Below are 56744 nucleotides of genomic sequence, written 5' to 3'. Positions count from 1 at the left end.
TGATTAATCGGGTTGGTTTCCTGTAGTAGCCATAACGGGTGTTGATTCAGGGTAATTCCAGTATGTTGGTAGTCATCTGCTAGTTGGTCCCATGGTGAGGGTTCCGCTAGGCTAACCTTAGTCCGTTCAATGTTGTCATGAGTGAGAACTGCTTCAGAGACCCCTTGAACTAACCAATGGCTAAGATGTTTGTTGCCATCCAGTTGATTAAAGGCTCCGGCAGCAATCAATTTCTCAAGTTGATCGGAGGCAATTTTACAGCGCTTTTTAGCGTCGTTCGCCCCGCTAATCAGCTGCTTCAACCGGCGACTGGTAATTTCATCCGCGGAAGGCTTCGAGAAGCCCTTTATCTGACGAAACCCAACTCTAAGTGACGGTGATTGAGTTGTAATCGTAGCAGCACTGTCAGTGCTTATTTGCGGACTACCCTGTGAAGCGCGTAAGGGACTAGCTTCCGATAGCACCTCAAGTTGATAGTCCCAGTGACTATGGTTGATATCAATGGGTAGGATATCTACGCCATGGCGTTTGGCATCCTGCAGGAGCTGTGATGGACTATAAAAACCCATCGGTTGGCTGTTTAACAAACCACAATAGAACGCAGCTGGGTAGTGACATTTTAGCCATGCCGAAATATAAACGAGTAGGGCAAAGCTAGCAGCATGAGATTCGGGAAAACCATAGTCACCAAAGCCTTCCATTTGTCGAAACAAACGTTCAGCAAAATCAAGACTATGTCCGCGCTCTAACATTCCTGTAATAACGGGCTCCTTGAATTGAGCCAGCTCTCCATTACGCCGCCAGTTAGCCATTGCTCGCCGCAGTTGATCGGCTTGGCCGCCACTAAAGCCTGCTGCCACCATAGCCAGCTTGATCACTTGCTCCTGAAATATTGGTACCCCAAGGGTTCTTTCCAGAACAGCTTGGACCGCTTCATTGGCGTAATCAACCTGCTCTAAGCCTTGGCGTCTTCGTAGATAGGGGTGAACCATATCGCCTTGAATGGGGCCTGGTCGTACCAGGGCTACTTCAATGACTAAATCGTAAAAGCAGTTAGGCTGCAGGCGAGGCAGCATGTTCATTTGAGCGCGAGACTCAACCTGGAAGACACCAATGCTATCGCCTCTGCTGAGCATGCCATAAGTCTTCGGGCAGTCAGCAGGAATGCTTGCCAGTGTCACTGGGGTAGCGCTATAGACGTTAATGGCCGCGAGAGACTTTTGGATAGCGCTTAACATCCCTAGGGCAAGTACGTCGATCTTTAGCAGACCTAGCGCTTCAATATCATCTTTATCCCATTGAATAATAGTTCGGCCCTCCATTGCAGCGTTTTCAATGGGTACTAGTGAATAGACTGGCGCATCCGTGACAATAAAGCCGCCAACATGCTGAGATAAATGTCGCGGCATGCCCAAAATTTCCTTAATGAGAAAGGCGTAGTGCTTAGTGATGGGAGAGCGGGTCGATAAATTTGCTTCGCCTAGTCTGGTTTCTAGATCACCAGAGCGATCCCACCACGCTAGACTCTTTGCTAGCTTATTTACTACAACCGCATCTAGGCCAATAGCTTTACCAACATCTCTGATAGCACTACGCGGCCGATACGTGATAACGGTTGCTGCTAACGCGGCTCGGTCGCGACCGTACTTCTTATAGATATACTGAATAACCTCTTCGCGGCGGTGATGTTCGAAGTCAACGTCGATATCAGGGGGTTCATTTCGTTCTTTTGAGATAAATCGTTCAAAAAGTAGATTCGACTGTGCAGGATCCACCTCAGTAATGAAGAGCGCGTAGCAAACGGCAGAATTAGCGGCCGAACCACGCCCTTGGCATAGGATATGTTGGCTTCTAGCAAATTGAACAATGTCATGAACTGTGAGGAAATAATGTTCATATTTGAGCTCCCTAATAACGTTAAGCTCATATTTGATTTGCTTTGTTACTTGGTCGTTAGCGCCTTCTGGCCAACGCTTTTTGCAGCCATCGTGTACCAACTCGCTTAGCCACTCGCTGGGTGTTTTATTACTAGGAACCAATTCAGCAGGGTAGTTATAACGCAGTTCATCCAAAGAAAAGTGACATTGCTGGGCAATGTGGATGGATTCCTTAATCAGTGCCTCTGGAAAGCGGCGATGAATTTGCTGTAGGTTCTGTAAAGCGCACTCTCGGTTTTTGCTGGCATGTAGGCCTAGCTCTGTCAAAGTGGTGTTCTGGCGAATAGCCGTTAAGACGTCTAATAGCGGTTGTCTATCACGGTGGTGCATACGAATATTACCAACACAGGTCATCATGAGGTGGTATTCAGTAGCAAGGCTCAGGCATTGCTTATAATGAGCAATGAACTGCGCGTCTAAGTGATATTGGATGCCCAACCAGACGCCTTTAGGGAATGCTTTGATGAGTAACGGTGCAAGCCGATAGCATTGCTGCTTAACAGAGCTGACAAACCATATGGCTAAGCAAGACTTCAGACCGTTATTGAGGTCTTCTAACGTTAACTGATAATGCCCCTTTTCAGACCTTCTTCTTGCCTTGGTGATCAGTGCCGAAATTTGTCCATAGGCATCACGGTTGGGGGCCAGTAGGATAAGCTCGGCTATAGGGTTGTGATGGTCGCCAATTTTGAAATAGCTGCCTATGACTAAATCTATGTCTCGCTTAGCGGCCGCAACATGGGCCTTTACCACCCCGGCTAGTGAGCATTCATCTGTGATAGCGATGGCGTCGTAGCCCAGGTCATCGGCTTGATCTACCAGTTCTTCAGGGTGTGATGCACTGTGTAAGAAACTAAAATTACTACGGCAAAATAACTCGGCATACTGCATGGCTGACTACGCGAAAATACCTTGAACAAACCATCTGCGGTTAGCAAGGTCTTTATAGACCCAGTAACGTAACCCTCGATCACTTTTAGCGATGTAATAGTCTCGCTGGCAGCGTGAGCTCCACCACTGAGTGTCAATGCGCTCAGGTCCTTGAAGTAAGCTTAATACCTGGCCTTCAAAAACCATCTGTTTGCCGCGTTGGAGAATAAGTTTAGGAGATTTGAATAACCATGTTGGCCGCTTAGCTATGCTCAACGCCTCCTGCTTAGGTTGTCCGAGATCATCTGGGCGATGACTGGCCGGACTTTTTAGGTAGCTGATTCGGTCCTTACCTAGTCTTGCTTCAAGGCTTTCCACTAGTTTTCGATCTAATGGCTTTGCTAAAGACTCAGGGAATAGATCATCACCAATCTCTAAGCTTAACGGCCGATGGATAGATTCAAGCGCCACTTGATTGATCGCCCGTTTGATTGGCTGCTTTTCACTTTGTAACTGGGTTAGTTTCAGCATAGAGGCTACGTTATTCCTACAGGCTTCTACACCAACGTGAAGGCGATGTAAGTAGCGCTGTTCATTACGTAGCTGCCAACGCAGCTCGATACAATGCTGTTGATGTTGGCGTAAAAATCGTTGTAATTTTTCTAGCTGCAATTCAAATGCAGGCTGTATTTCACTTAGATTACTAACGGACTGTAGGCTGAAGCTCTCCTCGTGAAACTGAGGAGGGGTAACATGTGGTTGCCGGACATCTCCTTTTAGGCCATATAGACGGCTAAGGTAATCCATAAAGAAATGGCTTTGTCGGTGGCCTAGCGCATGAGAAGGGAGTTGCTTAACCTCACCTAGGGTTCGTAATCCCAAATTAGCCAATCGCTGAATGATCTTTGGCTCACAGTTAAGCTGTGCAATAGGCTGTTCATTGATAAGGTGCTGGATCTTAGCGAGGTCAATACTGTCATTGCTAATAACTACTTCGCTCTCAAAATTTAAATTGTGGCTAAGCAATATAGCGGCTTCCGGAGTATTGGCCAGGCCAAACTGCATGTGGTGAGTGGCGAGTAGATGGCTGTTACTAATCTTTTCCTTCAGTTTTGGCCAGCCACCATGGACGTTTAGGCAGCCCGTTAAATCGAGTAACAACCGGTCACTTGAGGGAATACTGATGTGTGGGGTAAATTCACGGCAGAAATCAGCTAGTAGCTGCAGGCGCAATAATTCCTTCTGATGATCCCGATCTTCAATTTCTAATTCCGAGAGAAGCGCCCATGCAGTAATTAAAGATTGACCAGGACTAATGCCCTGAGCTGATGCCAGGGCATTACAGTATTTGATGCGATGGTTTTCAGATACTGCCAGTGGTGCTTTGGCGCAATGCGCGTAAATCTCTACAGGTAGTAAGGGGAGATGAATACACAGCCAAAGCATTGTTTACTGCCATACAATTTGACGCTGAGCAGGGTCAGTGTGAACTGGCATAGCGAGGTGTTCTTTACGATTACTCTTTGGTACTTCAAGTTGAATGACATTGCATTGCTGATCTCGAATCTCTTCGTCTATAGGTAGCTCAATTTGCTGTCCTGCCCATGTTCCAGTTTGCTTCAATACTTGAAGTGATAGCTGGCCATCATTAGGCGTTAGGCTGAGGCGTAGTTTCGCCGGTGATGGCTGAGCGGCAAAACGGCTGTCACGGTACTGAATATGCAAACAGTCACTACTTTTAGCGGCATGTTGGATGCGGCGTAGGTCCTTCGTTGCGATGTCATGACTGCCAAACCAAGAGATTACCGCACTACAGGTGCCGGCTTTCAAGGCTTGTTCTGTGGCCCATAGTAACTCTTTGCTATTACGTGGATGAATCATAAGGATTCGACTGCTATCAACACCGGCAGCTTCAAGTGCGGGGCCATAAGGGGTAAAGGGAGGGGCAATGAATGCGACCCATTTCTCAGTCTGGCTAAGTTTAGCAATCGCAGGGAGTAGAAAGCTTAATTCACCACCGCCGTGGTGAGAGCATAATAGCTCTGTAGCAACGGACATGGGCCAGCCGCCTTGTTCTAGCTGATCATTGAGTGGTCGGTATTGAGTATCGACAGCCTTGAGTGTTAACGGAGCGCTTTGGTTCTTTACGCACCAGATGTCATGCCTAGAGTCGATAATGTCCTTAAGTTCTGCTTTCATGCTTACTCTCCGTTAACTGTTTTTATATACAGTATGTTTATTTATACAGTATAAATTTAAGATTGCAAATTTTTTATGCACGCATTGCGTGAGGAGCTGAACCTAGGCTGGAAGTTTTCACGTGCTGAATTTGAGTTTGGCCGCTGTGTTGAGATGAGATGAGATGAGATGAGATGAGATGAGATGAGATGAGATGAGATGAGATGAGATGAGATGAGATGAGATGAGATGAGATGAGATGAGATGAGGAGCGAGACTAAGAGGCGTGGTGCAGATCACCGACGCCGGAACGATGAGGTTAGAACAGTGAAGTAAGAACAGTGAAGCTCGCCCGAGGCTGGCTATTTAGGTTGCTAGCATCAGCTGAATTCACGGCCTGGGCATTACCAAGCGTGGAATAATTGTCGGCCAATTCTACCAGCTATAGAGTGAGGCAATGAGTGCCGGGATAGCGGTTTCAACACGAAGAATATTTGCTCCCATATGACCGCAGTGAAAACCGATTTCTTCGAGTTTGGCTATTTCATACGGGATAAAGCCTCCTTCAGGTCCTACAGCGAGTGTACAGGGCTTGTTTAGAGCGTGGGGGATAGGTGTTGCTACGCCCGGATGGGCTACTAACGGGTAGCTGTGTTCAATGAGTGAGGGTAACTCATCTTCAACGAATGGCTTGAATCGCTTTCTCAGTTCAATTTTGGGTAGTTGGGTGTCTCGTGCTTGCTCTAAGCCTAGCGTAAGTTGTTCAAGTAGGCCCAACTCAGAAAGGATTGGTGTCTGCCAAAAGCTCTTCTCAACGCGGTAGCTATTGATGAGGTAGAGCTCTTCAACTCCCATAGTGGTAATGGTTTGTAAAATTCGCTTGAGCATCTTCGGGCGCGGCAGTGCCAAAATGATACGCAGGGGCTTTTTAGGCGGGGGAGGTGTATCCAGCTTAAAGTGAATTTCCGCCGACTGCTCATCTAACTTTTCAATGGAGCCACTACCTATGAGGCCATTGACCATTCCTACTCGTATAGAATCACCCACGTTCGCGCGGTGAACGGATAAAATATGTTGCAGGCGATGATCTGAAATACGAGCAATATTGTTGCCGCTAAGATCGCTTGGGAATAGTAAAAGTAGATTCATAGCGCTATTCTAGCGTTAGCAAACCCTACGGGATAGTTTTTCAACTAAATACTCAGCAATTAAATTTTTCACTAGGCAGTGTGGCTAGTTGAAATCTTCAGAAAGAATAGGAGCGGTCAGTGGAGTGGCATTGCCAATCGTTTGCAGGACTTAGCGCAAAGCATATGTATCAGATTCTGAAACTACGTCAGGACGTCTTCGTTGTAGAGCAGGACTGTGCATTTCCTGACATAGATGGCATTGATCCGGATGTCTGGCACTTTTACGCCGTTGATGACGATGAGGTTGTTGCTTACACACGCTTAATTGATGCTGGCATTAGCTACCCTGGTGCTATATCAATAGGTCGTGTCGTGGTAGCGCCCGCTGCCAGAGGCAACGGCTTTAGTTATGAATTAATGGATAGATCTATTCTTCAAGCTCGAACGCTCTTTGGTAACCAGCCCATCAAAATAGGCGCTCAGTCACACCTTGCTGGTATGTATGGAAAACTTGGTTTCGCTCAGAGTTCGGATGAGTATCTTGAAGATGGTATTCCACACATTGAGATGACACTTGAAGCTCAGTGATTTCAAATTGCGGGGCGATCTGATAAATAGTGCACTGATAAATAGTGCGCTAATGCCTGAAGCAAAGCGCTAGTGCACTATGGTGTTAGGATAGTGCACTATGGTATTAGAGCAGCGCGTTGTGAACTTAGGATGCTACGGCTACGCGGCGGCTAAGTGTTGATACCACGCTGATCAGCATTTCCGCTGAAGAGCCTTTTAAATGGCCTGTATAATGCTTAATTAAAAGGTTGGCTGCTGCGCCACTCACTAAGTTAGACTGCGCGGCGTCCAAGTGAAGCTCGCCGATAGTTCGGTCTATCAGGACTTCAACCCCCGCAATAAAATTGTGTAGCGGTAGACCGGCTTCGAGCATTAAAAAGCCTAGGTTTGGGTCATTCGTAATATGATCACGTAACAAATCAAAGCCAATGCGCAAACGTGCGCTTGGCTCGCTTACGTTTACTTCATCAATATCAACAATCACTCGAGATACCGCATCGCCAATTAATTTATCGGCAACGGCATTCATCATGGCGGTTTTGCTAATGAAGTAATTATAGAAGGTACCAAGTGCCACTTCGGCCGTAACAGTAATCTCTTGAATTGTGATTTCATCGGCAGGTTTGCTGAGTAATAGTGTGACGGCTGCGTCGATAAGCTTGTTACGGGTTCGCTCACGCTTGCGCAGGTTAGGTCCTCGCGGACGCTTAGGCGTATCGATACCTTGGTTCTCGGTCATAGGGGCTCTCATTGTATTATTATATTTATTGTAAAAACGAAACGCTCAACATTGAACGCTTTTCATTTTTGTTGCTAGTTTATCGGGTCTCATAGGTGACTGCAAGTACTTGTACTTATAGGTGAACAGCTTTGTAAGTCTGCGTTTCAAATGCCTCAAAACCTCTGAATTACTTGCATGTAAGGGGGTAGCCCTATAAATTAGAATAAGTTGCAAAGGCAATGATCTAACTTTCATTGCTAAGACTATAAGGGATAAGATAACAGGGCTTGGTCAATGGCAATGGTGTTCGCGCCTAAAGCACTAATACTAACATTAATGAACCTTGCCCAAACTAAGTAGTACTTAAGCTTACTCGGCAATTATTAGCTCGCAAAGTTGTAACAATTGATGTGTAAGTTACAGCATGATGAAGCTTTGCTGACAAAGGGATCCGGTGAACACTGCGAATATAATAAATAAACGGTACATCATGTTGCTGTTAACCCTGCTAGCGCTGATATGGCTATGTTGGCGGCTAGCCAATGTGTTTTGGTTGTTAGCAACACCTGCGGACGAATTTAATACACAGTCAGTCGTTATTGTTAATACGCCAAGTTCATCCTCCCAGCGGAGTAGCGCGTCGAAGATAGATATTTTTGACGACGAGGCCAATAGCAACGTACAAATTGACGATAACAACGATTCTCAAACCGAAATGCGTACCAACCTAGACGCGCTACGTGAGTCGAGTTTGCAGGTTACTTTGAGTGCTGTGATCGCGAGTTCAAACCCTGAACTCAGCGGCGCAATCTTAAATGTTAATGGTACTCAACGAGCCTATAAAATTAATGACACACTACCGGTAGCGGGAACGGTGGTAATTGATGAAATCTATGACAAAACAGTTGTTGTAAGTAACAACGGCGTGCGCGAAAAGATAAGCCTAGATGATGAAGAGTTCAGCGGTATTGACGTGAAGCTAAGTGAGCCAAGCCTCAGTCAATTGTCAGAACCTATTAATAATGCCGGCCTTAATGAGGCAGAAGCCATGGCTAAGCTCGATGAGTTCGTACAAATAACACCTAGCTTCGATGGGCGGTCACTAGCAGGTCTCATGCTCGCGCCGGGACGTAATACCGGTTTGTTCGAATTGTTTGAACTTCAAACTGGTGACATGGTTATTGCTATAAATGGGGAACCACTGAGTGAGATGGCCTCCATGGCGGCTATTGAAACAGCGCTGGAATCGGCCGACCGATTAGATCTGACCATCTCGCGTAATGGAAACCAGCGTCAGGTAGCTTTTACCCAAGAATTACTGAGCTCTTTGCTTGCACAATAATAACTAGAGCTCCATTAGGAGAGGATACATGCGTTTTAAACGCCAATTTCAAGGTTGCGTAGCGGGATTATTGTTAGCTCCCAGCTTGATTGTTGCTCAAGAGCAAGAATTAACGGTTAACTTCAGAGACACCGATCTTAAAGAGGTCATCAGTTTTGTTGCTGATGTCACGGGTAAGACCATTATTGTTGATCCATTGGTGAATGGTCGAGTAATGGTAGTCTCCGAGCAACCGCTGGACTCGGATGCGCTCTATGAGCTGTTTCTGTCAGTTCTTGAGGTCCATAACTTCGTAGCAGTTGAAAACAATGGAGTAGTGCGAATCTTGCCGAAAGCTGAGACCCGCATGTCGAGTATTCAGCTATCAAATAGCTCTAGTGCCGACGCCCAATCGGCACGTTTAGTTACGCAGGTCATCAAGGTTAATAACGTTTCAGCCACGCAATTATTACCCGTTTTACGCCCTATGGTTCCTCCTGAAGCTCACCTCGCAGCTTATGACCCCAGTAATTCCATTGTGATAACGGATTCAGCGGCGAATGCGGCGCGAATTCGCGATTTAATTGAAGCCTTTGACCGAAGCGTTTTAGATAGCTCAGAAGTGATTAGCTTAACCCATGCTAATGCCCAAACCATGGCGGACCTAGTGCAATCAGCGCTATTGGGTGATGAAAGTAACGCTGGGGTAAAAATAGCGAATGTAACCGCCGATGCGCGGGCGAATCGTCTACTCGTAACAGGCGATCCAATGGCCCGGCAACGCGTTCGTGAACTCGTGGCTCAACTTGATACCGCGGTGATGGCTGAGAGTAACAGCCGAGTTATTTACTTAGAATATGCGTTGGCCTCGGACGTCGCAGCGGCTATTCGAGGTGTGGTTGGAGACACTGGAGAGTCCAGCGGTCGACAGATGAAAATTGAAGCCGACGAGCAGACTAACGCGCTAATTTTAACAGGAGAGCCAACGGAATTAGCAACCCTTGAGGATATTATTGAGCGCCTCGATGTAGAGCGTTCACAGGTCTTGGTTGAAGCTATTATCGTTGAGCTCCAAGATACTGCTGGGAAAGAGTTAGGGGTTCAGTGGCTCTTCGCTGATACCAATAACGGTGGCTATGGTAGTTCCGCTACACCAGGTAGCGATGCCTCAATTGGTAACGTAACCGCCGCTGCAATAGGTAATGGCGGGACTCCCGATATTCCTGCACTAGGCGCAGCACTATCGGCCGTCGAGGGGCAGACTCTGGGTTTTGCAGGCGTTAATGGGGCGTTCAACTTCAATGTGTTAATTAACGCGTTGCAAGAGGAGAACGGCGCTAATATTCTCTCAACACCAAGTGTACTAACCATGGATAACCGTGAAGCGGTTATCAACGTAGGTCAGAATGTCCCCTTTGTAACCGGTTCTTATACCTCACAGGGCAGTAGTAGTAACCCAGACTCTCCATTTCAAACTATTGAACGTGAAGACGTAGGTATCAAATTAACTGTAACGCCTCGCGTTAATGGTGATAACCGCATTGTCTTAGATATCGCGCAAGAGGTATCAAGTTTGTCGGGTAATACGGGGGTAGATGCGTCCGATCTAATTACCAATAAACGTGATATTACCACCCAAGTTATTGCCGATAACGGTGGCGTCGTCGTCCTAGGAGGTCTGATTCAAGATGACCTTCAGCAGTACGAGCAAAAGGTGCCATTTTTAGGTGATATACCTCTGCTTGGACGCCTCTTTCGCTCTAACGGTAATCGATTAGTGAAGACAAATCTGCTTGTTTTTATTCGTGCCACGGTTATTGATGATAGTAGTCAGCTGCAGCAGACTACGGAAGGCAAGTATGAGTATATCCGCGAGCGTCAGCAGGAGATGCCTAATGCAGATCCAACGTTCCTAGATGACATGGCGCAACCGGTTCTGCCCGAATATGAGCAAGAGGGACAGTAGCCATGTCCCAGGAAGAACTCATCGCTGAAGCACCAAGACCAAGGCTTTTCCCCTACCATTTCGCTGAGTACTATCAGTGTGTATTGGACTGGAGTGGAACGTTACCGGTACTAATCTTCCACGATCAGGTAAGTGAAATTGTGCTGAGGGAAACTAGCCACTTAACAGCGGGGAAGTTTTCTGCTGAACGGTTGGATCAAGCCGAGTTTCAGGCTCGGTTGACAAAGATCTATCAGGCGGGAGAGAACAGTGCGGAAGAAGTCGCTGACGTTATGGGCGAAGATGAAGACTTGAGTGCGTTGGTGGACGCAATGCCAGATGCTGAAGAGCTAATGTCGTCGGATGACGACGCCCCAGTTATTCGCCTAATTAACGCAGTCCTTGCTCAAGCGATTAACGCAAAAGCTTCAGATATTCACGTAGAAACCTTCGAACAACGATTAGTTATCCGCTTTCGAATCGATGGCGTGTTAACCGAAGTCCTCTCACCAAAACGTGTACTCGCGCCATTGTTAGTCTCTCGTTTGAAGGTAATGGCGAAGCTCGACATCGCCGAAAAACGGGTTCCTCAGGACGGTCGGATTTCCGTCAAAATCGCTGGTCACGCTATTGATTTACGTGTGTCAACGCTACCCTCAGCTTACGGTGAGCGGGTGGTATTGCGAATTTTAGATAAACAAAGCAGTCAACTTGATCTTGAACAACTAAAAATGCCCGTGGATGACGAAGCAAGGTTTAAGCAATTACTTGCTCAGCCACACGGAATTATTTTGGTAACGGGTCCTACCGGATCTGGTAAGACAACTTCGCTATACGCAGGGCTCAGCCATATTAATACGCCAGGGCGTAACATTATGACCATCGAAGACCCAGTTGAGTACATGCTCCACGGTATTGGTCAAACTCAGGTAAATACCAAGGTTGGTATGACCTTCGCGGCCGGTCTACGCGCCATTCTACGTCAGGATCCAGACGTTGTGATGGTGGGCGAAATTCGCGACGTCGAGACCGCCGAAATTGCCGTTCAAGCAAGTTTGACCGGACACCTCGTGCTCTCTACGCTCCACACCAACTCAGCAGTAGGTGCTATAAGCCGACTCGCTGACATGGGCGTTGAGCCATTTCTACTTTCCTCAAGTCTCATTGCCGTGATGGCTCAGCGGTTAGTGCGTTTGAACTGTGTGGATTGCGTGACCGAATACCCGGCTACCGAAACGGACAAACAATGGCTTGGTGTCAACCCAGATACTGAGCTAATGCTACGCAAGGGGCAGGGTTGTCAGCGCTGTAGCCATACCGGCTATCGTGGTCGTCAAGCTATCTACGAACTCGTTGAAGTGAACGAAACCTTGAAACAACTCATTCATGATGGAGTTGGTGATATCGAGCTTCAGAAAGCCGCACGATTGCATTCGGTATCTATCTCTCAGCGCGGTCGCGAGCTAGTCCTTGCCGGACAGTCGACACCCGCCGAAGTCGCCCGAGTCGTTGAGGACGCCAAGCAGTGAGTGCTTATCGTTATATAGGTAAGTCGCCGAACGGCAGCCGAGCAAAGGGCGTTATCGAAGCGGACACCGCTCGTGGAGCCAGGCTCAAATTAAGAGAGCAGGGTATTTTTATCGAGAAACTGTCGGAGAGTGAATCGGCGGAAACGCGGACAAACCAAACGCGCTTTTGGCGTAATCCTATGAAGGGCTCTGAGCTCTCGCTTTTTACACGACAGCTTTCCACGTTGGTTGATGCCGGCATGCCGCTTGATGAAGCGCTAGCTACCGTGGCGGCGCAATCGGAAAAAGCAGCTACCAAATCCTTGGTCTTATCCATCCGAGCCAAGCTCTTGGAAGGGCATAGCTTAGCTGCCGCCCTGGCGGTTGCGCCAAAAAGCTTCAATGATTTGTACCGAGCGCTTATTAGAGCAGGTGAATCCTCGGGCTTGCTAGGGCAGGTTTTGGAGCAGCTAGCGGATTACTTGGAAAATAGAATGGATACCCAGCAGAAATTAAAGTCCGCTATGGCGTATCCAATTGTTCTGATGGTGGTTTCTTTAGGTATTGTTGTGTTTCTTATGACCTCAGTGGTACCAGAAATCGTCTCGGTGTTTCAAAAGTCGAATCAGGCCTTACCTGCGCTAACTGAAATCGTTATCGCGATGAGTGACTACTTGGTGAATTACGGGGCGATTAGCCTAGTCGTCATTGTTGGTCTGGTGATTGCTGTTAAACGTTGGCTCAACCGTCCTTCAATCAAACCAAATTACCACGCCAAACTATTAACGTTTCCCGTAATTGGCCCCTTAATTCGGAGTATTGAAGGAACTCGCTTTGCCTCCACAATGAGTATATTAGTGGGTTCCGGCGTCAATCTGGTGGATGGACTTAAGATTGCTGGTGAAGTCATGACAAATGTAGCAATGCAGCGCGCAAATCAGCGGGTGACAGACCAAGTGATTGCCGGGAGTAGTTTGTTCAAGGCGCTTAATGACAGTAAGTCATACCCGTTGCTCTTGGTTCATATGGTTGGTAGCGGAGAGCGCAGTGGTGACCTCGCCCCAATGTTAGATAGAGCGGCGATTCATCAGGAAAGAGAACTTAGTGGTAAATTAGCGGCAGCAATGACGTTAATCGAACCAGCAATGATTTTAATTATGGGTGGCGTAGTGTTAGCAATTGTGATGTCAGTGCTCATGCCAATGTTAGAAATGAATAATATGGTGCAGTTATGAAGTATTCAAAGTCCTCAGGTTTTAGCTTGATTGAGATTATGGTGGTGTTGGTGATCCTAACGCTTTTGGCGTCAGTGGTAGCGCCTAATCTTTTAGGTAGAGCGGATGAAGCGCGTGTCAGTAAGGCGCGAGCAGATTTTGCGGCCATTGAAAGTGCGCTGGCACTCTATCGTTTAGATAACTATAACTATCCCACTTCAGAGCAGGGGCTGATGGCGCTAGTCGAGAAGCCTACTATGGCGCCTGAACCAGCAAACTGGCGCGAGGAGGGGTACCTAGAAGAAGCCCCTGTCGATCCTTGGGGAAATGAATATCTCTATCTTCGTCCCGGTCAAGACGGACGTAAATTCGATATCTTTAGTTACGGCGCGGATGGCGTTCAAGGTGGTGACGACGTTGATGCCGACATCGGTAATTGGGCCGACGAGTAGGCCGTTTAAATGTTTTCGCCTAACCATCAACAGCAAGGTTTTAGCCTGGTTGAGGTACTCGTTGTTCTTGTCATCATCGCGGTGATGGTATCCGCGGCTTCGTTGGCTATTCCCAACACCAACAACGAAGTGGTCCAGCGTAAGGTTATCTTCGATTGGCTATTAAGTTGCTCGGATGAAGCACGACTGTCCGGACAGGTACTAGGGCTGAGATGGGTAGAGCAAGAAGACAGCGTCATTATTGAAGCGTTGGCGTTAAACCAACGAATGCAACAGTGGACAGCCAGTGAATGTGCGCAGCTTGCTAGGCAGTCACTGGGGGCTGACCTCGATATCTCCTTGGAGGTAGCGGGCTTGAACATCCAACTTGCATCCGATGAGCGTCTCGCTTCAATCGTTGCAGATGTGATTGTGCAACCATCCGGTGAGTTTACGCCGTTTACGTTGTTGGTCTCTGGTGCGCAGAACTATCGGATAGTGTCTGAAACCGGGCAAACCTTGGTATGGCACGATGAAGCGGATTAGCGGTGGCTTCTCACTTATTGAGGTACTGGTTGCGCTGCTAGTGCTAGCAGTAGCGGTACCGGCATTATTGCGATTGATTAGTGTACAGGTTGACGGAGTTGTCGCAGCACGGACAAAGGTTCAGGCGCAATGGGTGGCCAACTATGTTATTGCCAATCAGCGCTTGCGCGGAAATACTGAGCGACAATGGCAGAGCGATGAGGGGCAGTTAACCATGATGCGCCAAGCCTGGCGCTGGGAAGTTGTTCGAGAGTCCACGGAGTTAGACGGTTTTGATCGGCTCACGTTGAGTATCTTTCTGGACGACAATGACCATCCGTTGCTTGAGGTTCAACGTTATGGCGAATAGCTCACCAGCTTTGGCCAATCCCAGGCAACGAGGTTTAACCCTAGTAGAGGTGCTGGTAGCACTGGTGATTACCTCGTTGATGGCAATGATCGGTTATCAGAGCCTTGTCGCCGCAGCAAATAGTAGCGAGGGAGTGGGGGAAGCCGCTGATAGCTTAGTCGCGTATCAGCTGACCATGAGCGCGCTGGAAGACGATATTAGCGAGTTTCGAGCTCGGCCAATCACCGATAACTATGGCGAGCAACGGGCGGCTATCGAAGGCGGCATTGACCGCGAAGTTCTGCTGGAAATTAGTCGGGGCGGTCGCTATCGCTCCCCAAGGCAGCTCGCTACCAGTCTTGAAAGGGTTCGCTATCGCCTAGATGACGGGACGCTATGGCGAGAAAGTTGGTATCAACTTGATCGTGTGTTGGCGGAACCCACAACACAGCGCGAATTACTCAGTGGTATCGAAGAGATCGAAGTGACTTTTTTAGTTACACAAAACGGCCGTATTGTTCCCTATGACGCTTGGGATAGTAATGTTGCAGGTCGCTTAAATTTGACTCGCCCTGAGGCGATAGAAATCAAAATCTTAACGGCTGACTTAGGGGAGGTTAAGGTACTTGTTAATCTCAACTAGAAATAAACAAAGGGGTGCGGCGTTGATTTCGGCCCTCGTCGTCGTGGTTCTCGTCACGGTGATTGCAAGCAGAATTCAAAGTGACTTCTTTCGAACTATGAGCAGCGTTGAAACCAGTATGAGTCGCCAGCAAGCGCGTATTCTATTGGACTCCACGGTGCCCCTTGCCCAGAAGCTAATGGCTTATGATGACGACGCCGAGGTGGATGCCGCAGGCGATGTATGGCTACAACCAACGGGCCCGATGTTACTGGACGGGGGCGCGCTTCAGGCCACGCTTTATGATGCTACGGCAAGATTCAATATTAACTCGCTTGGCGGTGATATTGGTGAGGGACAGAACTATACCGAGGCACAGCGGAGGTTTATCCGATTATTGCAGACCTTTGAAGAACTGCAGTTAGGCCAGTCAGAAGCCGAGGCTATCTGTGTTGCTATCAAGGATTGGCTTGATGCGGATTCGTTCACCTCAGGCTTAGATGGTGCAGAGAATAATTATTACACCACCTTATCACCGGTTCCATATCGAACGGCTAATCAGTTCTTCGAAAGTGTGAGTGAGTTACAGTTGGTTAGGCATATGACGCCTGTACTCTACCAACAACTTCGTCCCTGGTTGGTGGCATTACCCTCATCGGAGCCCGTACTGAATATAAATTTGGCGAGTTCGAAGCTATTACGTACGCTAAACAGTGCAGACGACCTCACGCCGCTTGAAGTTTCACAGGTAGATGGTTGGTTATTAGAGCGCGAAGCAAGCCCTTTTAATGACTTAAATGCGTTTATGGCGTCGCCTACCACCAATGCTATCTTGGTGGGCGATGAGTCAATCAATAGCGAGGGCTTGGCGGTAGGAAGCCGATATATTCAACTTGAAACTGATATGCAGTTTGGTGCACGCACTTATTTGTATACCGCGCTACTAGAGCGGCGCGAGTCTGAACTTAATGTAATTCAACGCAGTTACGGAGTGTTGTGATGAGGTTAGTAGGAACGGAGAAGTGGCTCCGTCCACATGGTGACTTTTTCTATTGGCACGATAGTGCATTGGAGCTAAGCGGAATCTGTCATCGTGACGATTGGCCAGTGGAGTGGGAGGGGAAATCAGCGGAGCTTAATCTGTTGGTGCCCTGCGCAGAGACAGTTGAATGTTGGGTTGATCTGCCCCAGGGTGTAAAACTTGATATCGAAGGTATCGGCTATTTAGCTGAGGACCAACTGGCAACGGACCTTACTGAGTTACATCTCGTCCTAGGTAATAAAGAAGATAATCGGCAGCAGCTATTCGGCGTAAATATTCGTTATCTTGAAAAGTGGTTAGCGGTTCTTAAATCACATGATTCCTCGTTGTTATCTATGTACAGTGAGTCAGAATTTGCGCTGCAAGAAGGGGTTGTTGTCGCAGGCGTTGAGCCGCTATTACGGCGCAATAACGTCACTCTAAATTTGGCGGCAACAACGTACGAAGCGCTGGTCTCAACTGGTGCACTTCCTGCGGCTAAATCACTGATTGAAACTGAATATGCCGAAGAACAGAACTGGAATATCACCGAGCGAAGCGAAATGGCCTATTGGTCGTTACTTTCACGCTTAAGAACTAATCTCGCGGTCCGTCGTTATGGACCAGCAATCAATGTTAGAAAATACTGGGCGAAGTATCGCCGCGTTGCGATGCTGGTTACGGTGTTAGTGGCCGCCGAGATTCTACTTTTCGGAATACAGGCTTGGAAACTTAATCAGGAGAAAGCGGCACTCCAGGAAGCTCAGGTAGCACTCTTTCGGGAAGTGGTCCCTCAGGGACGAATAGTAAATGCCTATAGCCAACTTCAGGCGTTAGCCTCGGAGTCATCATCGCTTTCTGTAAACGATGTCTATGGCGCCTTAACTGAATTGTCTGAGGTTCTCAGCAGCCATAGCGACATTCGCTTCCAGCGTGTTGATCTTCGGGCCGGTTCAAGGGCTCTGAATATTGTCTTAGAGGCTGACGATTTTGTAGCGCTGGACCGATTTAGCAGCGCGTTACAGGCTAAAGGGCTACAGGTTGAAATTCAATCTTCGCAGTCACGTAATGGGATCACTTCGGCGCGAATTAAGGTGGAACAATAGTCATGGATAGGTTGAAAGTTTACTGGGGTACCCTTAGCTCACGTGATCGACGAGCCTTAGTGGTGATGATTGTTGCCGTCAGCATTTGGCTAATCGTTAGTGGGCTCTCCACACTTCTGAAAGCTAATGCGAATAGCGAACGTCAGATTCAGCAGTTGCGCTCGCAGCTATCGCAAATGCAGCAGCTCGTTCCTGTGATAAAAGGTCGCGCTGAGGGCAACCAAGTGAGTGGCAATCTAGCCGCCTTAGTAAATCAAATTGGCCGGGAGACTGAGGTAGAATATGACTCCCTGCGCCCCAATGCTAACGGACTACAGCTGGCAATCAGTAATACCTCAGAAGAGGACTTTGCTAAGTGGCTAACTAAGCTCAAAGCGCACAGTCTAAATGTTTCGGCCATGTCACTCACGGTTGATCAAGCGGGGCAGTTAGCAATTAGTATGCAGCTGAGCACTCAATGAGCAAAGTCCGTGTAACACTGTTAGTAACGGCTGTGCTGTCGCTCTTAAGCCTCTTTATTGTTCTGCAGACGCCGGCGAGCCTAGTGTTAAGCGGCTGCCACATCACCAAGCTGGATTGTAGCTTTCAGCGTGTTGAGGGTTCATTATGGTCGGGACGGGCAACTAACGGTGTTATTGCAAAGTCCGGCTATGGTGTGGCCATTGACTCATTAAGCTGGAAGCTCTCAGGAGGGTTTACGTCGGAGTTGGGCCCGAATATCGATCTACACGTTGAGGATTCCTACGGCTTCGCCACGGCGAAACTCTACCAAGTAGGTCAAGCAGTTGGTGTGCATCAACTTCAGGGCGATTACGTGGTCACGCAACCAAATTATCGCTTTGAAACAACAGTCTCGGTGGAACATGCTGTGTGGGATCTAGAGTCGGGCATAGAATCCTTAAGCGGAAGAGTTTTAGTTAGCCAACTCGCGTTTAGTATTGGCGACTTGGTTGTTGAATTAGGCAGCTTTGCAGGTGTTTTGAGTGCGACTGAGGGCGCCATTGTCGTTGCTCCGGTCACCGTTGAATCGCCATACCAAGTTAGTGGTCAATGTGAACTGAAGCTGAATCGCTATCGCTGTAACTTGGTTGTGGATGCTCAACAGGTGAATGATGAGCGTATTCATAATGGTTTAGCCTTGATGGGGCGGCGAACTGGCCCAGGTGTCTACGCGCTTAACCTATCGGGTGCAATCTAATGATGAACGAAGAGCCAGAGCTGAAAGATATAATTTGCCAGTACTTTGGGTTCACGAAGATCCCATTCTCGATCTCACCAGACCCGTCGCTCTTATACTGGAGCCATCTCCATCGTGAGGCGCTTGCGAACTTGGAACTGAGTATTGCCGGCGGCAGCGGACTCGTGCTCTTTAGCGGCGAGGTGGGAACAGGAAAAACTACCATAATACGCCGCTTAGTGAGCGATGCGAAGCACGCCGTTGAGTATGGAATTATTTTGAATCCCTTACTTAATGATGAAGAGCTAATGGTGGAAATTTGTCGCGAGTTTGCGGTCACCATACCAGAGAGTGACGGTTCATCGCTGAAGAGTCGCTGTTTTAACGCCTTGCGCGACCAACTTATCGAAAATTTCAGTCAACAGAAGAAGACGGTTTTAATTATTGATGAAGCACAGCACCTCAGTTTTAACGCGCTTGAACAGCTTCGTCTTCTGACCAATATAGAGACAGATTCCCAAAAGCTGTTGTTGATTATCTTTGTTGGCCAACCTGAGCTAAGGCAATTAATCCAGCAGCCGAAGCTCCGTCAGCTGGCACAGCGCATTACCTATCGGCCTCACCTAAGAGCCCTTGATAAAAAACAGTGCCGTGAGTATGTGTATTGTCGATTACAGACGGTTGGGGTTACAGCGCCAAGTGACATTATCCCTAAAAGATTAAACTCATTAGTGCATCGTTTAAGCGGTGGCGTTCCTCGTGCAATTAATAGCCTATTAGAGCGCTCGCTGTTGATCGCCTATGGCGAAGGCCGTAGACGCGTTCACAAGCAAGACGTCTTAGAAGCGGCCGCAAATGTGGCCGATTGGGATGTGGCTCCCGATCCGCCGAAAGTGAGCCGAGGAGGTCTGGTTGCCTCGCTTGGCGTAATGCTTCTTGCGTTGGTAGCAGGTTGGTTCGGCTGGCAGTTCACCACTAGTGATGGCGTGTCGAAGTCAGAGGCGGTTGAACTCATGCAGCGCTCTATGGACGTGTATCGGGGCGAGAACCGCTGCGAGTATATAGTCCTGCCTCAACGTTGTGATGAGGGCGAGTTAGCCCCCACCACGCTCGCGTTTTTCGAGGCTCCTATTATTGCCGAGACCATCGCCGGCGAATTTTTGGTCCTCGGCGATGGCGATCAACAAAGACGCCAGCTAATTTCCGATGACGGGGCTAAGTCTATTCTTCGCACATCAATCGTAGCTGAACTCAGTGGGCGATATTTACTGATTTGGCAAGCGGATGGCGTCAGCAAACTACCAGTAACCGTTCATAGTAGTGAATATGATATCCGGCACTTAGCTACAATGTTTGCCAAGGTAGATCATCAGGAACGGCCCTTAACCGAGGGAGATTTTAATACCGCGCTGAAACAACGAATCATCCTATTCCAACAGCAGCATGGTCTCCCTACAACGGGTGAGATGGATGCGCTAAGCTATTTCTATTTGCAGGCTGAGGCGGAGCAATAATATGTCATCCTTACTCAAAGCAATTGAGCGCGCACAGGCGCAAAGCCCTGATCACGCACAAAGCCCTGACCAAGCGCTGGGCTCAATTGATTATGCGAACGAATCGGGCAATACCGGGCAGCCCCGTCGCAATATCGGCATTTGGTTAGTTGGTGGCTTCACACTCGCGGCCCTTGGCGTTTTTGCTGGCATGGCATTGACCCAGACATGGCGTGGTGCCGATTCAACCCAAGGCACATACTTAGCTTCGCCACCCAGTAGCACCGATACGGCAAGTGTAAACTTAGCTATTACAGCTAATGGTAGGCCAGTCAACACTCAACAAGGTAGCCAAGTTAACCAAGGTGTTGTTCCACAAAATCAGCAAACGGAGGCACTCTATGCCTCGGTTGACCAGCCAGCTTCTCCAAATGAATCAGCGTCTGCGATGAATGACTCCTTGTGGCGCCAAGCCACACCTATTACAGAGTTGCCGCTAGAGCTGATGGTTGAACTAGCAGCCATTAACTACAGTGCCCATGTTTTTAACCCTGAGTCGGGTGAGGGCTTCGCTTTTATCAACGGCAGACGCTTGGAAGCTGGTAGCTTCTTGGGGATTGCTCAGGTTCAAGCACTGGTTGAGCAGGGCACCGTGTTTAAGGCCCAGGGCGTCACCTTTCGCGTAGCGGCGCTTCAGGACTGGGAATTACAACTGGACTAGCGAAGACCGAGAATTGCTGTTGGTTTAGCAGTGACAAGGAATTACAACTGGATCAGTGATGACAGGGAATCGCCGCTTGCTTAGCCGTCATAGGGAATTACCATTGGATTAGCAATGACTTTGCTATCGTTGAGCAAAAATGGCGTTTGAGCGCTAAGGCATAGCAGTTTTCGTACCACCCCAAACGAAAAATGGGAAGTGCATTGCACTTCCCATTTGAATTAGAGCTGTACGCTTAGGGCTTAGAAGTGGTACTTAACTAACAGGCTAGCTGCAGTCTGGTTAGTGGTGAAGAACTTAGAATCTTCGATACCGTACTTATTCTTCCAGTAGTCAACTTCAACCCCTACGTAAAGCTTGTTTGCTCCGCTCTCGCCGTTTAGAGCCATACCCAAGTCGTATTTGATCTGTGGGTTGATGTGTAGGTTAGTAGCGTACTGATCATCGCTAGTGTTGAAAACCCAATCAGCGAAACCGTCGAAGACGATTTTTGAGTTACCAACTTTAAAGTCCATGTTCCAAACTGGCGTTAACTGGAAACCGTCTGAATCGGTGTTGATGCCAGAGCGATAATAGACGTTAGTCTGGAGGAAGTTAAATCCAGGAACATTCCAATCAAAACCCACACCAGAAAGGAAAGTCTCAACGTCGCCACGACCGTTCTCAAGGGTGAAAGCTAGCAATACGTCAGCTAGAACGTCGCCGCCAAGTTCAGCGCCAAAGGCTTTATTCATGCTGATTCGTGGAGAAATCTCGCCGTAGAAACCAATGTTATCTTGTGTTTTAGAGTCATACGAAGTGGCATCGTAAAAGACGAAGACGTCACCCCAAGTAGTACCCGCTACGTACTCGAAGGTCGCAGTATGTTGGCGATCAGCATCAACTTCGTAGCCAGAACCAGAAAGACCTGTGACACTAACATCACTCCAAAGGATCATGTCTGCGTTAGCCGCTGAAGAGAAGGCGAAAGAAGCAACGGCCGAAGCCGCAAGCGATTTAATAAGTTTCATAGTGTTTACCTTAATTTTAGATGCGCGCACTTTAGCAAACGCAAAGAATTAAGCAAGAGCGCGTAAAAAGTTACAAATTTTGCTGGCAGATCAACTAAAATACTCGATAGGTCATTCCCTAGCTTGGTTCGGTTCGTCTGGGCTACTAACAAATCACGACTAACTGGGACAATACGATGAAAAGATGGTTTCTACTCGTTCTAAGTGCGGCATTCATAGGTGTGGTATTAGCTGCGCACTTAATTGAGTTAATCTCCCCAATGATTATTGCTTATATTCTGGTCATGGGCTTGATAGGTTATGTTGTTTATTATTTGGATAAACGTTTTGCAGTAAACGGCGGTGAGCGTATTCCCGAGAGCTTCCTACTGCTTCTAGCCGCCGCTGGCGGTTGGGTGGGGGCTTCTATTGCTAAAGTACAATTCCACCACAAGACAGCTAAATGGTCATTTCAATGGCGCTATTACTTGGCAATGGCGTTTAATATTGCGCTAATCTACTTTGTAGTCTGGTTATTTTAAACTGCGCTTTGCGATGGAAAACGGAGAATTGAGCCGCTGCCGTGCAGTCAATACGACATTGGCTCGGCAGGGCTTTATTCATTGAAGCTGCGGTTGAACCGTTCAGCTACCAGCTGGCCTTAGTAGACCTTGGGTACCCGAACAAACCCCTCCATAAGTACGCGTGCACTTCGCCCCATAACGGCGCGCTCTATCTGCCAAACTCCGTTAGTGCATTCAGCTCTTGCTCCCACCGTCAGTGTGCCCGAAGGATGTCCAAAGCACAGTGATTCCCTTGTAACACTGCCCGACGCGGTATTAACCACGGTGCCGTCGATTGCGGCCGCGGCGCCAATGGCCACCGCAGCAGTGCCCATCATGGCGTGATGTAGCCTCCCCATAGACATCGCGCGAATGACTACGTCAGTAGCCTCAGCGCTAACTACTTTGCCACTTGAGGCAGTGTAGGTGGCGGGCGGCGCCACCCAAGCTATCTTCGGAGTGTGTTGGCGTGTCTCCGCTTCGTCCAAGGTGTTGATTAAACCCATCCGAAGTGCAGCATGGGCCCGAAAAAGCTCAAGCTTGCTAAGTAGTGCTGGATTGTTGTTAATCTCGTCCTGTGACTCAGTCCCCGTGAATCCGAGTTCAGTGGCGTTGAAAAAGACCGTTGGAATACCCGCATTGATCATTGTGACCTCGTATGAGCCATGACCTTCAATTTCCAGCTGATCCGCGGCATTAGCGGTTGGAAATATCTCACCACCGCCGTCTACAGGGTCTAAGAAGGCGACTTCAATCTCGGCGGCAGGGAAGGTAACGCCATCGAGTTCAAAGTCTCCAAGTTCCTTAACTTCGCCTTGATGAATGGGTACCTTAGCGAGAATTGTTTTACTGATGTTTTGCTGCCAGATCCGGACTTCGACGGTGCCATACTCAGGAATTCGCTCGGGTGCCACCAATCCGTTGGCAATCGCGAACGCACCCACTGCGGCACTTAAATTGCCGCAGTTACCGCTCCAATCTACAAACGCTTTATCAATGGCGACTTGACCAAAAAGATAGTCAACGTCATGGTCTGGTCGAGTACTAACGTCTACAATCACCGCCTTGCTGGTACTCGACGTTGCCCCGCCCATACCGTCGGTTTGTTTACCGTAAGGGTCTGGGCTGCCTATTACTCGGAGCAGCAGCGCGTCTCGCTCCGCGCCAGGTTGTTGTGTCGCTAGCGGTAAGTCCGCTCGCTTGAAGAACACTCCTTTGCTCGTTCCGCCCCGCATATAAGTAGCGGCTACACGTTGTTGAGGTTGATATGTCACAGTCAGCTCCTAGTGCGTTGCGCTTGCTAAAAAGTCTTTGGCGAAACGTTGAAGGACGCCACCCGCCTGGTAAATGGAGACTTCTTCAGCAGTATCTAGACGACAATGCACCGGCGCGGACAAGCGTGTACCATCGCTACGAGTGATCACTAGCTCAAGTTTAGCCCCCGGTGAGAGTTCGCCCTCAACACTAAAGCATTCTGTGCCATCAATTTGATAGCTATGGCGAGAGGTTCCTGCGCTAAATTCAAGCGGTAGAACACCCATGCCAATCAAATTGGTTCGATGGATTCGCTCAAACCCTTCGGCGACAATCGCCTCAACCCCGGCCAAGCGGACTCCTTTTGCCGCCCAATCGCGCGAGGAGCCTTGACCATAATCAGCGCCAGCGATAACAATTAGCGGCTGCTGACGTTCCATGTATGTCTCAATGGCCTCCCACATTCGGGTTACTTTGCCTTCCGGCTCAACACGAGCCAACGACCCCTGAACTACCTTACCGTCTTCGCTCACCATTTCGTTCAGTAACTTAGGATTAGCGAAGGTAGCCCGCTGCGCGGTGAGATGATCTCCGCGGTGAGTTGCGTAGGAGTTAAAGTCCTCCTCGGGGAGGCCCATTTTAGCGAGATACTCTCCAGCAGCGCTTGACGCCATAATAGCGTTGGAAGGTGATAGGTGATCGGTGGTGATGTTATCGCCTAATACGGCCAGTGGGCGCATATTAGTGAGCGCACAGGCGTTGGCAAAAGCTCCTTCCCAATAGGGTGGCCTACGGATGTAGGTGCTCTTTTCACGCCAGTCATATAGTGGGCTAGAAGCACGCTCTTCCGTACTATCAAGGTTGAACATCGGAATGTAGACATCTCGGAATTGCTGCGGCTTAACGCTAGTTGCAACCACCGCGTCAATCTCTTCATCGCTGGGCCAGATATCCTTGAGGGTAATTGGCTTTCCATCACTATCGAAACCAAGCGGGTCTGATTCAATGTCGAAGCGAATAGATCCTGCAATAGCGTAGGCCACCACAAGCGGTGGCGACGCTAAGAACGCCTGGTCGGCGTGAGGATGAATTCGGCCATCAAAATTACGATTTCCCGAGAGTACCGCTGTGGTGTAGAGGTCTCGTTGAGTGATTTCCTCGGCGATCTCTGGTCTTAGTGCACCACTCATGCCGTTACAGGAAGTACAGGCAAAGGCCACTACGCCGAAACCTAGGGACTCTAAATCTGTCATCAAATCAGCTTCTTCAAGATAGAGTTGTACCGCCTTTGAGCCCGGCGCTAGTGAACTTTTAACCCATGGCTTACGGGTTAAGCCTGCACGGTTAGCATTACGCGCAATAAGGCCAGCCGCGATCATATTGCGAGGGTTACTAGTATTGGTACAGCTTGTAATGGCCGCAATAATCACCGCGCCATCCGGCATTTCACCGTTATTGGAGTGATAATCGCCCAGTAAACCTCGCTCGCCTAGCGCACTAGTAGGCAAACGCTTGTGTGGGTTTGACGGGCCAGCTAGATTGCGTACAACGGACGATAGGTCGAATTGAAGTACTCGCTCGTACTCGGCTTTTTCGAGTTGGCTGCGCCATAGGCCCACAGCCTTAGCATATTGCTCCACTAACTCGATCTGATCGTCTTCTCTCCCTGTTAGCTTAAGGTAATCAATCGTTTTATCATCGATAGAGAACATAGCAGCGGTCGCACCGAATTCGGGCGTCATATTCGAGATAGTTGCACGATCACCGAGGTTTAACTGGTCAACCGCAGCGCCAAAGAATTCGAGGTACGTTGACACCACCTTTGCTTCTCGCAAGAATTCGGTTAGGGCCAAGACGATGTCCGTTGCCGTGATTCCCGGTGCGCGCTGACCAACTAGCTCTACACCCACTATTTCTGGCAGGCGCATGTACGAAGCTCGACCAAGCATAACGCTCTCGGCTTCAAGTCCGCCAACGCCAATAGCAATGACGCCTAACGCATCAACCATTGGGGTATGACTATCGGTACCAACTAAGGTATCCGGAAAGGCGACACCGTCGCGATTCTGGATGACGGGTGACATACGCTCAAGGTTGATCTGATGGAGAATACCATTTCCCTGGGGGATGACATCGATGTTCTCGAACGCTGTCTTCGTCCAATTGATAAAGTGAAAACGATCTTCATTACGACGGTCTTCAATTGCGCGGTTCTTAGCAAAGGCATCAGGATCATCGCCGCCAAACTCAACGGCTAGAGAGTGATCTACCACCAGCTGCGTTGGTACCACAGGGTTTACCTTTGCGGGATCGCCGCCTTCAGCCGCAATGGCGTCACGGAGACCAGCTAAGTCAACCAGCGCAGTCTGGCCCAAAATGTCGTGGCACACTACACGAGCAGGAAACCAAGGGAAATCTAAGTCGCGCTTCCGATAGATAAGTTGCTCTAAACTCGCGGTAAGCGTGCTGGGTGAGCAGCGCCTAACTAGGTTCTCTGCAAGCACTCGTGAGGTGTAGGGTAGGGTGTCATAGGCACCGGGTTTAATATCCTCTACGGCGGCACGAACATCGAAATAGTCAACGGTACTACCAGCTAGAGGCTTTCGGTAATTTGTATTCATAGTTACTCAATCCAAGTGAATGACGGTTGCAGGTTGAAAGCGACAGCCGTCATAAAATGATTAGCGGCTAGCAATTGGCAAGACAGCGCGAGGCTCCGGACCGATGTAGTCCGCACTCGGGCGGATAATACGGTTGTTTTCACGCTGTTCCATGACGTGAGCAGCCCAGCCAGTAATTCGAGAGCAGACGAAAATTGGCGTAAACAACTTAGTTGGAATGCCCATGAAGTGATAAGCCGAGGCGTGGAAGAAATCAGCGTTACAGAATAATTTCTTGGTGTCCCACATATATTCCTCACAGGCGACGGAGATGTCATAAAGCGAGGTATCACCGAACTCTTTGGCTAGCTTTTCCGACCAAGCTTTGATTATGCCATTACGCGGATCTGAGGTTCGATAGACGGCATGACCGAAGCCCATAATCTTTTCTTTTCGTTCGAGCATTCCCGCCATCTGTAGCTTTGCATCCTCCGGCGAGGTAAATCCTTGAATCATGTCCATGGCGGCTTCGTTAGCACCACCATGGAGTGGCCCCCGAAGTGAGCCAATCGCGCCAGTAATACAGGAATACATATCGGAGAGGGTTGACGCACAAACGCGGGCAGTGAAGGTAGATGCGTTGAATTCGTGCTCCGCATAAAGAATGAGCGATACGTCCATAACACGCCGGTGTAAGTCCGATGGCGTCTTGCCCGTAAGTAGCTTAAGAAAATGCCCACCTAGGCCAATCTCTTCAGATGTGCAGTCAATTTCCACCCCGTCATGACTAAAACGATACCAATAACACATGATAGCGGGGAAGGCGGCCAATAAACGGTTGGCGGCGGTAAGTTGGTCGTCGAAGCTAGCCTCCGGTTCAACATTTCCAAGGAATGAAGCACCCGTGCGCATGACATCCATTGGGTGAGCGCTAGCTGGAACCAAACGTAACACGTTCTTTAGCGCCTCTGGTAAGTCCTGCATTGATTTGAGCTGATCCCGGTAGCTATCTAACTGTTCCTGATTAGGCAACTCACCATAGAACAGGAGATAGGCTACTTCCTCAAACGTTGCGTTCTCAGCTAAATCAGAGACATCGTAGCCGCAGTAGGTGAGTCCTGAGCCAGATTTACCCACGGTACATAGTGAGGTTTCTCCAGCACTTTGACCTCGAAGGCCTGCACCGCCTAGTTTTTTATCAACCATAGTAAGTTCCCTTTTATTTATTCTTGCCTTCGGCGAAAAGTTGATCGAGTTTGGTTTCGTAGTCGTGATAGCCGAGGTAGTCATAGAGCTCCATCCGAGTTTGCATCGTATCGACAACGGCTTTTTGATCACCATCTTTAAGAATATGGCGGTAGACGTTCTCAGCTGCCTTATTCATTGCGCGGAATGCGCTAAGCGGATAGAGGACCATGGCGGCGCCCCAGTTGCCCAATTCCTCAGCATTCCAAAGTTCGGTCTGTCCAAATTCGGTGATGTTGGCAAGAATAGGGACGTCAAGCGCCTCGGCAAAGGCACGGTAATGCGCTTCGGTCTTAATGGCTTCGGCGAAGATTCCATCGGCACCAGCGGAAACATAGGCTTTAGCACGTTCAATTGCAGCCTCTAGCCCTTCCTGTGCGAACGAGTCAGTTCGAGCCATAATAAAGAAGTCGGGGTCAGTTCGAGCGTCTACCGCTGCTTTGAGACGGTCAACCATCTCCTCTGTGCTGACAATCTCTTTGTTTGGCCTATGTCCACAACGTTTCTGAGCTACCTGATCTTCCATGTGGACGGCAGCGGCACCTGCTTTTTCCATATCTCTGACGGTTTTCGCAATGTTAAATGCGCCACCCCAGCCGGTATCAATGTCGACCATTAGTGGCAACTGGCAGGCCGAAGTGATTCGCTGTACATCAACAATGACGTCGTTAAGCGAAGTCATACCTAAGTCGGGAAGTCCGTATGAGGCGTTGGCAACGCCGCCACCGGAGAGATAGATAGCTTGATGACCTATTTGCTCAGCCATCATCGCGCTGTAGGCATTAATGGTGCCTACAATTTGGAGGGGATTGTTCGCCGCAAGCGCGTTGCGAAATCGTTTTCCTGGAGTCATAGCAACCTCTTTTATGGGACTCGAGTTAGGACAAAGAAGGTCCCAACTAGTCGTCGAGTTCGTTGGTTAATAGTGATTCAATGGTGTTCTTTGAGTAGTGGATGTGTCGACGCATGAGCATCTCAGCGAGCTCCCCGTCACGATTGGCAATCGCACTTGCGATATGAAGGTGTTCATCAAAGGCCTTTGTTACCCGAGGTCCAGCCATTCCAAGCTGAACGCGATACATGCGTACTAAGTGGTAAAGACCGTTAAATAGCACATTAATAAGCTGATCATTCTTAGAACCCATAATAATGCGGTAGTGGAAATCAACATCACCTGCCTCTTGATAGTAGGATTCACTCCCCGCTATCGATGACTTATGGCTAACTAGAAGCGCTTGGAGTTGAGCAATTTCCTCGTTGGTCATATTTTCTGCAGCGAGGCGTGCCGCCATACCTTCTAATGCTTCACGTACTTGATAGAGCTGAATTAATCCCTGTGGACTTAGCGCGACAACGCGGGCGCCAACGTTGGCCTTTCGCTCTACAATATGACACGCGGCCAATCGGTTTATAGCTTCCCGAATCACGGCGCGGCTGACGCCATATTTTGTCGACAATTCTGGCTCGCTAAGTTTAGCCCCAGATTCAATGCGCCCGGCAATGATGTCGCTACGAATTTGCACGAAGGTTTTATCGGCGTTGGTAATGGCTTCAGTTGTCATTTTGGCATCATTTCTTGAATTAATTGTCGACAATATATCGGCATTAAGCTAATTATTCAATAAAAATTGCTAGTATTGTCGACAATGCATCGTTATCAACGTGTAAGACAGTGACTTTCGAAAGATCATTGAATAGGCTACTATCTAGATTGATGTCTAGGGGTTGATGATGTGTCAGTCGAAGTTGGAAAAGATCGCGTTAGAGCATGACGCGGCAAAATTATTTATGCGTGCGTACGAACAGCGTTTCGGTATTGAGGTGCGGCATATTTGGCATAACGAACCTCGCCGACCGGATGTAAGCTGTTATCTTGGTGATGACAAACTTGACCTAGAGATTGCCCATTTATACGGTTCTGAAGCTCAAGCAATGGAGATATTGGGGAGAGAGCTAACTTCGGCTACGCGGGCTGAGCTGGCAGTGATTGATCTACTGGATGAGACGCACGAAAGATTGGTCACCGCGTTGAACCGAATTCTCGCCGGCAAAGCAAAAAAGTGTTACGACTCGCCGCGGGTTTGGCTGGTAATTCGCAATGCCAATCCTGCATGGAATGCGACGGATATTCACTCAGCCAAAGTCGAAATCCAGGTTCCAGAAAATACGCCCTTCGAGCAAATCTGGATGGTTGGGGATTGGCAGGGTAGCTCAGGTATTGTTAGGCTCGATTAGCTCGATTAGCTCGATTAGCTCGATTAGCTCGATTAGCTCGATTAGCTCGAGGCGGTCATGGCGAATATTAAATTTATTTGAGGAGCATAAGGATGGTGTGCGTTATAAAACACGGCAGATTGAACCGCCAGAAAGGAGCGTCCAGCGCTTTAGGTGGTCAAAGGATCCTTAAACTACTGTTAAGCCTTCTTATTTTCGGACAGCTCTTTGCGTGCGTGCCCACCATTGTAACCTACACCCAGAGTCCAGAAGTGGTAGGATGGGTTATTGATGAAACGGGCAATCCAGTATCGGGTGCCAGGGTTACTTTGCGAGATGAAGAGGCTATCCAGTATGATATAACCAATGAATTTGGCGAGTTTCGTCTCGAGGCGGTTGAGGAAACTCGCAGTGTTATATTGATGGCTGCATCGTCAACACGAGGTATGCTGTTGACTGTTGATAAAGATGGGAAAAAGTATAGTCATACATTAGCGCTTCTGTTTTCGGGCCGCGGCTACCTAGCGCCGAACGAATCAGTACTAGTGGACCCACAGGGAATTCGGAGTTTTGATGCGCTTAAGCGCTCACTCTAAGTTGCTATTCATCATGATTAGCTCAGCAAGGAAGCGGTAAATATGATCAAATATCTCGCACTCGTCGTCATCGCAATAGGTGTACTAAGTGGTTGTAAAGTTGCTTACACAAGTGATGGCACGGGCCCCATTTTCTCCATTGATCCTGACTTTAAAGATCAAGCAGGGGTCCAGCTCGTCTACGAGGAACAATCAATTGATCCAGATTGGCAATTTATGCGCACTATTTCAGGGCTTAGCTGCGAAACGGATAGGGCCCAAGTGCCTACCTTATCGGTTGCTACATTAATTGATAGGAGTGACTCCCAGGCTCGAGAGGATTTACGTATCAAAGCCGGGCGAGCAAACGCGGATGTATTGAAATTTCAGAGCTGTAACGGCCAGCCTCGTGGCGAGCGAACGGGGTGTACGCAATGTGTGGGCAGCCTCTATACTCGCACTAAGGCCGAAGGTTAGTTGCGCAGGCATGCCTGTCGAATCCGCTCGGCCGGTACCCGTAACTGTTGGATGAGGTAGACTTTAAACTCGGGCGCATAGGGTTGTTCATCTACCGCGTATTGCATGCACTCAATCCAAGCGTCGGCTTCGGCATGACCGATGGCAAGGTGCTGATGAGCGGCGGGAATACGAATTGGTCCATAATGAGCTGAATAGTGCTTCGGACCACCCAACCAACCCGATAGGAAGAATGCAAGTTTCCTTACTGATTCGTCTAAATCCTCTGGGTGCATGGCTCTAATTACTACAGCACTTGGTAATCTGTCCATATAAGCGTAGAAAGATAGGCTTAGTTTCTCTAGTCCTTCAAGACCACCAGCCGCTTGAAATGATGCATCACCGTCGCCGTAGCTTAACTTGCTTGTCATCGGAGGTCCTCTATGGGGGGGTTAGACGCTAAGTCTAGAGCATCGCCTTACGTGTAGCTAGTTACTCAATAGGCCGGTGGGTGGTGCTTGACCCAGGTGACTGGAGTCATTTACCGTAAACTAGTCATGGTAGTTAAACTGAGTAGCTTAACTTTCTACCTAACAAAAAACGGCGCCTGATTGGCGCCGTTGTCATATTGAAGATGATTGTTCTATTAGTCGTAGCTAACCACAAGTGTCACGCCGCTGTAATCGCGGTAGCCGTAGATGCTGTAGTACCAAGTACCGGCCGCTGGGTTGGTGAACGTACAAACTTCATCATTACCCGAGTTATATGGGCGGCAATCGTAACTACGCTTAGCCGGCGCATTACCCTCACGCACATAGAGGTCGGCATCACCAGTACCACCAGACATCACAACACTAAAGTTGGTTGTCCCAGCTGGAATCTCGATGGAAGTTCCTTGCCAAGAGCGACGAGCTCCGGAAAGATTGTTGTAGGTAATTGTATCACCCGTACCAGGACCAGGACCACCGGTGTCACCGCCATTTGCTGCGGCAACCGCTGCGGTAGCATCCACAATGCCTGAGCCACACTGAGAGCAGGAAGCGGGGAAGCTTCTTGCGGTATTCTCCAGTGCTACCTCAACTTCATCAGGCGTAATGCTTGGGTTTGCCTCGTACATTAGCGCAACCACACCCGCTACATGAGGCGTAGCCATGCTGGTACCCTGATAGTACTCATAGGTATCTGAACCCGGCGTGGTAGAACCTGAGTTAAGTGTAGAGAGAACACCTTCGGGGTCGTTAGCAAAGCTTTGCGCGCCGCCGGGAGCCGCTACGTCAACAGCAGTACCATAGTTTGAGTAGTATGCGCGTCCGCCCTGGCGGTTTGTCGCCGCAACGGTTACTACGCCATTACAACTTGCTGGCGAATAGTTCGCCGTGTTGTCATTTGAATTACCAGCGGCAACAAGAATGGTAGCACCAAGTCCACGCGCCGTGTTGATGGCAGTCTGTGTTAAGGAATTACACGAACCGCCGCCGCCTAGGCTTAAATTGATCACCTGAGCAGGCGTAGCCGTAGCGGGTACACCCGAAACGCTGCCGCCGGCAGACCAAACAATTGCATCCGCGATGTCTGATGTGTAACCGCCGCAGGTGCCGAGCGCTCGAACCGGCATAACTTTAGCATCGTAGGCAACACCGGCAACGCCTTGGTTGTTGTTAGAGACTGCGGCAATGGTTCCCGCGACATGGGTACCATGCCAAGAGCTTCCAGAGGCAGGCGAGCCAGTGTAGCATTGGCCTGCGCTGACCCAATCACCAGGGTCAGAAGGATCGGCATCGCGGCCATTTCCGTCATTGCCCACGGTGGCGTCAGAAATCATGTCGTAGCCAGCCACCAAGTTAGCAGCGAGGTCCGCATGAGGGCGATAGCCGGTATCAATTACCGAGACAACAACGCCTGCACCCGTTGCAGTATCCCATGCATTTGGTACGTTCAAACCACCTGTCTGCTCAAAGTAGTGCCATTGGTCACTATAGAGGGGATCATTTGGCGTGGCCATGGGGTACATCATTTCATCCACTTCAACCGAGATAATGTCAGCTTCAGCTTCGAGTAAACGTGCTAGCTCCTGCATTGATGCGTGGTCCAGCTTTCGATCAAGCTTGACGACCGCTTTGCCATTGAAGGTGTCGCGAACAAAGTTAGCGCCGCGACCGGTAGCGCCACGAACTCTATTAGCGACGCCATTAGCTCTTCCATTGCCCTGATCAAAGGTGGTTAAGGCAGTTTCAGAGAAGGTGATGATGAGTCGGTCGGTGTCAAACTTAGTGTGGCCGTTGGCGACCCCTTGCGGACCGTTTGAATTCCCATTTCCGTTGCCTCCTGGCGCGGCGATAGCCGTTGTGGATGCAATGGCAAGTGCCAAGCTAGTAACACCTACTGCAAGCAGTTTCTTCATGGTTTGGACTCCATTGTGAATAGATTATTTTTTGTGGTTAATACGTACTGCTGTTTAATAATTAGCCAGTTATGGCGCTAAGTCCAAGTTAGCGAACGCATAGAATTTTCATAAAATCTTGATTGGCGACTAAAAAACGTTGGTAGGCTTGGAGCGATGAATTCGAGAGCCTCAGCGGTGGTTGCGCAGTCAGTCACAAAGGTGATGTGGCAATCATTGTTATATAAAGGAATTTCACAGTGATAGCTTTTGCTATCGGTTACAGAGAATGACTTTGAATGCAGATCGCTTTGATATTGGCGTAGATGAAAATGATCTAAGACAAACAACCACTGAGCGTGGTTATTGATCTGTTTTGGTGCCGATGCGGTCATAACGGTGTGCATAACGCCAGTTAGTAGGGGGCCATAAGAGCTGGATAAAAGGTGGGTAAAGGTGAGTAAAGGTGAGTAAAGGTGAGTAAAGGTGAGTGAAGGTGAGTGAAGGTGAGTGAAGGTGAGTGAAGGTGAGTGAAGGTGAGTGAAGGTGAGTGAAGGTGAGTGAAGGTGAGTGAAGGTGGGATGAAAGATAGAAGGACAAAAGCGGGGTGATAACACCCCAGTGTCGAGTTCGGTTTAGCCTTGACTCATGGATTCAAATCGCCACGCTACTAACCGGGAAACCTTATTTCCCTGCGCCATATCAATGACTTGATACTGACAGTTAGCGGTTTTTTTAAGGAGCCTGATGATCGCTGGCATATCCTCCTGCTTAGCTACCAATGAGCTAAACCATTTAACCTGGGTCGCATAGCGCTCACTTTCTCTTATCATTTGGCTCACAAACCAAACTTCGCCTCCTTCACACCATAGCTCCGCGTTACTGCCTCCGAAGTTTAATCCTACGGGCATTTTTTTGCGTTTGTGACGACTGAGCTGACGGGTCTTTCGTTCACTGCCAGCGTTCGCTTCCTCTGCGGAACGGTGAAAGGGCGGATTGCAAAGTACCGCATCGAAGCTGTCGTCGGCGTTGATAATACCAGCGAGGATGGCACGAGGATCTGCTTGATGGCGTAGGCTAATGCTAGCGCCAAGTGAATTTTCTTCGATCAGTGTTTGGGCGTTGTTAAGTGCTTGGGTGTTTATGTCGGTACCCACCACCTTCCAGCCGTAACTATGCTGCGCAATGATGGGGTAAATTAGGTTGGCACCTGTACCGATGTCTAAGACGCGAATGGTGGGGTTGAAGTTGGGCTCACCAAGCAGGTCTGCGAGATGATGGATATAGTCCGCTCTGCCAGGAATTGGCGGGCAGAGGAACCCCTTGGGGATATGCCAAGCCTTGAGGCCATAATAGTGCTTGAGCAATGCAGTATTCAGTGCAACCACCGCAGAAGGATTGGCAAAATTTATGGTCTTCCCACCCATAGGATTGCGCTGGATAAATCCATTTAGTGGCTTATGCGTTTTGCCCAGAGCGAACAGGTCGTAACGCCCTCGGTGGGGGTTTCTTGGGTGTAGCGGTGATTGATTTGTCATTCGAGAATAATAGCATTGTTAAGACCTAAACAATATTCTTTATCATGCTCTCAGCGCTTGCACACTCGGCTTTAATGACCAATGATAATTGCCTAATACAGTCTAGAGGTTAATAACAAGGTGCCAATTTTCAATGCTAAAAAACTCTCCGTGCGCGCTGCATTGATGCTAGGCATCATCGTTTCCGTCCTGATAGCTAATGGTGGGATTGCAGACAGTTCGAAGGGTGAAACTGCACGGACTCTAGCGAGTAGTGCACTGGTAGGTCAGCTAGTTGAGGTACCCGGTGGCGAGTACATGATGGGATCGGAACAAGGTCGTGATCGAGAGGTTCCTGTTCATAACGTGTCGATTATGAGCTTTCACATGCAGGCAAAAGAAGTTAGTTGGAGTCAGTATCGCCAGTGTGTTGAAGCAAGTCACTGCGCGCCGCCAGCCGGAGGCACTGCGCTCCACCCTCAGAGCCCTATTGTTAATGTAAGTTACGAGGATGTCCTGCACTACATTCAGTGGCTCAATGGGCAATCATTGGGATGGTTCCGCCTACCATCAGAAGCGGAGTGGGAATACGCGGCAAGAGCCGGTTCAACAACGAAGTACAGTTGGGGTAACGAAATTGATTGCACCCTCGCAGCGTTCGCTTGCAACGGCAGAATGTCGCCATCCCTTGTTGGTAGTTTCGCAGCCAATGATTTTGGACTCTTTGATATGAGCGGCAATGTCTGGGAATGGACAGCAGACTGTTGGAACGAGAATTATCATGGTGCACCACGATTTGGGATCGTTTGGCTGGATGGTGACTGCACCAGGCGTGTAGTTCGTGGCGGATCTTGGTTTCTCTACCCATCGTTTCTCACGGTGAGTTACCGCGATTGGCGCACTGTTAGTGACAGAGTGGATAGTGTTGGCTTCAGATTGGTACGAGAACTGCCGCCAACGGCGCATCGCTAATTACCGGAAGGAGCAGTTCTGTAGTGTCTCTCTGACGGGGAAGTGGTGTGATTAGGTGGAATATGGCCCGCCCTGCAGGAGTCGAACCTGCGGCCTATCCCTTAGGAGGGGATCGCTCTATCCAGCTGAGCTAAGGGCGGGAAGTGTAAGTCACTAATGTTGCGCGAATGATAATTGACTTACTACCTAGTTAGCAATCCCTCGTTTTAATGATATCGCTTCACACTTAGCGATAGCGCCACGCCAATAGCTACGAGTCCGCTAAAGGCGAGAATCGAAGTCCACCCCGCGAAATGCAGCAAAGCGCCTGCCGTTAGCGTTCCAATTGCTTGTAATGTTGCTGCCGAGCCATCTAAATAGCCTTGAAAGCGGAGCTTTTCGCGCTGAGGGCTAAGGGTGGGCAGGAGAAGTGTTGACCCCATGAAGAGGAAGTTCCAGCCAATCCCTAATAGCACCAACGATAGAAGAAATTGATGGTATTCGGCGGCAAAGAAGCCAATGTATGCGCACACCGCGATAATAAGCGCGCCCAAGCCCATCATCTGGCGAATAGAGATGTACTTGAGCAGTTTTGAAGTAAATAGTGACGGGGCAAACATTGCGACAATATGCCATTGAATAACAGTGGTTGTCTGGATCAGATCAAAGCCATTGTGGTGGTGCATGGTGATAGGGGTGGCGGTCATAATGAGTGTCATGAGTGCGCCGCCGAGGGCACCGGCACAGAGCACTACGATCAATGCGGGAGAGACCCTCGACTTCTCAACCTGTTCTAGTTCGGTAACAGAGCGCTGGGCGGCAGGTAGATAGCGATATAGCAGTAGGAATGTTATCGCCAAGGCAGCGAGGGCGAGGCAGTAGGCGCCAATCCACTCACGAGCGACCAGTAGCTTTCCTAAATTGATGAGTTCTGGCCCCAGGAACGCTGCGCCAATCCCCGCCATCATGATCCAGCTTAGCGCCTTGCTCTGTTGCGGTTCCAAAACCGATTCAATGGCTACAAATCGAAGCTGCTGAATGTAAGCAAGTGAGGCACCAAGGCAGGCTGATGCGAAACAAAACAGCGCAAAGGAGTGCATCAAGACGGCGAGCATCGCAAGTACTAAGCTGCATCCTGCCGCACCATTCATCAACAACATCACCCGTCTTCGACCGTTGCGCTGCATAGACTGTGTGGCGGGTATTAAGGCTGCCGCAAAGGCGGCAACTTGAAGGCTAAGCGGTAAGGTCGCAAGCTCTGCAAGCGGAGAGAGCGCTAGTCCGATAAGACTGCTTGCCACTACCATCATAGTGACAACAGAAAAGCTCAGTAGCTGAGCTGCTACAAGGTAGCCAATTTTGCGCATGGTCATTCCAAAAATAAGGGAGCTTGGTGAACAGCAAACAAGCCTACCACAAATTCGATTGCTAGTTGCCATTGCGGATTCGAATAAGTACTTGACCTTATGTGGCGAAATAGGTAACTTGATGGGGTGCGCTCTCAATGCAAATTGTTAGACGCTCAGATACACAATAAAAACAAAAAAAATCGCCAAGTATCGGCATCAAAAAAGCGGGGTTCTCTTATGGACACAGTTGCTATTCAAGCTGAAGAAGTCGCAGTTAAACAACCTAAGAAACGCGGTCGTCGCAAAAAAACAGAACGTGAGCGTAATATGCGCCGTATGATCGAGGACAAACTCGATGAGATGCGCCTTCAACGCAACGTCGCTCAATATTGCTTTGATGACTAGATAGCCCAAACGACCTCGCTGCTGCGGGGTTTTTTATTTTTGGGTGAATAAAAAGTTGCGCCTCGATATTCCTAGCTATAATTGCATTTAGAACATGTGATTTTGGCTGCACGTCAGTCGACGAGGTATATTGAGGTAATTATGGCACAGCAAACAAATAATCGTCCGTACACAAGGGCTATTGAGCTTATCGGGGAGAATGTTGATGACTCCCGTATCTGTGAAATCTGTGAGATATCGCAGCCCGAGCTAGACTTAGTAAAACGTCTACTAATTTTCTCCAAACCCGGTCTTAGTACCTCGGCTTCACTGCGAAATTTACCAAAGACGTCGGACTAAACTCGTTGGTCGAACTAAAAGCGTAAGATCACTTAAGTAATTAGTTCAAATCGTTGCATACATTGCCGTATACTATTAACTGAATCCTCGTTGAAGTGCAGCAATGTCTATCAGTATTCACCTACAAGAGCTAAGTTGTTCTCACGATGACGTAGCGCTGTTTCAGCCGCTGACTCATCACTTTGCACCCTGTGCTGTGTACCGTATAGCGGGAGACAATGGTGCGGGGAAAACCACGCTGTTACGCTCGCTAGCAGGCCTGTTCCAAGGCACCTCTGGTACCATTGAATGGTTGAATACCCAGCCGTCTTCATCAGCTGCTAAATTGCCGCAAGCAGAACGCCGAGCAAACCTTCTTTATATTGGGCATAAGGGTGGTATTAAGCTTGGACTTACACCACTTGAAAACTTACGTTGGCTCACGGAATACCAGATTGCGGATAAACCATTACTGGATGCTTTAGATAGAGTAGGGCTATACGGTTACGAATTTGTGCCAGCGGCCAAGTTATCTGCCGGTCAGAAGCGCCGTGTCGCGTTAGCTAGGCTTTATGTAAGTCAACATCCGGTTTGGATTTTAGATGAACCACTTACCGCGCTTGATAAGGCCGCAGTGGAGTCGCTCACGGATTTCTTTCGACAAGAAGCTGAGCGAGGTCGCCTAGTGATTCTTACTACCCACCAATCGTTGCCGATTGACGATTTGGTCACGGTTAAGTTGGAGCACGTACCATGCGACTAAGTATGCTGGCGAAGCGAGACTTCACGCTTTTTTGGCGTAACAAGTCAGACGTAAGCAATGCGCTCATTTTCTTCGTGGTTGCCATCAGTTTCTTTCCATTGGGGGTGTCGCCGGACGCAACCATTCTTGGGCCTATTTCAGTTGGACTGATTTGGATCGTGGCATTGTTATCTGTGCAACTTGGCCTGGACTCACTGTTTCGCGACGACTATGAAGACGGTAGTCTCGAACAATTGGCACTCAGCGAAACACCCTTAGCGTTGATCGTATTAGTTCGCTTGCTCGTATATTGGTGTTGTGTGGGGCTTCCTTTGAGCCTGTTGAGCCCGCTCCTTGGCTTGATGCTATCCATGCCGAGTGAAGCGTATGGCACGCTAATAGTAAGCATTACGCTTGGAACCTTATATCTAACTGCAGTAGGGGCTGTGGGGGCGGCGCTAACGGTGTCATTGAAGCGAGGAGGGATGTTGCTGTCGCTCATCGTCATGCCCCTTTACACACCTATTTTAATATTTGGCGCCTCGTCGGTGACGTTCGCAGCCGATGGCATGAACGCCGATGGATTACTTATGGTGGTGTTTGGTTTAACGGTTCTCTCCGTGAGCCTGGCACCTCTCGCAATTTCCGCTTCATTAAGAATGAGTTTAGAAAATGGCTAAGTCACGTTGGGAGTGGTTTCATCAGCTGGCCTCTCCGAAAAGTTTTTATGAGAAGACCACGCGTTGGTTACCTTGGTTGGGCTTCCTAGCCGTTACATTACTGTTAGTAGGAGCCTTCTGGGGGTTAGCAGTAGCACCTGAAGATGCCAAGCAGGGTAATTCGTATCGAATAATCTTCATCCATGTGCCGGCCGCGTTCCTTGCTTTAGCTGGTTACTACATGATGGCTATCGCGGGGGCAATTGGATTGATTTGGAAGATGAAGTTGTCCTTCATTGCAATGCGCTCTGCCGCGGTTATTGGCGCAGCCTTAACCTTCGTCTCGTTGTTCACGGGAGCAGTGTGGGGCAAACCTACCTGGGGCACCTACTGGGTCTGGGATGCCCGAATTACCTCAATGTTGATTCTATTCTTCCTTTACCTCGGCGTGATCGCACTGGCCGATGCATTCGAGCGCAGGGAATCCGGTAACAAAGCCGCCGCGTTGTTAGCATTAGTGGGTACCGTTAATATTCCAATTATCTACAAGTCCGTTGATTGGTGGAACTCACTGCATCAACCCGCCACCATTAAGCTGACTTCAGCACCGTCAATGGATATGTCTATGTTTGTTCCTCTGCTTGTCATGATCGCTGGATTCTATGCGTTTTATGCTTATGTGTTAGTCAAGCATATGCGGGCACAATCCTTGCAGTCTGAACGTCAAAAACAATGGGTAAAAGACACCCTGTTGGGAGAATGAGATGTATTTTGAATCTTGGCAAGCATTTATCAGCATGGGCGGCCATGGTCCGTTCGTTTGGGCCGCTTATGGCATTACGTTTTTGACCTTATTATTCTTGATTTGGCAGCCTAGCGCTCAGACCAAGGCACTGCGCAAAGCCGTAACGAACGAAGCAAGAATTCAGCAACGTAGAAAGGAACAGCGAAATGCATCCGGCTCGTAAGAAACGTTTATTTTTGATTGTGTTAATGGTGGTGGGCGTAAGTGTTGCAACGGCAGCTATTGTGACTGCAATGTCACAGAATCTTAACCTTTTCTTTCCTCCGCGTGATGTGGCTGCGGGGCTTGCGCCAGAGAACACGACTTTCCGTGTTGGCGGCTTAGTTAAGCCAGGGAGTGTCTCAAGAGATCAGTCATCACTAGCCGTTAACTTTGTTATTTACGATAATGAAGCTGAAATCGCGGTCAGCTATGAGGGAATATTGCCTGACCTTTTTGCCGAGGATGAAGCGGCGGTTGCCACCGGTCAGCTATCTGATGGTGTTTTTGTAGCGACGCAAGTCTTAGCGAAACACGATGAAAACTACACCCCACCTGAAGTGGCTGACGCAATGAGAGAGCAAGCTGAAGAGGGTAGTTACGACTAATGGCTGCCGAAATCGGATTATTGACCCTGTGGTTAGCGTTTGGTGCCAGTATCAGTCTGGCTATCTTTCCAGCGGTAGGTGTTAAGTTACAGCATGGCGGCTTAATGTTGCTCGGGAATTGGTTTGCCGCCCTTGTTTTTGCGCTTTTGACGCTCAGTGTTGCGGCACTTGGTGCCGCGTTCTTGGCAGACGACTTTAGCGTTGCCTACGTGGCGAATCATTCCAACACGCTACTTCCCTGGTACTATAAGTTGACGGCAGTTTGGGGTTCCCATGAGGGCTCTATTCTATTTCAGGTCTGGATTTTGAGCTGCTGGTTACTTGCGCTGAGTCTGGGTGGTAAATCAATTGAGTTAGCATTCAAGGCTAAGGTGCTAAGTATCCTTGGGTTAGTGACCTTAGCGCTGATTGCCTTCATCGTTTTTACCTCATCGCCATTCGATCGTTTGTTGCCCTTTGCTCCCAATGAAGGTTCTGATCTAAATCCGCTATTACAAGACTTCGGCATGATTATTCATCCGCCGCTCCTCTATGTGGGATACGTAGGTACGGCTGTCGCCTTCGCCTTTGCGATGGCTTCATTGATAGAATGTCGTAATGATGATAAGTGGGCGCAATGGGCTCAGCCCTGGGCATTGGTAGGAATGGTTTTTCTTACCGTTGGCATTACCATCGGAAGTTGGTGGGCCTACGCCGAGCTGGGTTGGGGTGGATGGTGGTTCTGGGATCCAGTTGAAAACGCCTCCTTGATGCCGTGGCTAGTGAGCGTTGCATTGGTCCATTCTTTGTCAGTTAACGTCCAGCGAGGAATCTTCCGTTCGTGGACCGTACTACTTGCTATTAGTGCGTTTTCGCTGAGCTTACTAGGTACCTTCTTAGTCCGCTCAGGAGTGATTACTTCGGTTCACGCCTTCGCGACGGACCCAGAGCGCGGCATGTTTATCCTCTGGATCCTATTGTTAGTCGTCGGCGGTTCACTCTTAACCTTTGCATTCCGAGCGCCTTCAAACTCCGCGCAACGAAAATACGGCTTGTTATCGCGCGAATTTTTCCTGTTGCTTAACAATCTTTTCTTAGTGGTGATTACGTTTACGGTACTCATCGGTACGCTGTGGCCCCTTATTGCCGATGCCCTTAACTGGGGGAAGATCTCAGTAGGGGCCCAGTACTTCAACTGGGTAGCGCTGCCGATCTTCGCCCTCACCGTACTAACGGCACCTTTGGCACCTTTTTTAAATTGGAAAGCGACTCCGTCGTCGCGCGTTAATCGAAGAATCTTTGTACCGCTTTGCGCTGCGTTAGTTTTGGCGTTAGTCGTTGGCTTTGTGGGTGGTTATGACTGGAAGGGCTATCTAGTTTGGTTCCTTGGTCTCGCTATTATTCTAGCGTCTGCATCCGTACCTTGGTATGGACGTTCGAAGTTACGTGGTTTCAGGTCAGTCAAAGCAACCGTCTGGGGCATGACCTTGGCGCATGCTGGACTAGGTGTGTGTGTGGTGGGTGTTGGTATGACTTCACTCGAGAGCTTGGAGCGCGACGTCAGAATGGCGGCTGGTGAACCTGTCTACATTGGCGATGTGAGTTTTAATGTTGATCGCTTTTACCGATTGGACGGCCCCAATTATGTGGCCGAAGCTGCAGATGTGACGGTGATCGAAGGCAGTTCTGTCACCCGTCTAACGGCTGAAAAACGACGTTATTTAGCGAGTGGGCAGATCATGACGGAAGCAGCAGTAGACGCTGGCTTCAGCCGCGATATTTACGTTGCAATGGGTGAAATGCTTGATAATGGTGATTGGGCCATGCGCTTGCAAGTTAAACCCTTCATGCGCTGGGTGTGGTATGGCGGTGGTCTTATTGCACTAGGTGCATTGCTGGCAGCTTTCGGGCGTCGTTTACGCAAGCGAGAGACCTTGGAGGGTACGAATTGAGCAAATTGTATCGCTTTATCCCTGTGGCAGTGTTTGCCTGTATTGCGGGATTCTTAGTTTTTGGCCTATCGAATGATCCAAGCCATTTGCCTTCTGCTGTGGTAGGAAAGCCACTACCTGAATTTCACCTCATTGATGTGGAAGATGAGCGCAAGCTTATATCACAAGCTGAGCTAGAAGGTGACTACGCGTTAATCAACTTCTGGGGGACATGGTGCCAAGCTTGTCATGTAGAACACCCGTTTCTACTTGAGTTGGCGGCAGAGGGCGTGATGATCTATGGCGTTGACTATAAGGATCAATTAGCACCTGCTAAACGTTGGTTGCAGGAACTTGGAAACCCTTATCAGCGGGTTATCTTCGACGCCCGAGGTAGTCTCGGCTTTGATATGGGTGTTACCGGGGCACCGGAAACCTTTTTAATTGACCCAAACGGTATCATTTTGCATCGTTATCAAGGCGTGCTGGATCAGCGTGTATGGTCGTCGCAGTTTCAGCCTCTTATTAGTCAATAAGCGAATAGGGTTTGTTTCGCGCTCAATGGAATGTGAAGCGAACCTTTATCTCACGCTGGCTCCAATAGCTTCAACCCCCTCAGATCACCTTCGAGAAATATAGTAGGCTTAAATGGCAGGCATAAAAAAACCGCTTAAAAAAGCGGTTTTTTTATGAATAAGTGGCGGACCGGACGGGACTCGAACCCGCGACCCCCGGCGTGACAGGCCGGTATTCTAACCAACTGAACTACCGGTCCGCGCTTAAACTTTTAAAACTGGTGGGTGATACAGGGATCGAACCTGTGACCTACGCCTTGTAAGGGCGCCGCTCTCCCAGCTGAGCTAATCACCCGAGTAATCTCGGAACAACTTGTAAAACATAAAGTAAAAGTGGCGGACCGGACGGGACTCGAACCCGCGACCCCCGGCGTGACAGGCCGGTATTCTAACCAACTGAACTACCGGTCCGCGCTTAAACTTTTAAAACTGGTGGGTGATACAGGGATCGAACCTGTGACCTACGCCTTGTAAGGGCGCCGCTCTCCCAGCTGAGCTAATCACCCGAGTAATCTCGGATACAACATTCTTTTCACAAAACACCATAACAAACTATAGCGTTTAATGGAAAAACTGCTGATCATCATTTGTAATGGCGGACCGGACGGGACTCGAACCCGCGACCCCCGGCGTGACAGGCCGGTATTCTAACCAACTGAACTACCGGTCCGCAATACAAATAATCTGTGCTTTTCTGATTTAAAGTGGCGGACCGGACGGGACTCGAACCCGCGACCCCCGGCGTGACAGGCCGGTATTCTAACCAACTGAACTACCGGTCCGCATTTTAAACTTTAAAACTGGTGGGTGATACAGGGATCGAACCTGTGACCTACGCCTTGTAAGGGCGCCGCTCTCCCAGCTGAGCTAATCACCCAAGCACGCCGCGCATTTTACGTAGACGGAGAAAGTTGTCAACTATAAAGTTAAAAAAACTAAATAAATCAATAAACTAACGTCTTTTAGGGTGCTACAAGCGCGGCTAAAAAACGCGGTCAAACTGTACCTATAGTCTAACGCAAATGGTATGATTCACTTTATAAGCTCGCTACGCTACTGCATTCATACCGCGGGTACAAACGTTCTTACGGAAACTAATATGAAAAAACTATTTGCCGTTATCTCGTTCCTTTTAGCTTCTAGTGTCTACGGATCAATTGATCTCTATGAGTTTCGCAGTGAATTGGATCGTATTCGCTTCGAATCCTTAACGGCTGAGCTCCGCTGCCCAAAGTGCCAGAATCAGGCCATTTCCGATTCCGACGCGCCCATCGCGCAGGATATGAAGGATATCGTCTACGAAATGCTCATGGCAGATAAGTCAGATATCGAGATAAAGGACTACTTGGTGGCACGCTACGGCGAATTTGTGCTTTACAGCCCGGAGATGACTGGCGTCAATTACGTGTTGTGGTTAGGTCCGTTCGTCCTGTTGTTCTTGGTGGTCACCATTGCCATTGTGGTGGTGCGTCGCAACGGCGTTGAAGTGAGCGATAGTGAGGAGTCTTACAAATGATGTCACTCACGATTGTGGTCCTTGCTACCTTGGTAGTGAGTGGGGCAGTTATTTGGCAGCTCGCGAAGCGGGACAATTCTAGTACTAAGGGTGCAGCGTCAATCTTTCTAGCACTAGCGGTGGTGATGGTGCCGCTCGTTGGTGTCCTGGGTTATCAGTCTTCAGGTAGTTATGACCTGGTAGAAATTGATCAGCTTGCGGCTGAATGGACTCAGGCTGTTAACGCTGGCGGTGACGCAGAAGCCATTTCTTCGCAGCTAAGTGATCGAATTAATCTCGCTCTACAGGAAGATCCTGAACAAGAGCGCCTGTTGTTCTTAGCGGCAACCCTCGATAAACAGGCCGGTCGTTATCAAGCTGCGGAAAGCCGATTCGCTCAGATGCAACGTTTATCACCGGAAGATCCCCAGGTCGCGGCGGAGTACGCGCAGGTCAGTTATTTCGCAAACCGCGGCATAATCACGCCGGCAATTCAGTTACGCTTAGATCGTGCATTGGAGTTAGATCCTTCTAGTCGGCCGGTGTTGGCACTCTTGGCAGTCCATAACTACCAAAACCAACAGCCAGAGCTTGCATTAAGCTATTGGCAACAGCTACTCCAGGTATTACCAATGGATAGTCCTAGCCGTCCCATGATCGTTGAGGCGGTTGCTCAAGTATCCGCCGAGCTTGGCATTGATACTTTATCGCGCTCCGTTACCGTCAATGTGAGCGGCACTGACTTGATCGAAGTATCTCCTTCGGCGATGGTCTTTATCGTGGCTAGACCGAACACTGAAGGAGCACCCTTAGCAGTCAAGCGGGTTCCAGCAGGATCGCTGCCAGTATCCGTAGCGCTTACTCCGGCAGATGAAATGATTAGCGGACATAATATTGCTAATTTTGACCAGTTTATTGTTTACGCAGTACTCAGTCAGTCAGGCCAAGCGGGGAAGCAAGCTGGTGACTGGGAGAGTTCTACATTTAGTGTCAATAATGAAATTCAAACACTAGATATTGTCATTGACCGCCAAGTCGAATAAATTAGAAACTACGCTAATAATAATCGGAGCGCCGTACGCGCCCACTGTTTGCAAGGAATTGGTTCCGCCCCATGCGCCTAAAATCGATCAAATTGGCAGGCTTTAAGTCTTTCGTTGATCCCACAACTGTTCATTTTCCTTCGAATTTGAGTGCAGTGGTGGGGCCGAATGGCTGTGGCAAGTCGAATGTGATCGATGCCGTTAGGTGGGTAATGGGGGAGTCGTCGGCAAAGAACCTCCGTGGTGAGTCCATGACGGACGTTATTTTCAATGGCTCAAGTAGTCGTAAGCCTGTAGGGCAGGCGTCCATTGAACTAGTGTTCGACAATTCTGACCACAGCATTCAGGGTGAATGGAATCAATTTGCCGAAGTTGCGGTTAAACGGAAGGTCACTCGAGAGAGTCAAAATACCTACTATATCAATGGCACTAAGTGCCGCCGCCGCGATATTACAGATATCTTCCTTGGAACTGGCTTAGGCCCACGCAGCTACGCCATTATTGAGCAGGGAATGATTTCCCGTTTAATCGAGTCTAAGCCCGACGAACTTAGAGTGTTTATTGAGGAAGCCGCTGGCATCTCTAAATACAAAGACCGTCGGCGTGACACCGAAAATCGAATTAAGCGGACTCGAGAAAACCTTGAACGATTAACTGATCTTCGGGACGAGTTGGGTCGTCAACTCGAGCGCCTAGCTCGACAAGCTTCCGAGGCGCAGCGTTATCGAAAGCTTCGTGCTGAAGAGCGTGAGTTAAAGGCAATGGTTATCGCGGTACAGTGGAATGAATTCGACCAGCAGCTAGTAGAGTATGATGCGCTAATCGCTAAGCTTAACGAAGAAATTGACGACGTTCGTGCAAACAAAATGGGCGCTGAGTCGAAGATTGATTTGTTGCGAAGTCAAAGCGAGGCGTTACAGATTAGCTACCAGGAAATTCAGCAAGCCTACTTTCAACTCGGCTCTAAGATGGCCCAATTGGAACAAAACGCTAAATACTCGGCAGACAAATCGAATAAGCTGCAGCAGGAGCTACAGCAATCTAGCGCTGCTCGTAATGCCATTGACGTCCAGCGAGAGGACGACCAGCAAAAGCTAACGGGTGCTGAATCGTTATTACTCGCGTTAGAACCCGAGCTTCAACTTCTTGAAGAATCCTTAGCTGAACAGCAGTTGTTAATGGACGACGAACGCGCGTTACGCGAACAGGCTAATGAAGCACTGCAACAATGTAAGCGAGACCTCGCCACCTTTGAGCAACGGAAAGCGAATATTCAGCAGCAAATTAGCCAGCAGCAATCTACTGTTGAACAAATTGGTCAGCGAAGAGCGTCACTGCTAACTGAACAACAAAAAGTAGAGCGTGCCCTAAACGAAAGCAAACTGTCTGAGTTCACCGAACAGCGCCAAACTACACTTAGCGTGATGAACACGCTAGCTGATCAAGCTAACAAAACGCAACAACTGCGCGACCGACTGAGAGCCGATCTCCACGCTCTGAAGGAGCGTCAGAGTGAGCTAATGCACGCCGGCGTTAAGCTAGAATCGCGTAACGAGGCCATCAATATCCTTATGGCTGATCGTCAGTCAACGGAGTTGGAAGCAGCGGTCGCAGAGTATGGGCTTTCTAATGCGCCTACCTTAATGAACGAACTCAAAGTACCCGAAGCGTGGCAGGGGGTGTTTAGCTGGATACTCGGGAGTTGGCTTGACGCTCGCATACAGCTGAGCGAGTTCGGTGAAACAATCGTAGCGCCGAACTTGCCGGTGCTTAGTTCGCCCTGTCAGCCCGTAGCGGGCACACTCGGGGCACTGGTTGAAGCCGGGCAGGTACCTGACTTCCTCAATAGTATTCTAGTGGCTGACGAACTGTGTAGCGCTCTGCGTATTCGTGATTCGCTAGCGCCGGGGCAAAGTGTTATTTGTAAAACCGGTGAGTGGTTAAGCCGTAATACACAAACCATGATCGGCGAGCAGATTGCCGTGGATCCACTCCTCTTGCTTGAAGAGCAACGTTTGCTCGACGGCCAAATGAATGAGAATAGCGGCTTGCAGGAAGCTGGATTAGCCCAACTTAAGGCGGTAGAAGCAGAGCTCAACGGAGCCGATGCGGCGCTTCAGGATGAGCGTCAACAGCTTGCCGCTCAGCAAACGCTTAATAATCAAGCGGAGGCTAATTATCGTGCTGCCGAGGCCACGTACACCCAATTGAGTGCGCAACTCACGTCGCTTCAGGAATCCCACGGGGAGCTTGAGGAGAGTGAGTTGGTGGCGGTAGAGCTCGGCGAAGAATTGGCGCTTCAGCTCGAGGCGCTAATCGAAGAGTCCCACTACAACCCCTTAGCGCAGCTTGAGCAGGCTTTGGAAGCTACCAGCGCAAAGCTTCAGACGTTAGCCGCTAACTACCGAGATAGCGAAGCAACGAGACAGCGATTACTTCTCGATTCACAACGCTACCGCTTAACCATTGACGCGGCCAAGTCCGCGCTTGCTCGTGTAGACGAGCAAATACAGGATCGTCTTGAACGAGAGGCAACACTGCGCGAAGAGCTGCAGATCATTGCCGAAGAAAACATCGAACTGCCGCTGCAGATAGAGGAATTGGCCGAGCAGCGCTTAGTTATGGAAGCGGACCTCACTGCAGCCAAGCAGCGAGCGGATGAGGTGGCGCATGAGTTGCGTACGCTTGAATCATCACGCGGTGATGTTGAGCGTATGGTTGATAAGTTACGTGAGCGCCTCGAGCAGCAACGCCTCGAGCGGCAAACGGTTTACGTTAAACTAGGTGGTTTAGCAGAGCAGCTGCGTGAACACGAGATTGACCTTAAAGCCGTATTAGATAGTCTGCCCGAAGAGTTGGATTTGCCTACTTGGGAAGCAGAGCTTGTCCGCTTCGAACAACGTATCAAACGATTAGGCGCCATCAACCTAGCTGCGATTGATGAGTATGAGCAAGAAAAGGAACGTAAGGACTATCTGGACGCGCATGATGCAGATCTGAACGAGGCCTTAGAAGCGCTCGAGACGGCCATTCAGAAGATTGACCGCGAAACTCGTGCGCGTTTTAAGGCCACATTTGATACAGTGAACGCAGGCTTGCAGACGCTTTTTCCGAAAGTCTTCGGGGGCGGTAATGCGTGGCTTGAGCTAACCGGTGAAGATCTACTTGATACCGGCGTTTCAATTATGGCTCGTCCACCAGGTAAGAAAAACAGCACCATCCATCTGCTTTCTGGTGGTGAGAAGGCCATGACGGCTATTGCGTTGGTGTTCTCGATTTTCCAATTAAATCCCGCGCCATTCTGTATGCTGGATGAGGTTGACGCACCGTTGGATGACGCGAACGTAGGACGTTATGCGAAACTGGTTGAAGAAATGAGCGCGAACGTACAATTTATTTACATAACCCACAACAAAATTGCTATGGAAATGGCACAGCAGTTGCAGGGTGTCACGATGCATGAGCCAGGCGTTTCCCGCTTGGTTTCTGTGGATGTTGATGAAGCCGTGGCACTAGCCGAGGCATAAACGAGATATAACATGGAACTTAATCTTCAAAACATTTCGATCTTGGTAGGCGTACTGATTCTACTGGTGCTAGCACTCGATGGTTTACGACGTTCGATCCGCGCTAGGCGCTCTGAGATCCGAATGAATTTGAATTTAAAGGACGGCTTAGACAAAGACGTTCTCGAAGAACTCTCACACGAACTTCCCTCGGGAGGAGCACGTGTTGTTGATCGCGATGGTACCGACGACACAATGGACCATCCAGATGTGGACGGCATGGGTGTTGAATCGCACAGCAACGCTGGTGACGAACAAGACCTAATACGTGAGCCTAGCTTCGGTGTAACGCCCAACCAAGTAGAATTTGATTTCCCAGACGAACAAGCGCTTAGCGCCCAGGTAACCGAGCAGGGCACAGACTTCGATTTAGATGATGTGCCGACACTCACGGAGAGTGTTGAAGAGACCGAGGGGGCCACTCCCGCATCGCAGGAACCTGGCCATAATCTCGAGCCGGGCGACGAAGTGCTTACTATTTTTGTACGTGCTCGTAAGGGTATGCAGTTTGGCGGGCATGAAGTAGTCGAAGCGCTGCTTCGTAGCGGTGTTAATTATGGTAGTAAGAAGATTTTTCACGCCCACTTTGATGACAAATTAAAGAACGAGGTTAGTTTTTCGGTGGCGAATATGGTTGAGCCTGGCTACTTCGATATTGAAGCCCTCAGTGAGTTCTCAACAACTGGCCTGATCTTCTTTATGTCGCTTCCTAAACAGAATCCGCATATCGCCCTACGTACTATGGTCGAAGCTGCTAGAGCTACGTCCACTGCCTTAGACGGCGAAGTCTATGATTCCGATCTATCGGTATTTACCCAGCAAACTCTAACGCATTATGAAAATCGACTTCATGAATTTACTCGCACACAAATGCGTAAGCAGCGCGAAAGCACGGCCGAATGAGCAATAAAGCGCAATACATTTCGCTGGTCGAGCGACTAAATCAGCTGTCATCTGCCTACTATACGCAAGACATGCCGCTTGTGGCCGACCAGGAATACGACCAGCTCTACCAAGAACTCGTTGAGATTGAACAGCAGCAACCGCAATGGATCGCGCCAGATTCGCCCTCGCAGCGGGTTGGTGATAAGCCGTTAGATGGTTTTCAGCCGGTCAGTCACCTCAAGCCTATGCTTAGCCTAAATAACGCTTTTTCGGATGAGGAATTAGCCGATTTTTATCGTCGGTGTAGCAGTTTGGCCGCTAAAGATGAGCTAGAGCTTTGCTGTGAATACAAGCTTGACGGCGTAGCGTTAAGTCTAGTTTATGAGCACGGTTTGTTGGTTCAGGGCGCTACCCGTGGTGATGGAACAACGGGTGAGAATATTACGAGTAATGTTCGAACCATTCGGAATATTCCGCTTAAGTTGTTGACCAACAACCCGCCCGCCAGACTCGAGGTTCGCGGCGAAGTCATCATGCCACACACAGGTTTCAAAGCGTTTAATGAACGAGCGGTAAGAAATAATACCAAGCCGTTTGTTAATCCAAGAAATGCGGCCGCGGGAAGTTTGCGCCAGTTAGATCCTGCCATAACGTCTGAGCGGCCCCTAGCTTTCTACGCTTATAGTATTGGGGATATCTCAGTTGGAACAGATTTCACCACTCACTACGAGCAATTAGAATTCCTCAGTTCCCTCGGTTTGACGGTCAACAGCACAACGCGCATCTGTACGTCGCTTCAGGCGGCCGTTGACTACTACGAGCAAACGGACCGAGAACGCACGCTACTTGCCTACGACATTGACGGTATTGTCTACAAAGTGAATGATCTCGCGTTGCAACAAAAGATTGGTTTTGTAGCCAGAGCGCCACGCTGGGCCGTCGCGCGGAAATTTCCTGCGCAAGAAGCGTTTACTACGCTTATTGATGTTGAGTTTCAAGTTGGCCGAACGGGAGCAATTACGCCGGTAGCTCGCTTAGAGCCAGTATTTGTTGGAGGTGTTACGGTTTCCAATGCAACGCTCCACAATATGGATGAAATTTCACGCTTAGGGCTTCATCTTGGTGATCGTGTCGTCATTCGACGTGCAGGCGATGTTATCCCTCAGATTGCCGCCGCCTTGGCGCCGGAAGGCAAGAAGAGGGGGGCGATACCTGCGCTTCCTACGACCTGCCCAGTTTGTGATTCACTGGTTGAGCGCGACGACAACTTTGCCGTGGCGCGTTGCTCCGGTGGGGTAGTGTGCTCGGCGCAGCGTAAAGCCAGCTTAATTCACTTCGCTTCGCGTAAGGCGTTCGACATCGACGGTTTCGGTGACAAGCTTATCGATCAATTAGTCAACCTGAATGCACTCAAGGGCTTTCCCGATGTGTTTAGCCTCTCTTTCGATCAACTTATCGCCCTAGATCGATTCGGCGAAAAAAGTGCCAGCAAGTTACTTTTGGCCATTGAAGCGAGTAAGTCAGTCAGTTTAGCGCGATTCATTTATGCGCTGGGTATTCGTGAAGTTGGCGAGGCTACCGCCTTAGAACTCGCTCGTTACTTTGGTGACATTCACCGCTTAGTGGCTGCCAATCGTGAAACATTAGAATCCATTGATGATGTGGGCCCAATCGTCGCTGGTCATATTCTGACCTATTTTTCGGATGAAAAGCACCGAATTGCGATTGACCAACTCCTTGCAGCGGGCGTTGAACCACAAGTCGAGTCAGCTTCGGGCGTTGATGCTGAGGCGCTTAAAGGGCTCACGATTGTGTTGACTGGCAGTTTCACAGCAATGAATCGAAACGAAGCGAAGCAAAGGTTGCAATCCTATGGTGCCAAAGTTGCTGGGTCGGTTTCTGCTAAGACCTCAAGGGTCTACGCTGGGCCGGGCGCCGGCTCAAAGCTAGCCAAGGCAGAGCAGCTGGGCGTTGAAGTATTCTCAGAAGATGATTTGATCGAACTACTTGCCACATTAGACTCAGAGGTAACCGAGTAATGCAAGAATCAATCGTATACGGATGCATCACGGATACAAGTCCTGCGCTTGATGTCGAACGGCGTCGCGCGAATCGTTTAGCGTTGGCACATTTACCAGCCAACGAAGCTTGGCAATTCCTCAACCGAGAAATGTTTTCGGTTCCCGAGCATTCTCAACCACGTGGCGACTTTATCACCGAGGTAATGCACTTCGGCTCTTCGTACGGCGCCATCGAGTACGAATGGGACGAGTGGATCAAGCAGTTTGAAGCGCTATTAACCAAGATGTACTGGGTTTCAGCAACCGTTCACTTAGAAACCGAGTTGAGAGGCACACACAGCTTCGTATGGACACCTGACGGTGACCACCACAAGCCCGGCAGTAACGCCATGTCAGTTAAATGCGAATGGCTTCACGAGACGAGTTATTAAATGAAGAAGACCTTACGTAAGTTCAAAACCCCTGTCTTAGGGATCATCGCCATGGCCGTCATGCTCTGGGGTGTTCACCGAGCCTTCCATGTAAGCTACGGTGAAATGTTCGCGTTGTTCAAGGAAGTATCACCTTTTTTTCTCTTCGTCATCGCACTAGGTAGCTTGGCAGCTTTGGTTCTGCGTTGGTGGACTTCACGCCGTGACGACAGCTAAAGACTTTTTACTATCGCGAATTGGGGTCATCAACACACCCTTTGATAGCAAGTTTGCTGTGCCTCGGCAGGCACGTTTAGCAGCGGGCGCGAGAGGGGTAATCGTGCTTGACGACGACTACTCAGACCCTAACTTTGTGCTAGGCCTAGAAGGCTGTACTCATATCTGGGTTAGCTTTGTCTTTCATCTAGTTGGCGCTTCAGACAAGCCGACGGTTAGGCCGCCGCGATTAGGCGGTAATGAGCGTGTTGGTGTCTTTGCTACGCGTTCAACCCATCGACCGAACCCACTCGGTCTATCGGTGCTGAAATTGGATAAGGTTGTCCTTGGTGGGCGCACGGAAATTCATGTTTCCGGAGTAGATCTTGTTAGCGGCACACCAATTTTAGATATTAAGCCCTATGTGCCTTACGTTGACAGCGTAGCCGATGCGACCTACTTGATGGCAGATCAACCACCGCGCACTCTGAAAGTTGTTTGGACGGATCAGGCTAGGAACGAGTTTGAGTTGATAAGCGCTAAGCTAAACTTAACGGACATGACGGGTGTTGAACAAATTTTGGCTCAGGACCCTAGGCCCTCTTATCATAACGACGAAGCCCGTGTTTACGGGGTAAGTCTTGAGGGGATAGAATTTAAATTTACCGTTAGTGAGAACGCCGTAACTATCCAGGGCGTAGCGTAGGTGCTCTCTAGCTGATTTGCGTGGCGTAGGCCACTATTGAGGCCGCAACGGCTACATTTAGAGACTCTACTTCGTTATGCATGGGTATTGATAGCGCATGGGTAGCGGCTTTGCGAGTTTCCTTCGATACGCCTTCGCTTTCATTACCCATCACATAAACCGTACCAACACCATCAGTTGCCGCAAAGCTAAACACATCTTCCTTTGCTTCGCCCGCGAGCACGGCAATATTGAGCCCCTGGGTTTGAATAATTTCAATGGCTTCCGATACGGTGTCACACAATAGTATAGGTGCCTTAAAAAGCGTGCCGGCGCTGCTCTTTACAACCAGCGCGTTAAGGCTAGCGTTGGCTTGGCGCGGTATTATGAGTCCATTGATGCCTGCAGCCGCTACACTTCTGATAATCATACCCACGTTCTGTGGGTTGGTGACGTTATCGAGAAGAAGCCATTGGCCAGTCTTCTCAGTTGATTTGAGTGCTGCTTTACTCAGCAGGTTCATTTTGGGGTTATGAACATCTACCACCACGCCTTGATCCTGCTTCATATTCCGAGATATACGGGAGAGCGATTTGCGATCGTGGTAGAGGATCTCTACATCCCTAGACTCCGCTGCACGGATAATGTCCTTGATAATTCCCTGAGGCTTATTGCTGTCAGCGAGATGAAGCTTATGAATCAACAAGCTGTGGTCTTCCAACATCTCTAACACTGGCTTTCGTCCATATACGCTGATCATTGAGGCTAGGAACTGCTTTTTTGCTTGGTAGTCAGAGGTCATTGGTTGCTCTTATAACTAGGTTTAGTACTGATTATATGCCTAACTTTCACTTTAGGACCGTTAAGTTCCGTGATCTTGCTACTTGGCAACTAGAGTTCAAGCTCTAACCAACAGGGTGCGTGATCAGACGGTTTTTCCATCGCCCTTATATCGTAGTCGATGCCTGAGTCCTTCAACCCGCCCGTGAGATAGCTTGAAGTGAGAATAAGATCAATTCTCAGCCCCGTTCGAGGGTCGCGTTCAAAGCCTCGGCTTCGATAGTCGAACCAACTTAGTGCAGTTGATGTTGGCTTGAGATGGCGGTGGCTATCCACGAAGCCTAATCCGGTTAATGTTGCCAGCCAGTCTCGTTCAATGGGCTGGAAGCTTGCTTTACCTGTTCTGAGCCAACGCTTTTGGTTATCGGCACCAATACCGATATCGATGTCTTGCGGTGCAATATTGTTATCCCCCATGAGCAGGACGGCTTCATTGGCCAAATCATGATTCGCCATGAGTTTAGTTAAGTCCGAATAGAACTTCCGCTTAGCTGGGAATTTAGTGGCATGACTAAGATTATCACCTTGAGGATAGTATCCGTTGTAGACATGGACAATTTTGCCATTGATGTCAAAGCTTCCGCCGACAAAACGTTTTTGGTCATCATCGGTATCGGTAGGAAAACCTTTCACCACCGATAGGGGCGGTAGCTTTGACAACAGCGCTACGCCATAGTGCGACTTTTGACCGTGAAAAATACAGTGGTAACCTAAGTCTTCTATTGCGGCCAATGGAAACTGTGGGTCATCTACTTTGGTTTCCTGTAGACCGATAAAATCCGGTTGATGGGTAGCGATAATAGCTTCAAGTTGATGCAGACGAGCTCGGACACTATTTATGTTGAAACTGATGACGCGCATGGTGACCCCTGAAGAGAACAGGGGTCACGGCAGGGTTGACTAATCGTCGCGTTGAACCCAGCGGCCTATGTTCTCTGAACGTGTAAGATTAATTAGGTCGACTAGGATATACGTGGACTCATCCAGAATAAAGTCAGGTGGTGAATTTTCTTCATCGCTTTCCGATACTTCCAGATCAACGTCGAGTTCCTCGTCGTTGGCATCATCAAGTTCATCCAAAGAAGTGAGTAGATCTTGCCCCTTCAACGCTCGACGATTGTTTTCAATGGCTAACGCTGATGCCTCGAATTCTTCTTTCTCTCGCAAACGCTGATCGTAATTGAGCGTGATTTCTGATTGAAGGCCCTGTGTTTGCATCCAGTCGTAGCGCTCTCGGAGGTAGTTAAAATCACCGTCATCGCTTGTTCTTGCACGGTGTTCAGCCGTAAGCACAGGCACGTACCGGTCCGTGTCGATCCAAACATTATGGTCCACAGCATGAATCGGCTCCCACGCCAAAGCATACGGGTAGGCGCTCTCGCCGATATCACTCGGGTCATACTGAAGAGGGAATTGGATGTGTGGTACAACACCATCGAACTGAGTACTTTGGCCGTTAACGCGATAGAACATCGATTCGGTAACCTTGAGAGCGCCGCCGTCAAAGGATTCGATACTTTGCACCGTTCCTTTGCCGAAAGTAGGCGTACCCACTACGATGCCACGCTGGTAGTCCATGATTGCGCCAGCGAAAATCTCTGAAGCCGATGCCGATAGACGGTTAGTCATTACCACCAAAGGCCCGCTATAGATCATAGGGTGTCGAGCTCGATGTTGGCGTGAAACGCGGGTATCACCGTAGCGAATCTGTACCACCACACCCGGGTCAATGAACAAATCAGTCAGGCGGTCCGCCTCTATCAACGCGCCGCCGCCGTTATTACGTAGGTCGATAACGATGCCTTCTACTCGTTCCGCTTCCATTTCACGAAGGATATCGAAAACGTCGTTAGCGGTGGAACGGAAATTAGGGTCTCGATTACGATAGGCCTCCATATCCATGTAGAATTTTGGAATGGTAATAACGCCTACTTTGCGAATACGTTCACCATCCCAAACGTCATGAACCTCTCCGGATGCGGCGGACTCTTCGAGTTGAACGGCTTCGCGAACGATAGCCACTTCAACCGTACTCGAGAGATCATCGGAACCGCGTTTGAGAACTTCAAGACGAACCGTTGAGCCTGAGTCGCCGCGCACAAGGTCTACCACGTCATCCAAACGCCAGCCGATCACATCTTCAATAGGGCTATCGCCCTGACCAACGCCAACAATCCGATCCGCTGGCGAAAGATTACCTTCTTTGTCCGCCGGGCCATTGTTAACGAGTGAAACAATTTTGGTGTATTCACCATCCTGTTGAAGGACTGCGCCGATACCTTCTAACTGTAACCGCATTGAAATTTCGAAATTTTCCAGCGCACGTGGAGAAAGGTAAGACGAATGGGGATCATAGGCCAAGGTTAAGGCGTTAGCGTACTGGTCAAAGGCATCACCGGCGTTTAACTGAGATAGGCGTCTTGCTTGGTTGTCGTAACGTTTCTGCAAGGTTTCAGTGGCCGCCGCAGGTTCTTTACCCGCTAACTTTAAACTTAGTGCAGCATTCTTTAGGTAACGGCGCCAAAGGTCATCGGCTTCATTCATATCCTCGGGCCAACTCGCTTCACTACGATCTCGCGCTAGCGCTTCGTCCTGACTGAAGTCAAACACCTCTACGCCGTTGGCTAAAAGTACTTGAATCGCTTCGTAG

At 49.2% G+C, this 56744-nt stretch carries 54 protein-coding genes and 8 tRNA genes (2 of these 62 only partly in view); 36 read left to right on the top strand and 26 right to left on the bottom strand.

All coding sequences use genetic code 11. The features are described 5' to 3' along the window. The 4 genes from DFR27_RS05700 to DFR27_RS05685 all read right to left on the bottom strand — a co-directional run. Positions 1-2828, bottom strand: partial view of an error-prone DNA polymerase gene (locus DFR27_RS05700; RefSeq protein WP_121876483.1) — the 5' portion only. 352 nt of this gene lie to the left of the window's left edge; only the first 2828 of its 3180 coding nucleotides appear in the window; its start codon is at positions 2826-2828; the stop codon falls past the left edge of the window. A gap of 6 nt (positions 2829-2834) precedes the next feature. Then, entirely contained in the window at positions 2835-4253 is a 1419-nt protein-coding gene (locus DFR27_RS05695) for a Y-family DNA polymerase (protein ID WP_121876482.1), read from the bottom strand. A gap of 3 nt (positions 4254-4256) precedes the next feature. Further along, entirely contained in the window at positions 4257-5006 is a 750-nt protein-coding gene (gene imuA / locus DFR27_RS05690; RefSeq protein WP_121876481.1) for a translesion DNA synthesis-associated protein ImuA, read from the bottom strand. Positions 5007-5420: 414 nt separating this feature from the next. Continuing rightward, positions 5421-6134 carry a 16S rRNA (uracil(1498)-N(3))-methyltransferase gene (locus DFR27_RS05685; protein ID WP_121876480.1) on the bottom strand — a complete coding sequence of 238 codons (714 nt, stop codon included), beginning with the start codon at positions 6132-6134 and terminating at the stop codon, positions 5421-5423. Between the two features lie 119 nt (positions 6135-6253). Between DFR27_RS05685 and DFR27_RS05680 the strand changes: the two genes are divergently transcribed. After that, a complete protein-coding gene (locus DFR27_RS05680; RefSeq protein ID WP_211327569.1) occupies positions 6254-6703 on the top strand; it encodes a GNAT family N-acetyltransferase in 450 nt (149 codons plus the stop codon). Between the two features lie 127 nt (positions 6704-6830). On the opposite strand, the gene DFR27_RS05675 is transcribed toward DFR27_RS05680, so the two are convergent. Next, positions 6831-7424, bottom strand: a complete 594-nt coding sequence (locus DFR27_RS05675) for a TetR/AcrR family transcriptional regulator (RefSeq protein ID WP_170150792.1) — start codon at positions 7422-7424, stop codon at positions 6831-6833. Between the two features lie 472 nt (positions 7425-7896). Here DFR27_RS05675 and gspC point away from each other — a divergent pair, with 472 nt between their 5' ends. The 14 genes from gspC to DFR27_RS05605 are packed head-to-tail and all read left to right on the top strand — an operon-like array spanning position 7897 to position 20839. Further along, positions 7897-8748 carry a type II secretion system protein GspC gene (gspC, locus tag DFR27_RS05670; RefSeq protein WP_121876478.1) on the top strand — a complete coding sequence of 284 codons (852 nt, stop codon included), beginning with the start codon at positions 7897-7899 and terminating at the stop codon, positions 8746-8748. A gap of 28 nt (positions 8749-8776) precedes the next feature. Beyond that, on the top strand, positions 8777-10693 hold the full coding sequence (gspD, locus tag DFR27_RS05665; RefSeq protein WP_121876477.1) for a type II secretion system secretin GspD: 1917 nt from the start codon (positions 8777-8779) through the stop codon (positions 10691-10693). A gap of 2 nt (positions 10694-10695) precedes the next feature. Further along, positions 10696-12201 carry a type II secretion system ATPase GspE gene (gene gspE, locus DFR27_RS05660; protein WP_121876476.1) on the top strand — a complete coding sequence of 502 codons (1506 nt, stop codon included), beginning with the start codon at positions 10696-10698 and terminating at the stop codon, positions 12199-12201. Then, positions 12198-13415: a type II secretion system inner membrane protein GspF gene (gene gspF, locus DFR27_RS05655; protein ID WP_121876475.1), complete on the top strand. Its 1218-nt coding sequence runs from the start codon at positions 12198-12200 to the stop codon at positions 13413-13415. The genes gspE and gspF overlap by 4 nt, the downstream gene beginning before the upstream one ends. After that, a complete protein-coding gene (gene gspG / locus DFR27_RS05650; RefSeq protein ID WP_121876474.1) occupies positions 13412-13846 on the top strand; it encodes a type II secretion system major pseudopilin GspG in 435 nt (144 codons plus the stop codon). Before gspF ends, gspG begins: the two co-directional genes overlap by 4 nt. A 9-nt stretch (positions 13847-13855) precedes the next feature. After that, the gene (locus tag DFR27_RS05645; RefSeq protein WP_121876473.1) at positions 13856-14371 is read left to right on the top strand and encodes a prepilin-type N-terminal cleavage/methylation domain-containing protein; all 516 of its coding nucleotides are present in this window, start codon (positions 13856-13858) and stop codon (positions 14369-14371) included. Continuing rightward, positions 14358-14720, top strand: a complete 363-nt coding sequence (locus DFR27_RS05640; RefSeq protein WP_121876472.1) for a type II secretion system protein GspI — start codon at positions 14358-14360, stop codon at positions 14718-14720. Before DFR27_RS05645 ends, DFR27_RS05640 begins: the two co-directional genes overlap by 14 nt. Next, positions 14710-15342 (top strand): type II secretion system minor pseudopilin GspJ, encoded by a 633-nt coding sequence (gspJ, locus tag DFR27_RS05635; RefSeq protein ID WP_170150791.1) that lies wholly within the window; start codon positions 14710-14712, stop codon positions 15340-15342. Before DFR27_RS05640 ends, gspJ begins: the two co-directional genes overlap by 11 nt. Further along, complete coding sequence (gene gspK, locus DFR27_RS05630; protein ID WP_281269012.1) at positions 15326-16321, top strand: type II secretion system minor pseudopilin GspK; 996 nt, start codon at positions 15326-15328, stop codon at positions 16319-16321. The genes gspJ and gspK overlap by 17 nt, the downstream gene beginning before the upstream one ends. After that, positions 16321-17448 (top strand): type II secretion system protein GspL, encoded by a 1128-nt coding sequence (gspL, locus tag DFR27_RS05625; protein WP_121876469.1) that lies wholly within the window; start codon positions 16321-16323, stop codon positions 17446-17448. The genes gspK and gspL overlap by 1 nt, the downstream gene beginning before the upstream one ends. A gap of 2 nt (positions 17449-17450) precedes the next feature. Beyond that, a complete protein-coding gene (gene gspM, locus DFR27_RS05620; protein WP_121876468.1) occupies positions 17451-17909 on the top strand; it encodes a type II secretion system protein GspM in 459 nt (152 codons plus the stop codon). After that, positions 17906-18646, top strand: coding sequence for a type II secretion system protein N (gene gspN / locus DFR27_RS05615; RefSeq protein WP_121876467.1), 741 nt, complete (start codon positions 17906-17908; stop codon positions 18644-18646). The genes gspM and gspN overlap by 4 nt, the downstream gene beginning before the upstream one ends. After that, complete coding sequence (locus DFR27_RS05610) at positions 18646-20139, top strand: ExeA family protein (protein ID WP_121876466.1); 1494 nt, start codon at positions 18646-18648, stop codon at positions 20137-20139. The genes gspN and DFR27_RS05610 overlap by 1 nt, the downstream gene beginning before the upstream one ends. A gap of 1 nt (position 20140) precedes the next feature. Next, entirely contained in the window at positions 20141-20839 is a 699-nt protein-coding gene (locus DFR27_RS05605; protein WP_121876465.1) for a hypothetical protein, read from the top strand. A gap of 242 nt (positions 20840-21081) precedes the next feature. Here the strand turns inward: DFR27_RS05605 and DFR27_RS05600 are convergent, their stop codons facing one another. Then, a complete protein-coding gene (locus DFR27_RS05600; protein WP_121876464.1) occupies positions 21082-21849 on the bottom strand; it encodes a DUF5020 family protein in 768 nt (255 codons plus the stop codon). Between the two features lie 176 nt (positions 21850-22025). On the opposite strand from DFR27_RS05600, the gene DFR27_RS05595 reads away from it, so the two are divergent. Further along, entirely contained in the window at positions 22026-22370 is a 345-nt protein-coding gene (locus DFR27_RS05595) for a DUF1294 domain-containing protein (protein ID WP_121876463.1), read from the top strand. 119 nt (positions 22371-22489) lie between these two features. Here the strand turns inward: DFR27_RS05595 and prpF are convergent, their stop codons facing one another. From prpF to DFR27_RS05570, 5 genes are read right to left on the bottom strand one after another with little or no spacing between them, the layout of a single operon-like run. Then, positions 22490-23665 carry a 2-methylaconitate cis-trans isomerase PrpF gene (gene prpF / locus DFR27_RS05590; protein ID WP_121876462.1) on the bottom strand — a complete coding sequence of 392 codons (1176 nt, stop codon included), beginning with the start codon at positions 23663-23665 and terminating at the stop codon, positions 22490-22492. Positions 23666-23674: 9 nt separating this feature from the next. Continuing rightward, entirely contained in the window at positions 23675-26266 is a 2592-nt protein-coding gene (gene acnD / locus DFR27_RS05585; RefSeq protein ID WP_121876461.1) for a Fe/S-dependent 2-methylisocitrate dehydratase AcnD, read from the bottom strand. A 60-nt stretch (positions 26267-26326) separates the two neighbouring features. Next, complete coding sequence (prpC, locus tag DFR27_RS05580) at positions 26327-27451, bottom strand: bifunctional 2-methylcitrate synthase/citrate synthase (RefSeq protein ID WP_121876460.1); 1125 nt, start codon at positions 27449-27451, stop codon at positions 26327-26329. Between the two features lie 13 nt (positions 27452-27464). Next, positions 27465-28343, bottom strand: a complete 879-nt coding sequence (gene prpB / locus DFR27_RS05575) for a methylisocitrate lyase (protein WP_121876459.1) — start codon at positions 28341-28343, stop codon at positions 27465-27467. A gap of 46 nt (positions 28344-28389) precedes the next feature. After that, positions 28390-29052 (bottom strand): GntR family transcriptional regulator, encoded by a 663-nt coding sequence (locus tag DFR27_RS05570; RefSeq protein WP_121876458.1) that lies wholly within the window; start codon positions 29050-29052, stop codon positions 28390-28392. Between the two features lie 169 nt (positions 29053-29221). Here DFR27_RS05570 and DFR27_RS05565 point away from each other — a divergent pair, with 169 nt between their 5' ends. The 3 genes from DFR27_RS05565 to DFR27_RS05555 all read left to right on the top strand — a co-directional run bounded on the left by DFR27_RS05565 (position 29222) and on the right by DFR27_RS05555 (position 30756). Further along, complete coding sequence (locus tag DFR27_RS05565) at positions 29222-29725, top strand: hypothetical protein (protein ID WP_121876457.1); 504 nt, start codon at positions 29222-29224, stop codon at positions 29723-29725. 215 nt (positions 29726-29940) lie between these two features. After that, positions 29941-30300 (top strand): carboxypeptidase-like regulatory domain-containing protein, encoded by a 360-nt coding sequence (locus DFR27_RS05560; RefSeq protein ID WP_211327568.1) that lies wholly within the window; start codon positions 29941-29943, stop codon positions 30298-30300. A gap of 42 nt (positions 30301-30342) precedes the next feature. Then, complete coding sequence (locus DFR27_RS05555; RefSeq protein ID WP_121876455.1) at positions 30343-30756, top strand: hypothetical protein; 414 nt, start codon at positions 30343-30345, stop codon at positions 30754-30756. On the opposite strand, the gene DFR27_RS05550 is transcribed toward DFR27_RS05555, so the two are convergent. The 3 genes from DFR27_RS05550 to rlmF form a co-directional block, all read right to left on the bottom strand. Next, positions 30753-31166 carry a group II truncated hemoglobin gene (locus DFR27_RS05550; protein WP_121876454.1) on the bottom strand — a complete coding sequence of 138 codons (414 nt, stop codon included), beginning with the start codon at positions 31164-31166 and terminating at the stop codon, positions 30753-30755. The genes DFR27_RS05555 and DFR27_RS05550 overlap by 4 nt on opposite strands. Before the next feature lie 215 nt (positions 31167-31381). Further along, positions 31382-33136 carry a S8 family peptidase gene (locus DFR27_RS05545; protein ID WP_121876453.1) on the bottom strand — a complete coding sequence of 585 codons (1755 nt, stop codon included), beginning with the start codon at positions 33134-33136 and terminating at the stop codon, positions 31382-31384. 614 nt (positions 33137-33750) lie between these two features. Beyond that, a complete protein-coding gene (gene rlmF, locus DFR27_RS05535) occupies positions 33751-34653 on the bottom strand; it encodes a 23S rRNA (adenine(1618)-N(6))-methyltransferase RlmF (RefSeq protein ID WP_121876451.1) in 903 nt (300 codons plus the stop codon). Between the two features lie 120 nt (positions 34654-34773). On the opposite strand from rlmF, the gene DFR27_RS05530 reads away from it, so the two are divergent. Then, positions 34774-35604, top strand: coding sequence for a formylglycine-generating enzyme family protein (locus tag DFR27_RS05530; RefSeq protein ID WP_121876450.1), 831 nt, complete (start codon positions 34774-34776; stop codon positions 35602-35604). 63 nt (positions 35605-35667) lie between these two features. Here DFR27_RS05530 and DFR27_RS05525 read toward each other — a convergent pair. Both DFR27_RS05525 and DFR27_RS05520 read right to left on the bottom strand, forming a co-directional pair. Beyond that, a tRNA-Arg gene (locus DFR27_RS05525) sits at positions 35668-35744 on the bottom strand. 66 nt (positions 35745-35810) lie between these two features. After that, positions 35811-36950 carry an MFS transporter gene (locus DFR27_RS05520; protein WP_170150790.1) on the bottom strand — a complete coding sequence of 380 codons (1140 nt, stop codon included), beginning with the start codon at positions 36948-36950 and terminating at the stop codon, positions 35811-35813. Between the two features lie 219 nt (positions 36951-37169). On the opposite strand from DFR27_RS05520, the gene DFR27_RS12575 reads away from it, so the two are divergent. From DFR27_RS12575 to DFR27_RS05485, 8 genes are all read left to right on the top strand, one after another. Further along, positions 37170-37337, top strand: a complete 168-nt coding sequence (locus DFR27_RS12575) for a PA3496 family putative envelope integrity protein (RefSeq protein WP_170150789.1) — start codon at positions 37170-37172, stop codon at positions 37335-37337. A 442-nt stretch (positions 37338-37779) separates the two neighbouring features. Further along, positions 37780-38418, top strand: coding sequence for a cytochrome c biogenesis heme-transporting ATPase CcmA (ccmA, locus tag DFR27_RS05515; RefSeq protein WP_121876448.1), 639 nt, complete (start codon positions 37780-37782; stop codon positions 38416-38418). Beyond that, complete coding sequence (gene ccmB / locus DFR27_RS05510) at positions 38409-39077, top strand: heme exporter protein CcmB (RefSeq protein WP_121876447.1); 669 nt, start codon at positions 38409-38411, stop codon at positions 39075-39077. The genes ccmA and ccmB overlap by 10 nt, the downstream gene beginning before the upstream one ends. Then, complete coding sequence (locus DFR27_RS05505) at positions 39070-39819, top strand: heme ABC transporter permease (protein WP_121876446.1); 750 nt, start codon at positions 39070-39072, stop codon at positions 39817-39819. The genes ccmB and DFR27_RS05505 overlap by 8 nt, the downstream gene beginning before the upstream one ends. Position 39820: 1 nt before the next feature. Continuing rightward, positions 39821-40024, top strand: coding sequence for a heme exporter protein CcmD (gene ccmD, locus DFR27_RS05500; protein WP_121876445.1), 204 nt, complete (start codon positions 39821-39823; stop codon positions 40022-40024). Further along, positions 40008-40448: a cytochrome c maturation protein CcmE gene (ccmE, locus tag DFR27_RS05495; RefSeq protein WP_121876444.1), complete on the top strand. Its 441-nt coding sequence runs from the start codon at positions 40008-40010 to the stop codon at positions 40446-40448. The genes ccmD and ccmE overlap by 17 nt, the downstream gene beginning before the upstream one ends. Next, positions 40448-42379, top strand: coding sequence for a heme lyase CcmF/NrfE family subunit (locus tag DFR27_RS05490; protein ID WP_121876443.1), 1932 nt, complete (start codon positions 40448-40450; stop codon positions 42377-42379). The genes ccmE and DFR27_RS05490 overlap by 1 nt, the downstream gene beginning before the upstream one ends. Next, a complete protein-coding gene (locus DFR27_RS05485) occupies positions 42376-42894 on the top strand; it encodes a DsbE family thiol:disulfide interchange protein (RefSeq protein ID WP_121876442.1) in 519 nt (172 codons plus the stop codon). Before DFR27_RS05490 ends, DFR27_RS05485 begins: the two co-directional genes overlap by 4 nt. A 162-nt stretch (positions 42895-43056) precedes the next feature. On the opposite strand, the gene DFR27_RS05480 is transcribed toward DFR27_RS05485, so the two are convergent. The 7 genes from DFR27_RS05480 to DFR27_RS05450 all read right to left on the bottom strand — a co-directional run bounded on the left by DFR27_RS05480 (position 43057) and on the right by DFR27_RS05450 (position 43810). Next, positions 43057-43133 (bottom strand) — tRNA-Asp (locus tag DFR27_RS05480). A 19-nt stretch (positions 43134-43152) separates the two neighbouring features. After that, a tRNA-Val gene (locus DFR27_RS05475) sits at positions 43153-43228 on the bottom strand. Between the two features lie 39 nt (positions 43229-43267). Further along, positions 43268-43344 (bottom strand) — tRNA-Asp (locus DFR27_RS05470). A gap of 19 nt (positions 43345-43363) precedes the next feature. Continuing rightward, positions 43364-43439: transfer RNA gene (locus DFR27_RS05465), tRNA-Val, on the bottom strand. A gap of 87 nt (positions 43440-43526) precedes the next feature. Then, positions 43527-43603: transfer RNA gene (locus DFR27_RS05460), tRNA-Asp, on the bottom strand. A gap of 35 nt (positions 43604-43638) precedes the next feature. Beyond that, a tRNA-Asp gene (locus DFR27_RS05455) sits at positions 43639-43715 on the bottom strand. Positions 43716-43734: 19 nt separating this feature from the next. Beyond that, positions 43735-43810, bottom strand: a tRNA-Val gene (locus DFR27_RS05450). Positions 43811-44032: 222 nt separating this feature from the next. Between DFR27_RS05450 and DFR27_RS05445 the strand changes: the two genes are divergently transcribed. The 8 genes from DFR27_RS05445 to tsaA all read left to right on the top strand — a co-directional run bounded on the left by DFR27_RS05445 (position 44033) and on the right by tsaA (position 53275). Then, on the top strand, positions 44033-44449 hold the full coding sequence (locus tag DFR27_RS05445) for a cytochrome c-type biogenesis protein (RefSeq protein ID WP_170150788.1): 417 nt from the start codon (positions 44033-44035) through the stop codon (positions 44447-44449). Then, positions 44446-45471, top strand: coding sequence for a tetratricopeptide repeat protein (locus DFR27_RS05440; protein WP_121876440.1), 1026 nt, complete (start codon positions 44446-44448; stop codon positions 45469-45471). The genes DFR27_RS05445 and DFR27_RS05440 overlap by 4 nt, the downstream gene beginning before the upstream one ends. Before the next feature lie 71 nt (positions 45472-45542). After that, the gene (locus DFR27_RS05435) at positions 45543-48998 is read left to right on the top strand and encodes a chromosome segregation protein SMC (protein ID WP_121876439.1); all 3456 of its coding nucleotides are present in this window, start codon (positions 45543-45545) and stop codon (positions 48996-48998) included. 12 nt (positions 48999-49010) lie between these two features. Continuing rightward, positions 49011-49940, top strand: coding sequence for a cell division protein ZipA (gene zipA, locus DFR27_RS05430; protein WP_121876438.1), 930 nt, complete (start codon positions 49011-49013; stop codon positions 49938-49940). After that, positions 49937-51961 (top strand): NAD-dependent DNA ligase LigA, encoded by a 2025-nt coding sequence (ligA, locus tag DFR27_RS05425; protein WP_121876437.1) that lies wholly within the window; start codon positions 49937-49939, stop codon positions 51959-51961. The genes zipA and ligA overlap by 4 nt, the downstream gene beginning before the upstream one ends. Next, the gene (locus DFR27_RS05420) at positions 51961-52374 is read left to right on the top strand and encodes a hypothetical protein (protein WP_121876436.1); all 414 of its coding nucleotides are present in this window, start codon (positions 51961-51963) and stop codon (positions 52372-52374) included. The genes ligA and DFR27_RS05420 overlap by 1 nt, the downstream gene beginning before the upstream one ends. Next, positions 52375-52590 (top strand): hypothetical protein, encoded by a 216-nt coding sequence (locus tag DFR27_RS05415; RefSeq protein WP_121876435.1) that lies wholly within the window; start codon positions 52375-52377, stop codon positions 52588-52590. Further along, the gene (tsaA, locus tag DFR27_RS05410) at positions 52577-53275 is read left to right on the top strand and encodes a tRNA (N6-threonylcarbamoyladenosine(37)-N6)-methyltransferase TrmO (RefSeq protein ID WP_121876434.1); all 699 of its coding nucleotides are present in this window, start codon (positions 52577-52579) and stop codon (positions 53273-53275) included. Before DFR27_RS05415 ends, tsaA begins: the two co-directional genes overlap by 14 nt. A gap of 7 nt (positions 53276-53282) precedes the next feature. Here the strand turns inward: tsaA and DFR27_RS05405 are convergent, their stop codons facing one another. The 3 genes from DFR27_RS05405 to DFR27_RS05395 all read right to left on the bottom strand — a co-directional run. Then, positions 53283-54056: a TrmH family RNA methyltransferase gene (locus DFR27_RS05405; protein WP_121876433.1), complete on the bottom strand. Its 774-nt coding sequence runs from the start codon at positions 54054-54056 to the stop codon at positions 53283-53285. Positions 54057-54145: 89 nt separating this feature from the next. After that, on the bottom strand, positions 54146-54955 hold the full coding sequence (xthA, locus tag DFR27_RS05400; RefSeq protein ID WP_121876432.1) for an exodeoxyribonuclease III: 810 nt from the start codon (positions 54953-54955) through the stop codon (positions 54146-54148). A 39-nt stretch (positions 54956-54994) separates the two neighbouring features. After that, a protein-coding gene (locus DFR27_RS05395) for a carboxy terminal-processing peptidase (RefSeq protein WP_121876431.1) crosses the window boundary here: on the bottom strand, positions 54995-56744 show its 3' portion. 365 nt of this gene lie beyond the right edge of the window; 1750 of the gene's 2115 nt are visible here — the last part of the coding sequence; the start codon falls outside the window, past its right edge; it ends in the stop codon at positions 54995-54997.

Source organism: Umboniibacter marinipuniceus (genome assembly GCF_003688415.1).
Lineage (GTDB): Bacteria > Pseudomonadota > Gammaproteobacteria > Pseudomonadales > DSM-25080 > Umboniibacter > Umboniibacter marinipuniceus.
This window is presented reverse-complemented; position numbering and strand designations above follow the sequence as displayed.

What these genes read in the sequence shown, in the direction of transcription:
- DFR27_RS05695 (WP_121876482.1), bottom strand. Translation starts at nt 4,253, where the DNA reads ATGCTTTGGCTGTGTATTCATCTCCCCTTACTACCTGTAGAGATTTAC.
- imuA (WP_121876481.1), bottom strand. Translation starts at nt 5,006, where the DNA reads ATGAAAGCAGAACTTAAGGACATTATCGACTCTAGGCATGACATCTGG.
- DFR27_RS05685 (WP_121876480.1), bottom strand. Translation starts at nt 6,134, where the DNA reads ATGAATCTACTTTTACTATTCCCAAGCGATCTTAGCGGCAACAATATT.
- DFR27_RS05675 (WP_170150792.1), bottom strand. Translation starts at nt 7,424, where the DNA reads ATGACCGAGAACCAAGGTATCGATACGCCTAAGCGTCCGCGAGGACCT.
- gspC (WP_121876478.1), top strand. Translation starts at nt 7,897, where the DNA reads ATGTTGCTGTTAACCCTGCTAGCGCTGATATGGCTATGTTGGCGGCTA.
- gspD (WP_121876477.1), top strand. Translation starts at nt 8,777, where the DNA reads ATGCGTTTTAAACGCCAATTTCAAGGTTGCGTAGCGGGATTATTGTTA.
- gspE (WP_121876476.1), top strand. Translation starts at nt 10,696, where the DNA reads ATGTCCCAGGAAGAACTCATCGCTGAAGCACCAAGACCAAGGCTTTTC.
- gspG (WP_121876474.1), top strand. Translation starts at nt 13,412, where the DNA reads ATGAAGTATTCAAAGTCCTCAGGTTTTAGCTTGATTGAGATTATGGTG.
- DFR27_RS05645 (WP_121876473.1), top strand. Translation starts at nt 13,856, where the DNA reads ATGTTTTCGCCTAACCATCAACAGCAAGGTTTTAGCCTGGTTGAGGTA.
- DFR27_RS05640 (WP_121876472.1), top strand. Translation starts at nt 14,358, where the DNA reads ATGAAGCGGATTAGCGGTGGCTTCTCACTTATTGAGGTACTGGTTGCG.
- gspJ (WP_170150791.1), top strand. Translation starts at nt 14,710, where the DNA reads ATGGCGAATAGCTCACCAGCTTTGGCCAATCCCAGGCAACGAGGTTTA.
- gspL (WP_121876469.1), top strand. Translation starts at nt 16,321, where the DNA reads ATGAGGTTAGTAGGAACGGAGAAGTGGCTCCGTCCACATGGTGACTTT.
- gspM (WP_121876468.1), top strand. Translation starts at nt 17,451, where the DNA reads ATGGATAGGTTGAAAGTTTACTGGGGTACCCTTAGCTCACGTGATCGA.
- gspN (WP_121876467.1), top strand. Translation starts at nt 17,906, where the DNA reads ATGAGCAAAGTCCGTGTAACACTGTTAGTAACGGCTGTGCTGTCGCTC.
- DFR27_RS05610 (WP_121876466.1), top strand. Translation starts at nt 18,646, where the DNA reads ATGATGAACGAAGAGCCAGAGCTGAAAGATATAATTTGCCAGTACTTT.
- DFR27_RS05605 (WP_121876465.1), top strand. Translation starts at nt 20,141, where the DNA reads ATGTCATCCTTACTCAAAGCAATTGAGCGCGCACAGGCGCAAAGCCCT.
- DFR27_RS05600 (WP_121876464.1), bottom strand. Translation starts at nt 21,849, where the DNA reads ATGAAACTTATTAAATCGCTTGCGGCTTCGGCCGTTGCTTCTTTCGCC.
- DFR27_RS05595 (WP_121876463.1), top strand. Translation starts at nt 22,026, where the DNA reads ATGAAAAGATGGTTTCTACTCGTTCTAAGTGCGGCATTCATAGGTGTG.
- acnD (WP_121876461.1), bottom strand. Translation starts at nt 26,266, where the DNA reads ATGAATACAAATTACCGAAAGCCTCTAGCTGGTAGTACCGTTGACTAT.
- prpC (WP_121876460.1), bottom strand. Translation starts at nt 27,451, where the DNA reads ATGGTTGATAAAAAACTAGGCGGTGCAGGCCTTCGAGGTCAAAGTGCT.
- prpB (WP_121876459.1), bottom strand. Translation starts at nt 28,343, where the DNA reads ATGACTCCAGGAAAACGATTTCGCAACGCGCTTGCGGCGAACAATCCC.
- DFR27_RS05570 (WP_121876458.1), bottom strand. Translation starts at nt 29,052, where the DNA reads ATGACAACTGAAGCCATTACCAACGCCGATAAAACCTTCGTGCAAATT.
- DFR27_RS05565 (WP_121876457.1), top strand. Translation starts at nt 29,222, where the DNA reads ATGTGTCAGTCGAAGTTGGAAAAGATCGCGTTAGAGCATGACGCGGCA.
- DFR27_RS05555 (WP_121876455.1), top strand. Translation starts at nt 30,343, where the DNA reads ATGATCAAATATCTCGCACTCGTCGTCATCGCAATAGGTGTACTAAGT.
- DFR27_RS05550 (WP_121876454.1), bottom strand. Translation starts at nt 31,166, where the DNA reads ATGACAAGCAAGTTAAGCTACGGCGACGGTGATGCATCATTTCAAGCG.
- DFR27_RS05545 (WP_121876453.1), bottom strand. Translation starts at nt 33,136, where the DNA reads ATGAAGAAACTGCTTGCAGTAGGTGTTACTAGCTTGGCACTTGCCATT.
- rlmF (WP_121876451.1), bottom strand. Translation starts at nt 34,653, where the DNA reads ATGACAAATCAATCACCGCTACACCCAAGAAACCCCCACCGAGGGCGT.
- DFR27_RS05520 (WP_170150790.1), bottom strand. Translation starts at nt 36,950, where the DNA reads ATGCGCAAAATTGGCTACCTTGTAGCAGCTCAGCTACTGAGCTTTTCT.
- DFR27_RS12575 (WP_170150789.1), top strand. Translation starts at nt 37,170, where the DNA reads ATGGACACAGTTGCTATTCAAGCTGAAGAAGTCGCAGTTAAACAACCT.
- ccmA (WP_121876448.1), top strand. Translation starts at nt 37,780, where the DNA reads ATGTCTATCAGTATTCACCTACAAGAGCTAAGTTGTTCTCACGATGAC.
- ccmB (WP_121876447.1), top strand. Translation starts at nt 38,409, where the DNA reads ATGCGACTAAGTATGCTGGCGAAGCGAGACTTCACGCTTTTTTGGCGT.
- DFR27_RS05505 (WP_121876446.1), top strand. Translation starts at nt 39,070, where the DNA reads ATGGCTAAGTCACGTTGGGAGTGGTTTCATCAGCTGGCCTCTCCGAAA.
- ccmD (WP_121876445.1), top strand. Translation starts at nt 39,821, where the DNA reads ATGTATTTTGAATCTTGGCAAGCATTTATCAGCATGGGCGGCCATGGT.
- ccmE (WP_121876444.1), top strand. Translation starts at nt 40,008, where the DNA reads ATGCATCCGGCTCGTAAGAAACGTTTATTTTTGATTGTGTTAATGGTG.
- DFR27_RS05490 (WP_121876443.1), top strand. Translation starts at nt 40,448, where the DNA reads ATGGCTGCCGAAATCGGATTATTGACCCTGTGGTTAGCGTTTGGTGCC.
- DFR27_RS05445 (WP_170150788.1), top strand. Translation starts at nt 44,033, where the DNA reads ATGAAAAAACTATTTGCCGTTATCTCGTTCCTTTTAGCTTCTAGTGTC.
- DFR27_RS05440 (WP_121876440.1), top strand. Translation starts at nt 44,446, where the DNA reads ATGATGTCACTCACGATTGTGGTCCTTGCTACCTTGGTAGTGAGTGGG.
- DFR27_RS05435 (WP_121876439.1), top strand. Translation starts at nt 45,543, where the DNA reads ATGCGCCTAAAATCGATCAAATTGGCAGGCTTTAAGTCTTTCGTTGAT.
- zipA (WP_121876438.1), top strand. Translation starts at nt 49,011, where the DNA reads ATGGAACTTAATCTTCAAAACATTTCGATCTTGGTAGGCGTACTGATT.
- ligA (WP_121876437.1), top strand. Translation starts at nt 49,937, where the DNA reads ATGAGCAATAAAGCGCAATACATTTCGCTGGTCGAGCGACTAAATCAG.
- DFR27_RS05420 (WP_121876436.1), top strand. Translation starts at nt 51,961, where the DNA reads ATGCAAGAATCAATCGTATACGGATGCATCACGGATACAAGTCCTGCG.
- DFR27_RS05415 (WP_121876435.1), top strand. Translation starts at nt 52,375, where the DNA reads ATGAAGAAGACCTTACGTAAGTTCAAAACCCCTGTCTTAGGGATCATC.
- DFR27_RS05405 (WP_121876433.1), bottom strand. Translation starts at nt 54,056, where the DNA reads ATGACCTCTGACTACCAAGCAAAAAAGCAGTTCCTAGCCTCAATGATC.
- xthA (WP_121876432.1), bottom strand. Translation starts at nt 54,955, where the DNA reads ATGCGCGTCATCAGTTTCAACATAAATAGTGTCCGAGCTCGTCTGCAT.